Consider the following 57,671-nt stretch of genomic DNA (forward strand, 5'->3'; position numbering starts at 1 on the left):
CCCCCCGACGTACACCGCGAGTCGAACCCCCAGGTCCCGCGTGTCGAACACTCAAGCCCCGTGAGTCCTACGTTCGCGTCGCGCGAGTCCTACGTTCAGGACCCCTGAATTCAACGCTCAGAACACAGGTCAGCCGGCCCGAGCTGTTCTGAGCGTTGAATTCGGGGTACGGGAACGTAGGACACGGTGGTCCTGAAGGTACGACTCACGGGTCTTGAACGTAGGACTCACGGGGTCTGGAGGTTCGACACGCGGGGTCTGGAGGTTCGACTCGCGCGGAGGGTTACGGCCAGTGAGCGGGGTGGGTCAGGGTGGTGGGGAGTTTGGTGGCGCGGGAGCCCTTGGCAGCGTCCACCTGGGCCTGGGTGAGGAAGAGGGCGCCGGTCAGGTCGGCGCCGGAGAGGTCCGCGCCACGCAGGTCGGCGCCGATGAAGTCCACCAGGCGCAGGTCGGCCCCACGCAGGTCGGCGCCGATCAGGTACGCCCCGCGCAGGTTGGACGCACGCAGGTTCGCGCCCTTCAGCTCCTTGCCGATCAGGTCGGCGCCACGGCGGTTCTTGCCCTTGCCACGGGTCAGCTCGCTCGCCTTCAGCAGCAGCGCGTTCGCCTGCTCCCAGTACGGGCCGACGTCCACAGCCAGCAGCTCTTCCGGCGAGCCGGCGGTGAGCGCTTCGATCTTCGCCTTGAGATCACGGGCAGCGGGGTGCAGTGCGCGGGCCTTGTCCAGGGACCGCACCTCGGTCAGGTACCAGAGCAGTTCGTGCAGCTGCCGCATCACCGGGAACACGTCGAACATGGTCGCCGCCGACGCCGGGTCGTCACGCCAGCTCGTCCCGCCGAACGTCACCTGCGCCACCTGCTGACCGGCGCCGAAGCAGTCGTACACCGTGCAGCCGGTGAACCCGGACTCCCGCAGCTTCGTGTGGATGCCGCAGCCGAAGTCCGCGAGCAGGTTCCGGCACGGCGTGCGCGCCGGTTTGTCGATCGCGAAGTCGACCGACTTGGCGAACGCGGGCACCACGCAGCACAGCGCGAAGCAACGCGAGCAGTCGGCACGGAGGTCGTTCATGCGCTCAACGTGTCCAAGATCTGCTGCCCGTACTTCGCCAGCTTGTTCTCGCCCACGCCGTTGACCGTGCCCAACTCGTCCAACGTCGACGGCCCGGACGTCGCGATCTGCCGCAGCGTCGCGTCGTGGAAGATCACGTAAGCCGGGACGCCCTGCTCCTTCGCCGTCGCCGCGCGCCACGCCCGCAGCCGCTCGAACACCGGCGTCGCCTCGGCCGTCAGCTCCACCTGCGCCGCTGCGCTCTTCGTGGTCTTGACCTTGGCCAGGCGCTCCGGCTCACGCCGCATCAGCACCTTGCGGCCCTGGTACAGCACCTCGTCGCTGCCCGGCGTGACGACGAGCGTCGAGTACTCGCCCTCCACCGCGATCAGCCCCTGCGCGAGCAGCTGCCGGATCACCCCGCGCCAGCCGCTCTCGTTCAGCTCGGCGCCGATGCCGAACACCTTCAGCTGGTCGTGGTCGTGCTGGATGACCTTCGCGGTCTTGCGGCCGAGCAGGATGTCGATCGTCTGCCCCGCGCCGAACTTCTGCCGCCGCTCGTTGCGCAACCGGACCAGCGTGGACAGCACCTTCTGCGCCGCCACGGTGCCGTCCCACGTCTCCGGCGGCACGAGGCACGTGTCGCAGTTGCCGCACGGCGTGCTGGACTGGCCGAAGTAGTCGAGCAGCCGCACGCGGCGGCAGTCGACCGTCTCGCACAGCGCGAGCATCGCGTCGAGGTGGGCCATGAGCTTGCGGCGGTGCTGCTGGTCGCCCTCGGAGTCGTCGATCATCTTGCGCTGCTGGACGACGTCCTGGAGCCCGTACGCCAGCCAGGCGGTGGACGGCAGCCCGTCCCGGCCCGCGCGGCCCGTCTCCTGGTAGTAGCCCTCCACGGACTTCGGCAGGTCGAGGTGGGCGACGAACCGCACGTCCGGCTTGTCGATGCCCATGCCGAACGCGATGGTGGCGACCATCACCAGGCCGTCCTCGCGCAGGAACCGGGACTGGTTGCGCGCGCGGGTGCCCGAGTCGAGGCCGGCGTGGTAGGGCAGGGCCGGGATGCCGTTCTGGGTGAGGAATTCGGCGGTCTTCTCCACCGAGTTGCGGGACAGGCAGTAGACGATGCCCGCGTCGCCCTTGTGCTCGGTGCGGAGCAGTTCCAGCAGCTGCTTCTTCGGCTCGTTCTTGGGCACGATCCGGTACTGGATGTTCGGGCGGTCGAAGCTGGCGACGAAGTGCTTCGCGTCACCGAGCCGGAGGCGTTCGGCGATCTCGGCGTGGGTGGCTTGGGTGGCGGTCGCGGTGAGCGCGATCCGGGGCACCTCCGGCCACCGTTCGTGCAGGTGGGAGAGGGCGAGGTACTCGGGGCGGAAGTCGTGGCCCCACTGGGAGACGCAGTGGGCCTCGTCGATGGCGAAGAGGGCGATCTTGCCGCGCTCCAGCAGGCGGGTGGTCTGCTCGGTGCGCAGGCGTTCGGGGGCGAGGTAGAGGAGATCCAGCTCACCGGCCAGGAACTCGGCCTCGACCAGCGCGCGCTCGTCCGGGAACTGGGTGGAGTTGAGGAACCCGGCGCGGACGCCGAGGTCGCGCAGGGCGTCCACCTGGTCCTGCATCAACGCGATCAACGGCGAGATGACGACGCCCGTGCCGTCGCGCACCAGGGAGGGGATCTGGTAGCACAGCGACTTCCCACCCCCGGTGGGCATGAGCACCAACGCATCGCCGCCCGTGATGACGTGGTCGACGATGTCCTGCTGCTCCCCGCGGAAGGACTCGTACCCGAAAATCCTTCGCAGCACCTCTTGCGAAGCCATCGCGCGATCCTAACTGACCCCTCCGACACTCCCTTCGGTCCGACCCTTGAACCGGTTCCGGCGATGCCGCACGAAGTACCGTGCCGACCGCTCGTGGAAGGCGTCCGTGACCCGGCACCGCAGCAGTTCAAGGTTGCAGATCGAGCGTGCCACCCGTGGCGGCGGCGAGCACCGCGCCGTCGTCGTCCACCGAGACGTGGCCGAGCTCGAGGAGTCGGTCGCAGCCGAACGAGCACGCGAGCATCGCAATGAGCGCCTTCCGGCCGTGACGGTGCTGGTCCCAGGCGGGATTCGCGATTCATGCGTTCCTTGGTGGGGCTCTCTGGTAGCTGTAGATCATGTACGTCCACTGCGGGCAGGTGGGTGAGACCCGTGAGGCGATGCGGTCGTCACCCCGCCGGTTCACGCGCGAGTGCGCGGATCGCTTCGAGGAGCAGCACGGGGAACCGCCGGGAGCGGCCGAGCTGCGGAGTTGGACCAACAGCTGGCCGGTGCTGCTGGACGCGCTGGACCGGGCCGGGCAGGCCGGGTCGTGGCTGCTCCTGGAGTACACGCTCGCGGGCAGCGCGGAACGGGTGGACGCGCTGGTGCTCGGCGCGCGACCCCGCGGCGGCCTCACCGGGGTCGTGGTCGAACTCAAGCAGTGGAGCCGCTGCACCTGGACGTCACCGCTCGAGGTCGCGTTGGACGACGTCGTCCGGACACACCCCTGCCGCCAGGCGTTCGGCTACACCAGCCACCTCGAGGGTTGGTTGGAGGAGGCGACGCTCGACCTCGAGTACCGGGGCGTCGCGTTCCTGCACAACGCGCCGGTCGACGTGGTGCACCGGCTGCGACACGCCGTGGTGGACAGCCACGGCAGCCGAGACGTGCCGATCGTCGGCCAAGCGGACCTGTCGGGAACGGACGGCGGCGAGCTGGCGCGGCTGCTGCGCTGCGAGGACCTCCGTCCGCCAACGTCCGAGCAGGTGGACAAGTTCGTCAGGGCCAGGCAACGGCCGTCGAAGTCGGTGTTCGAGGACCTCGACAACATCCTGTCGCAGAAGTCGGAGTTCCGACTCCTGGGCGACCAGCAGACGGCGCAGGTCCGCGTCCTGCGCACCCTCGACCCGGAGCGGACGACGAAGCGGCAGGTCATCGCGGTCACCGGCGGTCCCGGCACCGGGAAGACCGTGATCGCGCTTCGGCTGCTGGCCGACATCCCACGCATCCAGTCGCCGCGTGGCGAGGTGCAGACGCGATTCATCACACCCTCCGGCACTTTGCGCCGGCAGTTGGTTCGAGCCACCGAACTCCCTGGGGCGAAACAGCTCTTCCTGGTTCCGGACAGCTTCCGCCCCAGCCGGTCGGACGCCCACGTCATCCCGCTGATCGACGAGGCGCAGCGGCTGCGCCGGAGCGACCGCACCCTCGATCGGCTGATCCATTACTCGCCCGTGAGCGTGTTCTTCCTCGACGAGCGGCAGGTCATCCGGCCGAATGAGGGGGTCAGCGTCTCGGAGTTGGCACAGACCGCCGAGAGGTTCGACGCCGAGTTCACGCACATCACGCTGACCAGCCAGTTCCGCTGTGGCGGCTCGCAGCGGTACCTGAACTGGCTGGACCGCCTTTTCTCGGTGGACGGCGAGGCCGAGCCGTGGGTGCCGGGCCAGTACGAGGTGGGTTTGGCGGCGAATCCGGACGAGCTGTCCGCGTGGATCCGCGCACGCGGTCGTGGCGGGCGGACGGCCCGCATCTCCGCCGGCTTCTGCTGGGAGTGGAGCAAGGACGGGGTCAACCGGCCGCTCAGCGAGGATGTCGTGATCGAGTGGACCGACGAGCACGGCGGGCCGCGCACCTGGCGGCGACCGTGGAACTCGATGATGACCCGGATGGACGGCGATGCCGTCACGGCGCCGCAGAGGGAGTTCTGGGCGACGGACGCGGGTGGCGAGAACCAGGTCGGGTGCGTCTACACCGCGCAGGCGCTCGAGTACGACTACAGCGGCGTGATCATCGGTCCCGACCTCGTCCGCCGGGACGGCGAGTGGGTCGGCCGGCCCGAGCACAGCCACGACGACGTGATGGAGAACGTCGCTCCCGACGCGTACCGCCAGTTGGCCCTGAACACATACTGGGTGCTCGCAACCCGGGGCACCTCCGGCTGCCGATTCCACTCCACCGACCCGGAGACCCAGGACTTCCTGATGGGCCTGTTCGCCTCGCGCCAGGAATTGTCGGACCCCTCCCTTACTCTGCGTCCATGAGCTACCGGGACGTCCGCGGCCAAGACGTGCTTGCTGCGATCGCGCGGTTCGACGAGGTGGGCCGCGACGCCTTCCTCGAGCGGTACGGGTACGACAAGGCGCGCCGCTTCGTCGTGGTCCACAACGGGAAGCAGTACGACTCGAAGGCGATCGTCGGGGTGGCGCATGAGTTCCTGGACGGCCGGGCGCTCACCCCCGGCGAGTTCAGCGGCGGACACGCGACCGTGGGCCTTCACCTGCGCGGGCTCGGGTTCGTGGTGCAGGAGCGCCGTGATCCGCAGCAGCTCCTGCTGCAACCGCGCGGCGGCGCCCGTGACGGCGGGCCGGGAAACTTCAAGCGGACCATCGAGAAGGGGGTCCGGCTCGCCGACCACGCCGACGCCTTCGGCGAAGACCTCGCCGAACTGCAAGCGCTGTACCGCGATGGAACGGCGAAGCTGTGGGGCAACACCCCGCCGGCACCGGCAAAGCAAAACAGCTTGAAGGCGAAGGCGATCCGCGGCCGGCGCGTCGGTGACCGCGTGCTGTTCTACGCCAAGCGCACGTTCATCGCCGAAGCGGTGATCCTCAAGCTGTTCCACAACCCGGCCGCCGCCCGTTCGATCTGGGGCGCCGACAAGACCGGTGAGACGTTCGAGCACATGATGGCGCTGGGCGATGTGCGGTTGATCCGGGAGGACGCGACCGACCTGGTCCTCCGGGCGACCAGACAGGAGACGCTGCGCTCGGTCACGCTCGTTCCCGCAGGGAAATTCGTCACGCCGACCGAACAGCCGAAGCCGACAAAGCCGTCGCCCGACGGCCCGTTCTCCGTCGAACAACATATGACGGAGCTGCTCACCCTTCACAGCCCGGAGCGGAGCGCGAAGAGTGAATCGGTCGCCTTGCTGTGGACGATCGGCCAGGTCGGGGACAAGCCGCGGCTGCACCCCCTGTCGACGTTCCGGCAGGGGGTCTCCATGGTGCTCACCGCCTGCGGGGTAGAGGGCGCCGACGAGGTGGAACGCCCCTTCTACGACCTGAGACGGACCAGCTTTTGGCGGATCGATCCTGAGGAGACCCCTTCGAGCGCCGCGAATGCGCCGGAACCGAGGGCCGGCTTCACCGACGAGTTCCACCGGCTCCTGATGGACGTCTCTTTCCGCACCAAGGCCATTAACGCACTGCGTTCTCGGCACCTCGACGACATCGAGGACCATGAGAGCCTCTTGGCGAGCGTGGGCCTCGGTGACTACCTGACGGTCAGCGGTGGGCCTCAGCGCGACGCGGACACCCCTGGCGAACGGCGTCGGCGGCCCAACCAAGGGTCGTCGGTCGTCCGCGACCCGAAGGTGGTCAAGAAGGTGAAAGCGCTGTACGACCACACCTGCCAGTTCTGCGGCACCCGGCTCAGCACCGGGTTCGGCTACTACAGCGAGGCCGCGCACATCCGCGGCCTCACCGTGCACACCGGGCCTGACGACCTGGAGAACCTGCTGTGCCTGTGCGCGAACTGCCACGTCCAGTTCGACGGGTACGGGCTGTACGTGGACGAGGACTACGTCGTGCGCCGGGTGCGCGACCGGGTGGAGGTGGGCAAGCTCCGCGTCGTGCCCGATCACCCCATCGACGCCGCCCACATCACCTACCACCGCGAACTGTGTGTGATCGCCCCTCCGACTTCCCCTTGAGGCGACGAAGTCGCCACACCTGTGAGGCCAAACACCGGTGTGGGCTCGGCTGACGGCCGAGCCCGCACAAGGGGCGTTAGGCGGCTCGGGTGGCGAGGGAGCGTTACAGGACCACCGCCAGCGGCAGGAACGTGCCGCTGACCGATCACCGTCCCCAGCACGGTCCCGCATCGCCCGTGAGAAGAGTCGTTCCTGGAGTCGCCTCGACGGGGTGGGGTCAGGAGCAGGACGTGGGCTGCGGCCGGTTGGTTCCGACGAACACGCTCCACTCCTGCGCGGTCAGCTGTCGCTGTGCGATCCGGCACGCCAGGGCCCGCCATGTCGACCGGTCGGTGTCCCACAGCAGTACCGAGCCGTCCTGGCCGGCGGATGCGAGGTGACGGCCGTCGGGGCTGAACGCGAGCGCGGTGACGTGCCCGTTTGCCGCGCCGTGTTCCCACGATCACCCGACCGTGCCATGGTGACCGCGACGAGAATTGGTCTGGACCTTCAGGCGAGAGGATCGGGACGATGCGCGGCACCACCGTGCCACCGGGAACGCCCTGCCGGACGCCCCGCGAGGGCGAGTTGCCCGTGCACCGGCTGGAAGTGCCGCTGCCGAACGCGTTGCCGTTCGCCGTCGGCACGTTCGACACGATCGGCCCGCTGTCGCGCGCGGCGTTCCCGCACCGGCACACGTTCCACGAGATCGTGCACGTCACCGGCGGCATCGGCACGCACGTGGTCGACCTCGCCCGCTGGGAGCTGCGCCCGCCGCACCTGTGCGTGATCGCGCCCGGCCAGGTGCACCACTGGGAGGACACGCGGGACCTGACCGGGTCCGTCCTGCTGTTCACCGACGACTTCCTGCTCGACCACCCCGCCGACCGCGAGCTGCTGCGGCGGTTGAGCGAGCGCCCGTGGCTGACGCTGGACGAGCCCGCCCACGCCCGAATCGCGCGCCTGGTCGCCGAGCTGGACGACGAGTACCGACGTGGTGAGGCAGGCGTCGAAACGATCCTGCGCGCGCTGCTGCACGTGCTCGTGGTGCGTGCGGCCAGACTGCGCGCGACGCCGGCCGCACCGCCTCCGGCGCGGGCGGGTGCGGTGGCGGAGGAGTTCGTCCGGCTGGTCGGCCGCACGGACCACGCGCTGTGGTCGGTGGGCGCGTACGCGGAGCGGATCGGCGTCACGCCCGGCTACCTCACCGAGGCGGTGAAGGCGGCGACCGGGCGGACGCCGTCGCAGCTCGTCCGGGAAGCGCGCACCCACGAGGCGAAGCGGTTGCTGGCCAAGACGGACCTGACCGTGCGGCAGGTCGCTGTCCGGACGGGCTTCGCCGACCCTGCGTACTTCTGCCGCTTCTTCCGCCGGGAGACGGGCCTGAGCCCCGGAGCCTTCCGCCGCGGCGGCGAAACCCGTTCACCGTGACGCATTCACAGTCAGGACACCGGCAACAGCGACCACGAGGATCACCACGAACCGCGGTTCCAGTCCATCGTCGTGGCCGGCCGGCGTCCCTAGGTTCGGGGTGGATTCCTGGCGAACCCACCCACGAGGAGCAGGTATGGACGCATCGAAGGACAGCGCACCGGACAGCGCACCGGACGACGCGACGGACGCCCACCTCAGTCGCAAGACCGTGCTGCGTGCCGCGCTCGCCGCCGGGGTCGCGTTGCCCGCGGCGCTGATGGGAGTGCCCGCGCTGGCCCGCACGGTCGGCCCGGACGGTGGCCCGCTGGACGTCACCCCGGCGTGCGACGACGGCGACGACCCGACGCCACCGCAGATGGAAGGCCCCTACTTCAAGCCGAACTCGCCCCGCCGCACGTCACTGGTCGACGGCAGCACGCCGGGCACCCGGCTCACCGTCACCGGCTACGTGTTCGGCCTGGCCTGCCAACCGCTCGGCAACGTGCTGCTGGACTTCTGGCAGGCGGACGTCAACGGCGTCTACGACAACGCCGGCTTCCGCTTCCGCGGCCACCAGTTCACCGACGCCGCGGGCGCGTTCACGCTGACCACGATCGTGCCCGGCCTCTACCCCGGCCGCACCCGGCACCTCCACGTGAAGGCTCAGGCGCCCGGACGCCCGGTGCTCACGACCCAGCTCTACTTCCCGGGCGAGCCGCGGAACAGCACCGACAGCCTCTTCGACCCACGACTGCTGATGGCGGTGCGGACCGTGGGCAGCGGCCGTGAGGCGAAGTTCGACTTCGTGCTGAACGTGTCGCAGACCAGCACCACCAAGCCGACGTCCACGACCACGTCGTCACCGGGCGGCGGCACGTGGGCGGCGGGCACCAACTACGCGACCGGAGCACACGTCACCTACGGCGGAACCGGGTACGTGTGCCTGCAAGCCCACCTCGCCCAGCCTGGCTGGGAGCCGCCGAACGTGCCCGCCCTCTGGCGCGCGGGGTGAACGCCGGGTAAGAAGCCGGGTAAGAAACGGATGACCGACGCCAGAGCCAAGCCACTCGCATCCCCCTCGGTGTGCCGACCGCACCGAGGGGAAGTGGCCCCCATAGGGGTGGGTGCAGGGGGTTTTCTGGGGTTCCCCCCACAGTCGTGGGCGGTCATATTCCGTCTTTGACACCATCCTGCATACCCGGGGGACCCATGACGGCGCAGACCGTGCCCGCCCACGTCGACGCTCGCGTTGTCGAGCCCGATTTCCGCGCACCGTCAGTCCGGCTCGGCCGGCTGCTGGACGAGGACTCCGCACAACCGCTGCACGAAGCGGACGACAGCGGCGTGAGCGCGGTGAGCGGCCTGATCGACGGCCGACCCGTGATCGCCTACTGCACCGACGCGACGAAGATGGGCGGCGCCCTCGGCTGGCCCGGCGCGATGCACATCGTCCGCGCCATCGAGACCGCCGTCGAGCAGCTCGTCCCGGTCATCGGCCTGTGGCACTCCGGCGGCGCGAAGCTCGCCGACGGCGTCGAGTCGATGGACGGCGTCGGCCGCATGTTCGCCGCGATGACCCGCGCTTCCGGCGTCGTGCCGCAGATCTCCGTGGTGCTCGGCCCGGCCGCCGGCGCCGCCGCTTACGGCCCCGCCCTGACCGACATCGTGGTCATGTCCAACGACGCCCGGATCTTCGTCACCGGCCCGGACGTGGTGAAGACGGTCACCGGCGAGGTGATCGACATGGAGGGCCTCGGCGGTCCCGTCGCGCACGGCCGCAAGTCCGGCGTGGCGCACATCGTGGTCGACACCGAGGAAGAGGCCTACCGGCGCACGCGTCGGCTCACCGGGTTCTTCAGCCGGCCCGGCGAGATCGAGGTGGCGTCCGCGGGCGAGCCCGACGACCTGAGCGCGTTGCTGCCCGAGTCGCCGCGCCGTGCCTACGACGTGCACCCGGTGATCAACCGGCTGCTGGACGACGCCGTGTTCGAGGAGCTCCAGGCCGGCTGGGCGCCGAACGTCGTGGTCGGCCTCGGCCGGCTGTGCGAGCGGACCGTCGGCATCATCGCCAACAACCCGCTGCGCAAGGGCGGCTGCCTCGACTCGCTGTCGGCGGAGAAGGCCGCGCGGTTCGTGCGGATGTGCGACTCGCTCGGCGTGCCGCTGGTCGTGCTCGTGGACGTGCCCGGCTACCTGCCCGGCGTCGGCCAGGAGTGGGGCGGCGTCGTGCGGCGCGGCGCGAAGCTGCTGCACGCGTTCGCCGAGTCGTCCGTGCCCCGGATCACCCTGATCACGCGGAAGTCCTACGGCGGCGCGTACATCGCGATGAACTCGCGTTCGCTGGGCGCGACGGCCGTGTTCGCGTGGCCGGACGCCGAGGTCGCCGTCATGGGTGTGGAAGCCGCCGTGGGCATCCTGCACCGCAAGAAGCTGGCCGCCGTCGCCGACGAGACGGAGCGCGCGGAGCTGCGCGAGAAGCTGATCGAGGAGCACCGCCGGATCGCCGGCGGCGTCGACCGCGCGATGTCGCTCGGCGTGGTGGACGAGGTGATCTCCCCGGACGAGACCCGGGTCAGGATCGCGAAGGCGCTGGCGAACGCGCCGGCCGGCCGAGGGCGGCACACGAACATCCCGTTGTGAGGTGACGATGTCGAATCGCGAACTGACGGCCCTGCGGGCGTTGATCGACCAGGCCCGCACGCACACGGACGCCTTGCGCGCGGACTTCCGGGACCACCCGGGGTGCGGCGGCTGGTGAACGACCTGGACCGGCTCGCGATCGACGTGGACGAGGTGGCGGAGGTGGCCGGTGCGCCGGCCCCTCCGGTTCCGCGCCGGCCCGAGGACCTGGTCACCGTGCCCGACACGCCGTACGCGCCGGACTTCTGGCACGGCGCGGACGACGAGGGCGTCGGCGGCCACCGACCGCACTACCGGTAGTGCCCAGAGGTCTGGACATGCTTGAAGCGGAGCCCGCGACCGGTTCGGTCGCGGGCTCCGTCACAGGCTCCGCAGAGCGGTTCGGGCTACCGCGGTCAGGCCATCTCGCCGGTGTTCTGCGGCGGCACGTCGGCCGGCTCGCGGAACAGATCGGTGTAGGACCGCTGCTCGTCCCGGCCCAGACCGTTGGCGGTCTCGGTCCGGGTCGTGTCCGGGTGGCTGAACAGCTCGTTGAACGAAGTTGACATGTGTTCCGACTTTCTCCGCGTCCGCTGCGTGCTCACGGCCGGCGATGCCGGGCCGGAGATCCTCACACGGCGCGAGGGTTTTCGGGTTCAGAAGATATGAATCGCCCCGATGACACCCACGGTACACGTCGTGGTGCCGTGGGCGCCACAGCGTTATGGTGGGCGTGTCGGGCGCAACTCGCAGGGCGGCGGTAGAGCCGGCTTCGTCCCCGACGAAACCGATCCGGTCCGGTCCAGACCGGGGACGGGAGCACCGACATGGGGTCGGCTGCCGAAAGCGACGCCGGTCCGGCCTCGGACCGAAGGTTCCTGCGCATCGGGTGCGCGTTCACGTACCGGGCCGAAGTGGACACCCCCACGGTGTTCCAGGTGCGGCCGGCGCGCGACCAGGACGTGCGGGTGACGAACGAACGGCTGTCGGTCGAGCCGGATGTCGCCATGCGCCACTACGTGGACCTGTACGGCAACCTGTGCTCACGCGTCGTTCTGCCGAGCGGTCTGTCCACAATGCACTACAGCGCGCTCGCGGAAGTGGCGGACGCGCCGGAGGAAGCCGACGAGGACGCGCCGGAAACGGCCCCTGACGAGCTGTCCGACGACGTGCTGCACTACACGCTGCCCAGCCGCTACTGCCTGCCCGACGTGCTCGCCGACGAGGCGTGGCAGCGGTTCGGCTCGCTGGCCCCGGGTTACCGCCGGGTGCGGGCGATCTGCGCGCACGTGCACGAGCACCTGAGCTTCGGCTACGGCAGCTCCACCGCGCTGTCCACGGCCGCCGACGTCAACACGTCGGGCGCGGGCGTGTGCCGGGACTACGCCCACCTGGCGATCTCGTTCTGCCGTGCGCTCAACATCCCGGCGCGGTACGTCTTCGGCTACCTGCCCGCCCTGGACGTGGCGTCCGACGGCACGCCGATGGACTTCGCCGCGTGGGTGGAGGTCCGGCTGGGCGACCGGTGGTGGACGTTCGACCCGCGCAACAACGCCCGGCGCAAGGGTCGGGTCGTCATCGGGCGCGGCCGGGACGCCGCCGACGTCGCCATGGCCACCACGTTCGGCGGCCCGGCGCTGGAGTCGATGGTCGTGCACGCGGAAGAGGAGTTGGCGCCCGCACGGCTGTGACCAGGCACGGGGCCAATCACGGGACCAAGCCGGTGTTCCGCCAAACGGGTGACAAGGCGGCGTGCGGGAACTAATCCGGGCCCCGGTGGGTTGTACGGAGTGGTCGTCAATTTTGTGTCCGTGTTTCCACAGCAGTTTCGCGGGAATGATGTTGCGGACGAAGTTCTTTCTTTGCTTTGCAGGACAAGCTGGAGAAGTCGTCGTCTGAGATCCGACCCGGAGCCGCGGTTCAGCGGCGCCGATCCAGCACTGCCCAAGGAAGAGAGAACAGATGACTCAGGGAACCGTGAAGTGGTTCAACTCGGAGAAGGGCTTCGGCTTCATCTCCCACGACAACGGCCCGGACGTGTTCGTGCACTACTCGGAGATCGAGGGCTTCGGCTACCGCAGCCTGGAAGAGAACCAGCACGTCCAGTTCGAGATCAACCAGGGGCCCAAGGGCCTCCAGGCCGTCGGCGTCCGCGCCGTCTGAGCCGCTTGATCCCACCTACCTGCTCCTACCAGCTGAAACGCTGACGGAGACGCGGAAAACCGGTGCCCCTCGTTCCCTTCGGGGGCGGGGGGCACCGGCATTCGCCGCATCGTCGCATCGTCGCCCTGGGCGACACCCACACCGATCGCCCGAGACCCCGGCGGCGGAGACCAGGTCACCGCACGCACGGAGGTATCCCCGTTGACTGAAGCCGTTCGCACGAATCCGCCACCGGAGAGTTCGACGCCGGACAGTTCGCACAACGGGCCCGAGCCGATGCTGGCCGGTGAGAAGTCGTCGACCCAGGTGTTCCTGGTGAAGCTCTTCGTCGTCATCCCGGCGCTCGCGCTGGCCGCCGCCGTGCCGCTGGCCTGGGGTTGGGGCCTCGGCTGGCTCGACATCGGCCTGGCCCTGTTCTTCTACACGCTGACGTGCCTCGGCGTGACGATCGGGTTCCACCGCTACTTCACCCACGGGGCGTTCACCGCCAACCGCGGTCTGCGGATCGCGCTCGCCGTCGTCGGCAGCATGGCGATGCAGGGGCCGGTCGTCGACTGGGTCGCCGACCACCGCAGGCACCACGCCTACGCGGACCGTGACGGCGACCCGCATTCGCCGTGGCGGTTCGGCACGTCCGCGAGCGCGTTGGCCAAGGGCTTCTGGCACGCCCACCTCGGGTGGATGTTCCAGCGTGAGCAGACCAACGCGGCACGCTTCGCGCCCGACCTGCTCGCCGACGCCGACATCCAGCGCGTCAACCGCTGGTTCCCGGCGCTGACCGTCGCGACACTGCTGTCCCCCGCCCTCATCGCCGGCCTGGTGACGTGGAGCTGGTGGGGCGCGCTGACCGCGTTCTTCTGGGCCGGGCTCGTGCGCGTCGCCGTGCTGCACCACGTGACGTGGTCCGTGAACTCCATCTGCCACATGATCGGCGACCGGCCGTTCACGGCGAGGGACAAGTCCGCCAACTTCTGGCCGCTGGCGATCGCCTCCATGGGCGAGTCCTGGCACAACTCCCACCACGCCGACCCGACGTGCGCGAGGCACGGCGTGCGGCGCGGGCAGATCGACATCTCGGCGCGCTTCATCTGGGCCTTCGAGAAGCTGGGCTGGGCCACCAAGGTCCGCTGGCCGAGGCCGGAATTCCTGGCGCGCAAGCTCAAGGCCTCCGCGGCCTGACCCCCGTTCGACCACAACTGCCCGTGCCACCGGCACGGGCAGTTGGCCGTGCTCGGAAGTGGCTCGGAAGTGCGCGAAATGCGTATTCCGTGACAATCGGCGCAGCTGCCCGACGGGAGCGGGACGTGGCCCGGCGTGTACCGTGGGTGGTGGCGGGAACCGTTCGAGCATCATGCTCCACGTTGCCGGTTTCCCGATGCCTTCTCGCATCGCCCGTGAGCGGGACCTCGTTTGGCGGGCGGTTCGTCGTCCGTTCGGGCGTGGTGTCTACGACTTGCTCCGTGCGTGCGGACTGGATGGATCAGATGAACCAGGTCTTGCCGACGATCGAGTCGGATGTCACCACCGAAGCCGCCGAGGCCGACGGGGCCGCGTCGCCGAAGTGCGTCGCGTGCAAGCACTCGTGGGCCTCGCACGACCGGATCGCGATGCGCTTCTGCACCGCGACCACCACCGAGCACCACACCAGGGGCTGCGTCTGCCCCGCCGGCGACTAGCCGAGCTTCACCACGCCGGGCGGCTCTGGTAGGCCGCCTCCGGCTCCTCGTCCACCACCCGCGCCTCACGTCGGACGACGCGGGGCGCGATGGCGTGCGGCTCCTGCGGGGCCTCGTCGCCGAACAGCCGCCGGTCCTCGGCCAGCACCTGGTCCAGCAGCTTCGTGTCACCCAGCGCCGACCGGACCACCTCGGCCTGCCTGCGGGCCGCCTCCACCCGGGCCGACGCGATCGTCCGCAACGTCGTGGACGACAGCGCCGCCGGGTCGGTGGTCCGCACCGCGGCCCCGAACGTGATCGACCTGACCGTGCCGTCCGACCCGGCGACCACGGTCACCACGCCGTCGTCGGACGTCGCAGTGCCCACCACGTCCTTCAAGTCCTCCGCCATGCGCTGGTACGACTCCGCGCGCAGCCGGTTGTCGGCGGCGGCCGTGTCGATGGCCTCGATGCGGCGCAGCAGGATCTCGGCGGACTCGGTCACCGGGTCACTCCCTCGTCCGGGCGGATGGTCTTGAGGAACGCCTGGAAGTCGCCCACCAGGTCCTCGAACTGCTCCGGCGTCGCGCTCAGCACGATCTCCAGCACCGCGCGCCGACTCTTGTCGCGCACGTCCGGCATGGCCAGGAAAACCTGCAGTTGCACCAGTTCCACCGGCCGGCCGTCGATCGGCACGGTCATCCGCACGACCTGCGTGTAGGCGGACTCCAGCTCGTTGCGCCGCCCGATCTCGACCGGGCCGCCGACGCCGCGTTCCAGCCGTGCCGCGGCCTCCGCCGCCACCTGCGCCAACGTCACGTCCGTGCGGACCTCGCCGCTGATCGTCACGTTCGCGGTGAACCCGGCGCTGGAGCCGGGGTGCAGCGCGACGAACGCCGCCTGCGACGCGCCCACCTCGTCGGGAGGGGCCGAGAGCCACCCGTCGGGCAGCGAGAACTCGATCGGCACCGGAAGGGTGGTGGCCATGCCTGCGTCTCCTCCTGCGATCCTGCGGTAGGTCATCGGCCGAACAACCGGCCGATCGCGCGACCGGCGCCTTCGGCCACGTTCTCCACGCCGCGCCCGACGTCCTTCGCGATCTCGCCCACGTCGTCCGCGACGTCGATCACCGTCTCGACGACCTCGACCGGGTCGACGCTGACGTCGAACCCGACCTTGCCACCCACGCCCAACCCGACGCCGAGCGACCCGCCGATGTGGAACTTGCCGTCCTCGCCCATGCCGAATTGCCCGCTCGCCTGCGCGCCGACGCCCGCCCAGGCCTCGCCGTTCACGCCCGCGCCGATGCCGGCGACCTCGGCGCTCGCCTCACCGGACACCTTGGCGCCGGCGAACGCCTCCGCGTTGCCCTTCGCGCCCAGCCAGCCGACCGTGCCCTTGGCCTCGGCGGACGCGCCCACGATGGCGTCCGCGCTGCCCGAGACGCCCGCGTGCTTGCCGAGGCTGATCTCGCCCTCGGCGTGCCCCTTGGCCAGGTACGCGCTCGCGTTCGCGCCCACCGTGACGCCCGCGGCGCTCGCGGTCGCGGTCACCCCGGCTTCCGCGCCGAGCACCGAGCCGCTGATGCTGCCGCTGCCCGACAGCGGCCCGGCGGTGAAGTCGCCTTCCTTGCTGCCGTGGGCGACGTCGACCTGCCAGTCCTTGCCGGCCGTGCGCTCGTGCAGGTCGATGCCGAACTTCTTCGCGACCTCGGCGATCGCCTCGGTGAGCAGGCGTTCGGACTCGCTGCCCGTCTTGCCCTGGTACGACTTGCCGCCCGGACCTTTCTGCCAGCCGCCGGGGTCCTTGCCGTTCTCGTCGGTCTCGCGGTGGGAGGCGCCGAACGAGTCCTTGCCGAACGACTTCTTGTAGCCGCCCTTGCCGTCGGACTCCCAGCCGAGCGCCTTGGCGACCACGTCACCGATGCCGGACAGCCCCGCGCGGGCGTCGTCGAGGACCTTCTGGGCGTTGGCCGTGGCGGCCTGGCCCGGGTCCTGGAACGGGGCGGTCGTGCCGGACAGCACCATGGCGTCGTGCTGCGCGACGGCGAGGCGGGTCGCGGCCTGCGCCTCCAGGTGCATCTCGACGGCGCGTTGCGCTTCGGACTGGCACTTGACCAGCACGTCGCCGTAGTCGGCCAGCGCCTGCCCGCCGCCGCCCAGGTCCTCGCCGGCCTGGAGCCAGCGGGGCGGTTCGGACCGGAAGACGGACCGGAACGCGGTGCTCGCGTCACCGCTCCAGCCGCCGGGCTCGATCCGGCCGAGGTCCTCGCCGACCGCCACGACCGCCCGCAGCGTCTGCACGAGTTGGCGGAGGTCACCGGTGATCAGCTCGGGCTCGCCGGGGATGAGCGCCTTGGGGTCGTTGGTCTCGCCGAGTCGGGCCGCCATCAGGACACCGGCTTCAGCGGCGTGGTCCCCAGGCGGCGCGAGATGTCGCCGGCGGGCGCCGGTTCCCCGAGCCGGCCGAACCCGACCGCCTCTTCACCGTCGACGTCCACATAGGACGACGCGGCGGCGCGGAGCCCGATGGCGTGCTCGTCGGCCTCCTGCCGAAGCCGCTCGACGTACGCCTTCATCTCCTGGATGAACAGCTCCCAGGCTCCGGCGACGCCGTCGTGCCCGTACTCGCCGCTGGGCCCGCACCACACCAGGCCCGCCGTCTTGTCGCCCGCGTCACCGATCTCACCGGCCGCCCGCCGTAACTCCTCGGGCACCGCTCCGAACCCCGCCATGTCCACCCATCCGTCCACTCGACACCACGCCGTCAGACGCAGCCGACGCCATGATCGTTCCGGTGACACGTATATCGGAGGTTACGATCCCGGCCGGCACCGAGGGGGGACACTTGAGACACACGCTGGTCGTCGTGGCATTGCTGGTCACGGCCTGTTCGCCGACACCGACGGCGACACCGACATCGACGGCGGTGTCGGAGCCGCCCGCCACCTCCACCACCACGACCACTCGGTCGGTCGACCCGGAACTCGGTCCGCGCCGGCTGAAGGCCGCCGCCCTGCCGGTCGACACCTTCGTCACGCACGGCGCCGACCAGCCCAAGGACGACAAGTACGGCAAGTGGAACGTGGTGGACATGTGCGGCGGCGTCCGCGACCCGGGCAAGTACACGTCGTACTACCGGTCGTGGGGCAGCGACCGCATCTCGGCGTTCAACTACGTGCACCGCTTCGAGGACACCACCGCCGGCGAGATCCTGGCCCGGATCGCGGACCGCGCGAGGACGTGCGCCTCGTACCGCCACGACGACGGGTCGACGCGAGCGGTCCGCGCCGACACCGAGATGCCGAAGAACCCGATCCTGTCCGGGATCTTCGGCTACTGCGAGGAGTTCCAGCCGGGCGCGCACGTCTGCGCCGCCGTGCTCAGCCGCGACAACCTCATGTCGGTGGTCGCCGTGGCCGCCAAGGGCGAGTCCGCCGACGTGCACTCCCAGCTGCTGGAAATCGTGCCTACGGCGATCGACGCGATCCTGAAGGCCTGACCGTTCAGCGCGGGTCGACGCTGGTGGCGGTGTCGCCGAAGACGAACGGGCTCGGCTCGCACTCGGCGATGAAGTCGGAGGGGAAGCCGAGCCGGAACTCCACCGACTCGTCCAACCGACGGACCGCGTCTTCGGGCAGGGTGACGTCGAGCGCGCCGAGGTTCTCGGTGAGCTGCGCGACGCTGCTCACGCCGACCAGCGGAAGCACCGCACGCGACTTGGCGCGCGTCCACGCGAGCGCCACCTGTGCCGGGCGGACGCCCAGCTCGTCGGCCACCGTGCGGACCGCGTTGGCCGCCGCACGGTCGCGCGCGGTCAGTGAAGCGGGGTCCACGCGCTTCGAACGGGGAGATCCGGGTGGTGCGTCGACGGTTCCGGACAGCTTGCCCGCGGCGAGTGGCGCCCACGCGGTCACGCTCAGTCCCAGCGCCTCGGCCATCGGCAGCAGCTCGCGCTCGGCGTCCCGTTTCAGCAGGTTGTAGGGCACCTGGAGGCCGGCGAACGGCGTCCAGTCGCGCCACCGCGCGAGCGTGTTGGCGTGGGCGACGACCCAGGCCGGCGCGTCGGAGATGCCGGTGTAGAGGATCTTCCCGGCGCGGACGGCGTCGTCCAGCGCCCGCATGGTCTCCTCGACCGGGGTGTGCCGGTCCCAGATGTGCACCCAGTAGATGTCGATGTAGTCGGTGCGCAGCCGGCGCAGGCTCCGGTCCAGCGACCGCGCCAGGTTCTTGCGGTGGTTGCCCGAGGCGTTGGGGTCGGCGGCGTCGCGCGACAGCGTGTACTTCGTGCCGATGACGAACCTGTCGCGTCGCTCCACGATGGAGCCGAGCAGTTCCTCGCCGCCGCCGTAAGCCGACGCGGTGTCGAGCACGTTGCCGCCCGCGTCGGCGTAGGCGTCGATGATGCGGCGTGCCTCGGCGGGATCGGCGAAGGTCATCGTGCCCAGCAGGAGTTCGGACACGCGCAGGCCGGTCTGGCCGAAGAGTCGGTACCTCATGCCGCACAGCGTGGAACAGCCGGTCCGCCGGAGGGAGGCCCCGTCAGGGACCCTCTGGGCAGACCTAGACTCGGCGACCATGAACGCGTTGGGCGAGTTCCTGCGGGCCCGGAGGGAGGCGATCACTCCGGCCGAGGTGGGGCTCCCGACCGGTTCACGCCGCCGCACGCCGGGTCTGCGCCGGGGCGAGCTGGCCGAACTCGCGGGCGTCAGCGTCGAGTACCTGACCCGCTTGGAACGCGGACGCGACCGCCACCCGTCGGCGCAGGTCCTCGGGGCGCTGGCCGACGCGTTGCGCCTCTCGTCACACGAACGCGTGCACCTGCACCGCCTGGTGAAGGCGGGCGGCGGTGCGCTGTGCCCGGCGTCGACGGCTCCCCTTCCCGTACGTCCCACCGTGTTGGCGCTGCTGGACCGGCTGGAGCCGACGCCCGCGTTCGTCGCCGACGCGCAGGGTGACGTCCTCGCGTGCACCGACGGGTTCCGGTGGCTCGCCGGGCCGGCCGGTCTGCTCGACGCCGACCAGCCCAACCTCGCCCGGTTCGTGTTCGGCGACGCCAGGGCGCGCACGGCGTTCCCGGAGTGGGAACGGGTGGCCGACGATCATGCCGCCGCCCTGCGTGCCGCAGCCGACCTGGGCGACGGCGCGGCGGCCATGCTCGCCGAGGAGCTGTCCATCACGGCGGGCGCGGAGTTCGGCCGCCGCTTCGCCGCGTCGGCCGTGCCCGCCGGGACCGGGGTCGAGCAGTGGCAGCACCCCGAGGCCGGCACGTTGCGGCTGGCGTACGAAAGCCTGGGCGTGCCCGGCGACGAGGACCACCGCCTGGTCGTCTACGTGCCCGCTACAGAACCGCTGCCAGACTCTCCAAGGGATCCGCGCCCACCGGGATGAGCACGACGCTGTCCACGCCGGCCGCGAACAGCTCGTCCAGCCTCGCCCGCGCGTCGTCGGGCGTGCCGGTCACCGAGAGCTGCCGCACCCACTCCTCCGGCAGTCGGCGCACGAACTCCTCCCGGCTCCCGGACTCCCGCCGCAGCGCCGCGAACTCGTCCGCGAACGGCAGCGGGGCCAGGTGCGGCGCCCAGTCGGGCTCACCGATCCACTCCAGCCCGGCGCGGACCGCGTCGATCGCCACGGCCGCGTCGGCGTGAACAGCGGCAACGTTGTACCCGACGAGCCGGTGCGGCCGGTTCGCGTCGATCTGCTCGAGGGCCGCACGCGCGTACTCCGGCGTCGTCGGCTCGGCCAGGATCGTCCCGTCCGCCACCTTCCCGGACACGGCCAGCGACCGTGGCCCCCGCACTCCCGCGAGGACGAGCGGCGGGACGTCCGGCACGCACGCGCCTTCCAGCCGAACGGCGTCCAGCGCGACGTACTCGCCGGGCTCGACCGCTTCGCCGCGCAGCAAAGCGATCACCGCGCGGAGGTACTCGTCCAACAACGTCAGCGGACTCGCCGGCCACTCCCCCACCGACCGCATCCACGCCGGCATCCCGTGCCCGATGCCGATGTCGACCCGACCGGGGAACAGCTGGGCGAGCGTCGCGATCTCCATGGCCGCGAACGCCGCGTTACGCGCTCCCACCGGCAACAGCCCGATGCCGACGCGGATCCGCTCCGTCGCCGCCAGCACGGCCGCCGCCTGGGCGATGCCACCGCGGAAGCCCAGGTCCTCCACGACCCACAGTTCGTCGAACCCGAGCTCGTCCGCACGCCGCGCGTACGGCAGCACCTGTGCCGGTGCGAGGTCGCGGGGCAGCATCACCCCGACCGAGCCGGACCTGTCCGTTTTCTTCACGTCCGCAAGTATGAAGCGCCGTTGAGGTCGAGCACGGTGCCGGACGCCCACTCGGCGGCGGGCGAGGCCAGGTAGACCACGGCGGCGGCGATCTCCGCCGGTTCCGCGACCCGGCCGAACGGGCTCTGCCGGCGGACATCGTCGGTCACCATGTGCGCCACCCGATCGGTGCCGACGAAACCGGGCGCCACCGACGTCACCGCGATGCCGTGCGGGGCAAGGGAAACGGCCAGCGACTGCCCCATCGAGTGCAGTGCGGCCTTGCTCGCGCCGTAGGCCGGCATGTCCGGTTCACCGCGGAAAGCGCCACGCGAGCCGACGTTCACGATCCGCCCGCGAACGCCCCGCTCGATCATGTGCCGCGCGACGCAGTACGCCATGTTGGCCGCGCCGAACACGTTCACCTCGAACGTGCGGCGCCACAACCCCTGCCACTCCTGGTACGACTTGTCCGTCAGCGAGCCCAACTCCACCAGACCGGCGTTGTTGACCAGGACGTCGATCGCGCCGAGCGTGTCGGCGGCGGCGTCGACCACCCTCGCGATCGCGTCCGGATCGGCCAGGTCGACGTCGGTCGAGGAGAGCGCGACGACCCTGTCCCCGGATTCGCGGAACGCGTCCGCGATCGCCGCGCCGATGCCCCGGCTGCCGCCGGTGACCAGCACACCCCGGCTCACTTCGCGAACACCTGCGACTCGTCCTTGAAGGCCTTGAACTCCAGCGCGTTGCCGGCCGGGTCGCGGAAGAACATCGTCCACTGCTCGCCCGGCTCGCCCGCGAACCGCAGGTAGGGCTCGATCACGAACTCCGTTCCGGCGGCACGCAGGCGGTCGGCCAGCGCGTGGAACTCGGGAATCGGCAGGATCAGGCCGAAGTGCGGCACCGGCACGTCGTGGCCGTCGACCGGGTTGCGGCCGGAATCCGCGCGCGGGCCCGGCACGACGTGGGTCACGAACTGGTGGCCGTAGAAGTTCCAGTCGACCCACTTGTCGGCCGAGCGGCCCTCTTCGAGGTTGAGCACGCCGCCGTAGAACGCGCGTGCCTCGGCCAGGTCGTCGACGGGAACCGCGAGGTGGAAGCCGGGTTTCATGCCTCCACCTTGACCACCGGTTCGGCTGATGTCAACATTCGACATTATGCAGGCGCTGAGGAAGGCCGACCGACGAGGACTGGCGGACGAGGCGGCCGACCGGATCCGGGAAGCGATCCTCGCCGGCGTGTTCCCGCCGGGCTCGCCGGTCCGCGAGGTGGAACTGGCCGCGTCACTCGACGTCAGCCGTGGGTCGGTGCGCGAAGGGCTGGCCGTGCTGGAGCGGGAGGGGTTGGTGCGCAGCGCCTGGCACCGCGGCACTCGGGTGATCGACCTGACGGTCCAGGACGCCGAGGAGGTCTACTCGGTCCGGGCCGCGCTGGAAGGACTGGCGGGCCGCAGCGCGATCGGCCGCGTCGACCTCGACGCGTTGGGCCGGTTGGTCGACGTCATGGCTCGCCGATTGACGTCGGGCGCGCCCAGCACCGAGTTGCTGGCGTTGGACATCGAGTTCCACGACGCGATCTACGAGGCGGCGGGCAACCGGCGGCTGCTGGACGCGTGGCACGCCGTGCGCTCGCAGGTGCACCTGTTCCAGCTCACCCGGATTCGCTTGGGCTACCCCGATTACCGGGCGGTGGTCGTGGACGAGCACCGGGAGATCGTGCGGCTGCTCTCAGCCGGTGACGCTGACGCCGTCACCCACCACGCCGAGGAGCACGTCCGTTCGGCGTTGCGGGTGCTCGTCGGGCAACTCGACCGTTGACCGATGCCTTGTGCCCCTTGCGGTAGCATCTCCCGGTCGACTTTGGGGGATGTGGGCACATGCTGTACTTCGGTGGCTTCTTCGGGCTTCTCACGCTCTGCCTCTGGCTGTTCTGCCTGATCGACGTCATCACCACCGACGACGGTGACGCGCGGAACCTGCCGAAGGTCGGTTGGCTGTTGATCGTGCTGTTCTTCCCGTTGGTCGGCTCGCTCGTCTGGCTGGTCGCTGGTCGGCCGGTGCGTCCGGCTGGGAGCGCGCGTGCGTACGAACGCGGCACGCCCTCGTTCCCCGAGTACGACCGGCCCGGCCGGTTCGCCGCCACCGACTCCGAGTCCGACGCCGAGTTCCTCCGCCGCTGCCGTGAACGCGCCGAGGAGCAGCGCCGCAAGGCCCGCAAGACGGACGACAACCCCGAGTAACCCCCGCCAGTCCCACGTCCCCACCGCGTGAGTCCTACGTTCAGAACGCGCGAGTCGTACCTTCAGGACCACCGTGTCCTACGTTCAGGACCCCTGAATTCAACGCTCAGAACAAACGATCTTGTACTGAGCGTTGAACTCGGGGGTTCCGAACGTAGGACTCACGGGTCCTGAACGTAGGACTCACGGGGTCTGGAGGTTCGACACGCGAGGTCTGGAGGTTCGACACGCGGGGCCTGAGGGTTCGACTCGCGGGTTCTGGGCGTAGGACTCACGGGGGGTGTGGGGGTGGGGCGCGCCAAGTGAGACCGGGTGGGCGGATGGCGGCATTGACATGTTTCGCTGATTCGATCGAAACTTTAGGTCGATTCGCCCTCAGTGATCATCGATCGCCGCCGTCCCTGGTCACGCCCACCCATCCGGAAGGAGAGCCCCCGTGGACATCAGCCCGGGCCGCTCCAAGATCCGTTCGACGGTCGTCATGTTGGCGGTGGCGGCGCTCACGTTCGCCGGAGCGTTGACCGCGATAGCGCACTCGGACTCCGCCGTGGCCGACGTCGGTGTCGCGGCTGTCGGTGTCGAGGACGAGGGCGCGGACTGCCCGGTGTCGTTGCCGGGCTCGTTCCCGTCGAACTCGCAGTTGCCCGACCCGTTCACGAAGCTGAACGGGTCGCGGATCGCGAGCAAGTCGGACTGGCGGTGCCGGCGGGCGGAGATCCGCGAACTGGCGGAACGGCACGTCTACGGCGACAAGCCCGCCAAGCCGTCCACCGTCACCGGCACCGTCTCAAGCAGCAACATCACCGTCAACGTGTCCCACAACGGGCGTAGCAGCAGCTTCTCCGCCCGCGTCGAACTGCCCGGCGGCACCGGCCCGTTCCCCGCCGTCGTCGTGCTCGGCGGCTTCGGCGCCGACACCGCCGCCATCAAAGCCGCCGGCGCCGCGGTCATCAACTACGACCCCTACACCGTCGGCAAGGAAGGCACCCCGCGCAACAACAAGCAGGGCGCCTTCTACAGCGTCTACGGCGCCACCAGCAGCACCGGCATCATGATGGCCTGGGCCTGGGGCGTCAGCCGCATCATCGACGTCATCGAAACCTCCGGCGGCAACGTGTTGAAGGCCGACGCGGTCGGCGTCACCGGCTGCTCCCGCTTCGGCAAAGGCGCCTTCGCCGTCGGCGTGTTCGACCAACGCATCGCCCTGACCATGCCCATCGAATCCGGCACCGCCGGCGTCCCCATCTACCGCGGCATCCCCGGCGAAGGCGCCCAAAGCCTCAGCAGCGCCTACGGCGAACAACCCTGGTTCGGCGACGCCTTCAACTCCTACACCGGCAACCCCAACGGCGCACCCATCGACACCCACCAGCTCGTCGCCATGGTCGCCCCACGCGGCCTGTTCATCATGGACAACCCCCACATCGCCAACCTCGGCCCCCGCTCGGCCAGCGTCGCCGCACTCGGCGGAGCCGAGGTCTACAAGGCACTCGGCGCCGGCGCCAACATCACCTACTGGTCCGACGTCTCCGACGGCAGCCACTGCGCCAACCGCACCGAATGGCGCACCCCCCTCCAACAGAACATCCAGAAGTTCCTCCACAAGACCGGCACCGCCACCGGCGCCATGCGCATCTCCAGCAAAGCCGCCGGCAACCTCGCCCAGTGGCGCACCTGGCAAACCCCCACCCTGACCGACGACACCACCACCCCCACCACGACGTCGACGACCACCACCACCACGAGCACAACGACCACCACGGGTACGACCACCACCACGACCAGTTCACCGAACGGTGGCTGCTCGGCGTCGGCGGCGATCAACCAGTGGACGGGCGGCTTCGTCGCCACGGTGCGCGTGACCGCCGGTTCCTCGCCGGTCAACGGCTGGAAGGTCGCCATGACCCTCCCCTCCGGCGCGACCATCACCAACGCCTGGAACGTCAACCGCAGCGGTAACAGCGGGGCGGTCGAGTTCACCAACGTCAGCTTCAACGGCTCGATCCCGGCCGGCCAGTCGGTCGAGTTCGGCTACCAGGCCACCGGCACGGGCGCGGGCATGTCGCCCACCTGCTCCGCCGGGTAGCACGCGGGTTCCGCGCCACGAGGGGCACCGAGCCGACCGGCCCGGTGCCCCTCCGGCGTTCTCGCACGGCCACCGACGTGACCGACAGTGAAACGATCTCTGTTATCGCTAACAGATCGCGGTCATCGCCGAAACCCGGCCACAACGTCGCCAAAAGCGCCACACGACCGTCTCATTGGGCCGAACGCAGCAGCGTCACCAATTGACTGTTGAAGTTCCAGGACTCGTCCTGTTAGCGTTAACAGACCGAGTATCGCAGCTCCACGCCGCCACCTCGTTCCCTGCAATGGCGCAAGGAGAAACAACATGAGATCGGCCCTCGTCCTCGCCACAACGGCGGTCCTGCTCGGCGGTGGTGTGATCGCCCTGCCGCAGTCGGCGTCCGCCGCCGTGGTCGACACCAACGCGACGTACGTGTTGGTCAACCGCAACAGCGGCAAGGCGCTGGACGTCTACGACCTCGCCACCAACGACGGTGCGCGGATCTCGCAGTACACGCGCAACGACGGCGCCTGGCAGCAGTGGAAGTTCCTGGACTCCGGCAACGGCTACTACCGGCTGAGGTCCGTGCACAGCGGCAAGGTCCTCGACATCGAGGGCTCGTCGACCGCCGACCGCGCGAACGTGATCCAGTGGACCGACCGCGGCGCGACGAACCAGCAGTTCCGGTTGGCCGACTCGGCGGGCGGGCACGTCCGGCTGATCAACCGCAACAGCGGCAAGGCCGTGGACGTGCTCGACTTCTCCACCGCCGACGGCGCGCAGCTCATCCAGTGGCCCGACACCGGTGACAACAACCAGCAGTGGCAGCTGGTCAAGCTGGGCTCCACCGCGCCGGGCACGTTCGCCAACCCGATCAAGCGCAACGGCCCCGACCCGTGGCTCCAGTACCACAACGGCTACTACCACCTGGCCACGACGACGTGGAACTCGACCATCACGATGCGCCGCTCGCGGACGCTGGCGGGCCTGTCGACGGCTCCGGACCAGGTGATCTTCAACCTGACCAGGCCGAACGGGTGCTGCAACATGTGGGCGCCGGAGTTCCACCTGCTCAACGGCCGCTGGTACCTGTACTACGTGGCCGGGCAGAACGTGCAGGACTTCAACCCCACCCAGCGCCTGCACGTCCTGGAGGCCGCCGGCAGCGACCCGATGGGCCCGTACTCGTTCAAGGCGGACCTGGGCAGCACGTGGGAGCTCGACCCGAGCATCCTCCAGCACAACGGCCGGCTGTACCTGATGGGCAGCGCGACCGACGGCACCCAGTCGCTGACGATCACACCGCTGTCCAACCCGTACACGATCAGCGGCACCCGCCGCACGATCAGCCAGCCGACGCTGTCGTGGGAACGGCAGACGCACCCGGTCAACGAGGGCGCGGAACCGTTGTACCGCAACGGTCGCACGATGATCGTGTACTCGGCCAGCGCGTGCTGGGGGCCGGACTACAAGCTCGGCCTGCTCACCCTCACCGGCACCGACCCGCTCAACCGCGCGCACTGGACCAAGTCCCCGAACCCGGTGTTCCAGCGCAATGACGGCAACGGCGTGTTCGCCCCGGGCCACAACGGGTTCTTCAAGTCGCCCGACGGCACCGAGGACTGGATCGTCTACCACGCCAACGACTCCGCGGGCGGCGGCTGCGACATGAACCGCTCCACGCGGGCGCAGAAGTTCACCTGGAACGCGGACGGCACGCCGAACTTCGGCACCCCGGTCCGGCTGGGCACCCAGCTCGCCGCTCCTTCCGGCGAACCCACGTCCTGACCGAACTGCCCTGCCAGGTGGCCGGCGGCACGTCTCCCGCCGCCGGCCACCACCCCCTCACCCTCCCAGTGGACAAGGACGTCCATGTTGCAAAGACGCACATTCCTGGCTGGTGGCTTGTCCGCGGTCGCCCTCACGGGGGCCGCCCGCCTGACCGCACAGGCCGCTCCCGGTGATTCCGCCTACGTGATGGGCTACTTCACCGAGTCGCCGTCGAAACTCGCCGACCGGTACGCGCTGCACCTGGCGGTCAGCCCCGACGGGCTCACCTGGACCCCGTTGAACCAGAACAACCCGGTCGCCACGCCTACCGCGGGAACGGGTGGTCTGCGCGACCCGTTCATCATGCGCAAGCAGAGCGGCGGGTTCGTGGTCCTGGCCACCGACCTGACCGGCACCGACTTCACCCGGCAGAACCAGTACATCCACGCCTGGGACTCGCCGGACCTGCGGTCGTTCACCGGTTACCGCAGGCTGAAGATGCACTCCATGCCGACCCACACGTGGGCGCCCGAGGCGTTCTGGGACGCCGCCCGCGGCCAGTACGGCATCGTCTACTCCGCCAACAGCGGCGGCCGTGACGGGATCTGGGTCAACTACACCACCGACTTCGTCACCATCGGCGCACCGCAGCTGTTCTTCGACCCCGGGTTCAACGTCCTCGACGCCACCGTGCACGTAGGCAGCGGCACGAACTTCCTGTACTACAAGAGCTTCACCGACGGCCGCCTGTACGGGGCGCGCTCCAGCACGTTGAACCCGCGCAGCTTCACCACCTACACCAGCGGCGTGGTCAACGGCGGCATCGAAGCGCCGATCGTGGTGAAAGCCAATGACCGCAACGAGTGGTGGCTGTGGGGTGACTCGTTCTCCCCCGTCAACGGCGAGCTGTACGCGTGGCGCAGCGGCGACATCAACACCAACAGCTGGACGCCGCTCACCAAGGCCCAGTACAGCCAGCCGCTGAACGCCAAGCACCCCACCATCTGCCCGATCACGGCGACCGAGCACGCCAACCTGCTGTCGCGATGGGGCGCACCGGCGTGGAACCGGATCAAGTCCTACAACTTCCCGGACCACGTCATCCGGCACGCCGACAACGCGGCCCGCATCGACCCGTACCCGTTCGACCCGTACCAGGACTCGCAATGGCGGCTGGTCGCCGGTCTCGCCTCGTCCAGCGGCGTCTCGTTCCGCTCGGTGAACTTCCCGGACCGCTACCTGCGGCACGCCGGCTACGTCGTCGGCCTCGCCGCCAACGACGGCTCGGCGGCGTTCGCGGCGGACGCCACGTTCCACCGCGTCCCCGGCCTGGCCAACGGCGCCTGGACCTCGTTCCGGTCGCACAACTTCCCCGACCGGCACCTCAGGCACGCCAACTACGTCCTGCGCATCGACCCGATCAGCACGACGGCGGACCGCGCCGACGCCACGTTCCAGATCGGCTACTGACCACAGTTCTTTTTGGAGGAATGGATGTTCCCCGCAAAAAGCACGATCCGGCTCGGCAGAGCCGCGTTGTTGGTGGCCGCACTGGCGGCAGCGTTGATCACCGCGCCCACGGCGTCGGCGGTCATCGGCTCACCGCTGGTGGGCGCCGGGTCCGGGCGTTGTCTGGACGTGGCCGGCAACAACACCGCCTTGGGCACAGAAGTGTCCATTTGGGACTGCAATGGGCAGGCGAACCAGGGCTGGCACTTCACCTCCAGCGGTGAGCTGCGGACGTTCGACGACACGCGCTGCCTGGACGCCTACGGCCACGGCACCACGGCCGGCACCCGGCTGGTGATCTGGAGCTGCACCGGTGCGGCGAACCAGAAGTTCCGGCTCAACGGCGACGGCTCCGTCACCGCGACCAATTCCGGGCTGTGCCTGGACGTGCTGAACCACGGCACCGCCAACGGCACCAGGGTGATCCTGTGGACGTGCACCGGCACGCCCAACCAGAAGTGGTCCACCGGGTCGGCCGGCTACCCGAACCCCGGTTACGTCACGGGTGACGTCGGCGTGCACGACCCGACCGTGGTCAAGCGGCCGACCGGCGACTACCTGGTCGCGCACACCGGCGACAACATCGCGCTGAAGACGTCGGCCGACCGGACCACGTTCCGCAACGCGGGTCAGGCGTTCCCCGGCGGCGCGTCGTGGACGACGACCTACACCAACGGCGGGCGCAACCTCTGGGCGCCGGACATCTCGTACCACAACGGCCAGTACTACATGTACTACTCGGCTTCGTCGTTCGGCTCGAACCGGTCGGCGATCTTCCTGGCCACCAGCCCGAGCGGGAACTCCGGCACCTGGACCCACCGCGGTCTGGTGATCGAATCGCGCACCAGCGACAACTGGAACGCCATCGACGGCAACCTGATCGTGGACGACCAGGGTCGCTGGTGGCTGAACTTCGGCTCGTTCTGGTCCGGCATCAAGATGATCGAGCTGAACCCGTCGACCGGGATGCGGCTCAACAACACGTTCCTGAGCATCGCCGGGCGGGGCGGCGGCGACATCGAGGCGCCGTTCATCTTCAAGCGCGGGTCGTACTACTACCAGTACGTCTCGTTCGACCGGTGCTGCCAGGGCGCGTCCAGCACGTACCGGGTGATGGTGGGCCGTTCTACCAGCGTCACCGGGCCGTACTACGACCGCAACGGCGTCAACATGAACTCGGGCGGCGGCACGCAGATCCTGGCCTCGCACGGCAGCATCCACGGGCCGGGCCACCAGGCCGTCCTCGCCGACACCGACGGCGATTTCCTGGTGTACCACTACTACGCCGACAACGGAGTGTCGCTGCTCGGCATCAACCGCCTGGTCTACGACTCGGCGGGCTGGCCCAGCGTCCAGTAGTTCGGGGTTGTGGCCCGTCGGGTTTCGCCCGACGGGCCACACCGTTACTGCGGCACGCTGTACGTGCGTGTCACGTCACCCGACACGACACCTCCGGGCGTCCTGCTCGACACGGTGAGCTGGAACGACCCGAGGGGCGTGTAGGTGAACCTCGCCTTGCCGTCCGGACCGACCGGCGCGACCTGCGGCGGGTTGAACGAGATCGACCACAGCACCTCGTGCGATCCGGGCAACGCCGGGGTGACCGTGAACTCGATCGGCTGCCCGACCTTGGCGGTCGAGGGACCGCCGTCCGGGAACTGCGGACTGGTCACCGTCGGCGGTAGGGCCTTGACCCGGAACGAGAAGTACGACTCGTCGGTCTCGACACCAGTCGCGGTCACGCCACGAACCTTCAGCGAGTGATAGCCGGGCTTCGACGGCGTCCACTGGACCGACGCCGTGCCCTCGGCCCCCGCCGCGATCGTCTGCTCCGCCTCGTCGTTGAACCGGTACCGGTAGGACACCACCGGCAACTGCGGGGAGGAGAACGCGAACGTGCCGGTGACGCCGGGACCGCCACCTTCCGGATACCCCGGGTACTCCGTGCTTGTCACGGCCGGTGCGGGGGCATCCGCGATGAGAGCGGACTCGCCCCAGCCGGAACGGACGCCCGCACCGTTCACGCTCGCCACGAGCACGGTGGAGTAGCCCGGGACGGTCGGGGTGTACTCGAAGGTCAGCGAGCCGTCAGGCGCGGCGGGCACGACTACCTCGGGCTCCTCGCCGATCCGGTACACGTACGACACGACACCGGTCCGGTTCGGCGTCACGGTGAAGACCCGCTTCTCACCGACAAGGCCGGCCCACACGTCGACATCCACCCACGGCTGTACCTGGTCGACGTGGATGTAGTGCTCGTAGACACCCGACTTGGAACCGGTGGCGTCGAGGGTCCACAGCGTGAAGGCGTGGGAGGTCTGTCCGGGCTCGGGGAACACGAGCGTCACCCGGCCGGTGCCGTCCTCGCCGACCGGCACCGTCTGCTCGGCGCCGCCGTCGAGCCGGTAGACGAACGTCGTCGCACCGACTTGGCCCGCGGTGAGCACGACGTCCCTCGGCACACCGATTTCGAACCACGACACGTCCGCCGACGGGGCCGTGGACGCCACCCAGTACAGGTAGGTCCGGACCGGCGACTGGTGGCCCGCGCGGTCGACACCGCTGACCTCGATGGAGATCAGCCCGTCGGTGTCGGGGGTGACCGTCACCGTGGCGGAACCACCAGGCTGGTCGGCGGCCACCCGGCCGCCCTGGATGCCGATCCCCCAGTAGGCGAACGCCACCACGTCCTGGTCGCCGTCGGCGCTGAACGTGAAGTCGCCAGGGATGCCGTCGCCGCCGTCGCCGGGCGGGCCGCCGTTCTCCCGGTACACCGTGGAGGTGACCGTCGGGGCATTCGCCGGCCGCGTGAGGTCCGCCGTGAACACGCACGGCGCGGACCACTCGGAGTTGGCGAAGCCGTCTTCGGCACGGGCGGCGAAGGCGTAGGTGCCGCCGTCCTGGACCATGCCCTCCGGGAACCAGCCGGTCACCCGGTCCCGTCCTTGGGTCTGGACCTCGACGCGCTGGTCCGGCGCGTCGACCGGCCAGAACGCCAGCCGCCCGTCCAGTCCGTACGTGCCGTCCTGGTCGCTCGCCGTGGCGGACACGTACGGCCGGGTGCCGTGGAAGTACGTCGGCTCGGCGGTGCACGGCAGGTGTTCGAGGTGCAGGTTGGTCGGCGTCCCGGGCGGGGTGTTGAACGTGGTGTTCAGGACCGCGAAGGCGTTGTGGGTGCGGCCGTAGGCCACGTCACCCTGGAACTCCTCGGAGACGCGGACGGCGACGGTGAGGGACGTGCGGCCCTCACCGATGGCCTGCTTGACCACGTCCAGGACGTCCCAATTGAGCCACGGCGTCGTGCACCCGGACGCGGCCGTGGGGCCGCCTGCCCGGACCACCTCGCGCGGCGGGTTCGCCCACGTGATCGTGTCCGACTGCTCGACGACCCACACCTCGGTCGCACGCGGCTTTTCGCAGTCGTTCGCGGACAGCTCCGGCGTGCGGATCGACGCGGTGAACAGCTGGGTGCCCGTCAACCGGGTGAGGTCGAACGTGAAGTAGGACTTGCCGATGTGGTGCTTGCCCTCGGCGTCCCGCCACGAACCGACCCGCGCGTCACCGGTGGTGACAGCCTGGTCCGGGGTGCGGGAGTCGGTGGTGAGCCACTTCGTGGAGTTCTGCGTGTCCCAGTTCGGGCTCTGGGCCGCGGCGGCGGTGCCGGGCACCGCCGCGAGGCTGCCGATCAGGGCAGCGACGAGCATTCCGGTACGCGTGACGCGCCCCGGTCTTCCGGACGATCTCATGTCCACCTTTGGGATGTGCGTGACGGGCATCGTGCCGCGTCTGGTGCGCGAATAGTCCCAGGCGAACGTCCGATTCGGTCGATATTTGTCCGGTATCACCTTGAGCAGTCGAGGTTCTCCGGCGGATCGAGGTCCACGTAGCCGCGCCACTCGTCGGCGGTGAGGTCGCGGCCGGCGGTGGCGCACGCCGAGTCTCGCCACCGGGCCGGGTCGAGTTCCCATCGGACCACCGCGCCGGACGACGTGGCGGTGGCCAGGCCGCGGCCACTGGCCACGACCGTCGTCGAACCCCACGGCGGCGCGCCGGTCGACCGTTCCGGCATCGGCAGGGCCACGGTGCCGAGCGGCTCGCCGGTGGCCACGTCGGACAGCACGACCGTGCCCTGCGCGGTGATCCGGGCCAGCAGGCCGTGGTCGCCCACCACGGCCATCGCCCGCTGGTAGCTCGCGTCGGCGGCTTCCACGCGCAGCAGTTCGGTCGCGTCCCCGTTCCACACCTCGATGCCGGAGTCCTCGTGCCGCACCACCAGGTGGTCCGGTCCGTAGGCGACGGACACGGCCCCGGCACGCGGCAGCGCCCGGCTCTCCTCAGCCTCGACGTCGATCACGCGCACCGAGCCGTTCCCGTCGATCACCGCCGCGAACCGGGCGTCCGGCCGCACCGCCGCCGTCCACTGCCGGTCTGATCCGCTGTCCTCCGGCAGTCCTTCGACGGGCACGTGCAGCCGCACGCGGCCGTCGTCCGGATCGCGCTCCACCACGCCCGCCTCGCCGACCAAGACCAACGACTTCCCGTCGGGTGAAGCGGCGGCGGCGAAGACCCGGCCACCGGCCTCCCGCTTCCACCCCCGGTACGCGCCGCCCTCCGACCACAGGGTCGCGTCGTGCCCGCCGTCGTCACCCAAGAGCATCAGCGTCCCGCTGTCCGCGGACCACACCGGCAGCGCGTTCGGCACCGCGTGCTGGACCGGGAGGTCCCGCTGTTCGGCGACATCACGGACGAGCACGTCCTCGCCCTCCCCGGCGCTCGCCACCCACCGGCCGTCCGGGGACACCGCCACCCTCGGCGGCGGCCCCGCGTTGCTGGAGTCCGGCGCGTCGCTCGGCGGACCCGCCAACGCCCGCGACACCTGCGTGAGGTCCCAGAGGATCAGAGCGGACCCGCTGCCTGACACCAGCCGGTCGGGGTCGAGGAACGCGAGCCCGGTGACCCGGCCCGCGCCCGGCAGCCGTTGCGGGATCTGCCGCCGGAAGTCCCCCTGCACGTAGAGGACTTCGCCGCCGGCCGCCGCGAGCATCGTGCCGTCGTCGCTCACCGCGAACTCCTCCGGCTGCTCGATGGGTATCGACGAGCCGGCGATGACGCCTTGTGCCGGCGTGTTCGACTGTGGCTGGACGCGGAAGTCCGCGTACTTCGCCCAGGCGAAGTACGCGCCGTTGCGGGAGTAGCCGCAGCAGAAGAAGGCCGCGGGAGTGCGGATGTCGTTTTCGGACTCGTCCGTCTGACGGAAGTCCGCGACGGCCAGTCGCCGCCAGGAATCGGCCCCCGTGTTCATCATCAGGGTCTTGTCGTCGGGCAGCGCGAGGTGGCCGGGCGCGAAGGGGACGGTGGTGCGCCGGAGTTCGGCGCCAGTAGTCCCGTCGATCACCACCAGCGGCAACGGTCCGTCATCGAAGGGAGCGCTGCCGCCCGCCACCGCGACGGTCTTCCCGGACGGTGACACGGCCACGCCGCTCGCCGGGCCCTCGAAGACCTGCTCGGGTTTCCCGTCGTCGCCGCGCCACAAGACCACGGCAGTGCCGTCGGCCGCCGCGATCACCCCACCGTCGTCGGACGCGGCAACCGCGGTGACGGCACGTTCCCCGACTTGGGTGGACGTGGTCCGGTCGTCCCGCACGTCCCAGCGCACGAGGTGTCCGTCCGCCGTGCCCGCGACCGCGACGGACTGCCCACTGCCGACCGCGCTCACCGGACGCCCCAACTGCTGGTGCCGCTTCAGGTAAGGGCTCGCCGCGAACGCCTGGAACAGCGCCGCCCGCGTCTGCGGGTCGTCGGGGTTCATCCGGTGGGCCTCGACCGCCAGCAACTGCGCCAGGTCGAGCTGGTTGTCCACTTCGGACAGCGCGGTGGCGGCCAACTGCCGCGCGGTGGCGATCCGCGCCTGCTGCGTCGCCTCCGTGCCCTGCCACACCGCCACGACCGCCGCGACCAAGGCAGCGACCAGCAGCACGGCCAACGCGGTCGCGCCGCCGCGGGCCAGCCGCATGGTGCGCCTGTGCTGCCGGACGTGCTCGCCGACGACGGCGTCCTTCGAGACGCCGTGGATCGCGCCGGCGACGTCGGCCACCCTGTCCCGCAACCGGGGATCGGCCCAGTCGATCTCCTCGGCGGTGACGAGGGCGCGCAGGTCGACCCACCGCGGTTCCACCCTCAGCGCCGCCACCAGCGACGGCGGCAGCGCGGTGGAAGCCGTCCGGTCGACACCGCCCGGACCCCACACCACGTCACCCGCCGTGACCACGATCAGCAGGGTGTCGATCGACCGGTTCTCCAGCCACCACGCGACCTCGGCGTCCACCCACGGCGACCGGGCCGCGTCGGGTGACGCCATCAGCACGAACCAGCGGGAGGTGGACATCGCCGCGACGATCGAGGGCCACAGGGCGGCGCTCGCGACCAGGTTCGCGTCGTCCCGGAACACCCGCAACGCCCGACTCTGGTTCCACCGCTTGGCGAACCGCTCCACCTCGCGCTGGAACAGCGGGGCCAGCCTGCCGTCGTGCGCGTGGCTGTACGACATGAACGCGTCGTACCCGGACACCGCTCCGCGATCACCGCGCATGAAGATCCGCCTTCGCCCAGGCTGATCAACGGATCATCGCAGCGCTTCACCACAGCTTCCCCGCATTAGTGCGGCACTACCGTTCGGGAAGCGAGTGAGGCAGCCCGAACCACGGGAACACGGTGCTCTCGAAGCGGGTGAAGGCGCGGATTCGGTTGCCGGCAAGGGTGAGGACGAACAATCCCGCTCCCGGGCGAACCCCGGTGGACGCACGCAGGTACGCGCCGAACGCGGGTTGGCCGTTGGCACGCGTCGGCACCAGGTCGACCCTCCGACCCGAACGGAAGATGTCGGTGAACAGGCGGGCCGCCGCGTCGCGCCCCTCGTACTCGAGCGGGATCGGCGGCATGGAGATGAAGACGTCGTCGGTGAGCAGGGCGACGAGCGCGGCGGGTTCCCCGGACTCGTAGGCGCGGACGAACCGCTCCACGAGCGCCTGCTCGGACGTCGAGCCCGGAGCCGGTTCACGTTCGGACGGTTCGGACGGCAGGTGTCGCAGGCCCGCGCGGGCCCGTTTGAGCGCGCTGTTGACCGAGTCGACGGTCGAGTCGAGCATCTCGGCCACCTCGCTCGCGTGGAAGCCGAGCACGTCACGCAGGACGAGCACCGCGACCTGGCGGGGCGGCAGGACCTGGAGAGCCGTCACGAAGGCCAGGGAGATGGCCTCGGTCTGCTCGTACCGGGCCTCCGGACCGAGCGGCATCGCACCTTCGAGCAGCACGTCGGGGTACGGCTCCAGCCAGCCGACTTCACCCAGCCGGGTCGGCTCGGGGACGTCGACGCCGGGCATGTCCCACCGGGCCGGCCTCCGGCTCGCCGACCGACGGGCGTTGAGGCACCTGTTGGTGGCGATCCGGTAGAGCCAGGTGCGAATCGAGGCGCGGCCCTCGAACCGTCCGATCCCCTGCCACGCGGCCAGCAGCGTGTCCTGCAAGGCGTCCTCGGCGTCGTGCAGGGAGCCGAGCATCCGGTAGCAGTGCACCTGCAACTCCCGGCGGTACGGCTCGGTCAGCTCCCGGAACGCCTCACCGTCCCCGGCCCGCGCCGACGCGACCAGGTCGATCACGGCTCCACCTCCTGTCTCCGCTTCCATCCTGTGCAGACACCGGCCGCGCCGCGAACTGGGCGGTCGACGAACGCCCAGTTCGCCGACCTCGCGGGGCCTACACCTCCGAACCGCACTCGGGAGATGGGGCGATGACGATGTTGAAGGACAAGGTCGCGGTGGTCTACGGAGCCGGGGGCTCGATCGGCGGCGCTGTCGCACGCGCGTTCGCGGCGGAAGGTGCGACGGTCTTCCTCACCGGGCGCCGGTCGGCCTCCGTCGAAGTCGTCGCCAAGGGCATCGCTTCGGCCGGTGGCAAGGCGGAGGCGGCGGAGGTCGACGCGCTGGACGAGCAGGCCATTGACGACCATCTACAGTATGCAATCGACAAGGTGGGCCGGATCGACATCTCGTTCAACGCGGTCGGCATCCCGAACACGAGCATCCTGGGCGTGCCCCTGACCGACTTGGACGTCGGACAGTTCTCGCTGCCCATCACGAGCTACGTCACGTCGTACTTCCTCACCGCACGCCTGGCTGCGCGACGGATGGTCGCGCGCAACTCGGGCGTGATCATGACCGTGACAGCGCTCCACTCACGGACGGGCATCCCGTTGGTGGGCGGCTACGGACCGGCGATGGCCGCCAAGGAGTCGCTGACCCGCAGTCTGTCCGCCGAACTCGCTCCTCAAGGCATCCGCGTGGTCGGGCTGCGACCGCAGGCAATGCCCGAGACGCCCACCATCAGGGACGGCTTCGAGCCGCGCGCCAAGGCGACCGGGATGACCTGGGAGCAGTGGCAGGACTTCCTCGCCGCCAAGACCCACGCACGACGGCTGATGACGCTTGAGGAGCTGGCGAACGCGGCCGTCTTCCTGGCGTCCGACAGGGCGAGCGGGATGACCGGCACCACCGTCAACCTGACCATGGGCAGCCTGGACGACTGAAGCCGTGGACCAACGGCCATGACGTGAAGGCTATGACCTGAAGTCGGACTGCCGCTGTGCGATGAACCCCGCGAACTGCTCCCGCTGCTGCGGAGTCATCTGGTCCTTGTACACGGCCAACGCCTGGGCCTGCCCGAACATCAGGTACCACGCCTCGGGCCGTTCCTCGACCCGGTCGAGGGTCGACCACGCCATCCGCGAGTCGTACACCCCTGACTTCATCGCGATGCCGTTGTCGTCCAGCGTCAGCTGATACCCCTCCCGCACGACGGAGGGCTGCGCGCGCACCGACAGCCGCACCGCCCACGGCTCGACCAGCGTCGCGAGGACGACGGCGCCGACGATCACGGCTATCGGCAGGACGGGGCGGGAGGCCACGATCAGCAGAACGATCCCCAGGGCCGCGAAGAACGCACTCAGGACGCGGAGCCGGATCATCGTGCGCCGCAGCAGGAACTTGATCAAGCGGCGCAGGCGCTGCTCGTCGTAGGCCACCCACATCGAAATGTCCACGGCGGAATGCTAGTTCCCGGACACGTGCGAAATCCCGGCTTCGCGCGCTTGGCGGTGCAACGGTGCAGCCCTTGATCACGAATCGGGCAACCCGCTTGGTCGACGGGAGCCGGTGTTGCAGACTCCCCCGGCGGCCGTGCGGTCCGCCCCGCCGGCCTCACCCAGGAGAGCAACACGTGGTCCTGTCCCTGTTGAAGAAGCCCAGAACGGTCCTCGCCGTCATCTCGCTCATGCGTGAGGCCAAGCGGCGGGGCGTCGAGTTCGAGGACCTGCCCGAGGAGTTGGTCGCACCACGCCTCTGGGGCAAGGTCGACGTGACCCGCTGGGGCCTGGTGCCCCACGCCGACGTGGTCGTGGCGGGACCGGCCGACGCCGACCTGGACGCCGCGTGCGCCGCCGCGACCGAGGGCCTGTGGGAGCCCGCCGCGCGACTGATGTCGTCCACGTGGGGCGATTGGGAACGTCGCAACGACGTGGTGCGGGCGCTGGCGGACCTCACGGTCAAGGACGACAGCTTCATCCGGCGTTGGCACGACGCCGATCCGTCCAGCGGTGATCTCGGAGCCCTGCGCGCGGTGTCGTTGGTGTACGCGGCGTGGGAGGTGCGCGGCTCGGCACGGGCGGCCCAGACCAGCAAGGAGCAGTTCGAGGGGTTCGGCCGCTTGTTGTCCGGAGCGCAGGCCGTGGCCCACCGGGCGGCCGAGGCGTTGCCGGAAGACCCCACGCCGTGGATGGCGCTGCTGATGGTGGCCCGCGGCCTGTCCTACGACCACGACCGGTTCGGCCGGGTGTGGGACGAACTGGTCGAGCGCGCTCCGCACCACCGCGCTTCGCACGTGCAGGCACTCCAGTACTGGTGCCGCAAGTGGCGCGGGTCGCACGAGCTGATGTGCGACTTCGCCATCCGCGCGGCCTCCACCTCCCCCGCCCTCGCCGCACTACCGCTCATGGCCGCCACCGAAGGGGTGGGCGACGACCCGAACGTGTGGCACACACCGATGGTGCGTGACGCCCTCGAAACCCTCCTGCCCCGCCTGGCCGCCGAAGGCGCCGCCACCAAGGCCCTGCGCTCCGACCGCGGCCTGGCGATCGTCGCCCTCATGATCCACAAGAGGAACGACGAGGCAGTCGACCAGTTCCGCGTGCTCGGTCCGCACGCCGACGGCGAACCGTGGTCCAGCTCGTTCGACAACCCCCGCCTCGGCTTCCTCCAAGCCCGGATCGAAGCCTGCAAGGGCGCCCGCAAACCTTCCTGACCCTGACTGGACCGGCAGCGGCTTCGAGACGGGGGCTCGCTCAAATGGAGACCGAGGTCAGGTCCGCCGCACGATGATCCGCTGCAAGGCGATGAACGCCAGCAACAACCCACCGATCACGATCTTCGTCCACCAGGACGACAACGTGCCCTCGAACGAGATCAGCGTCTGGATCGTGCCCAACACCAGCACACCCACCACAGAGCCGATCACGAACCCGACCCCACCGGACAGCAGGCTGCCACCGACCACCACAGCGGCGATGGCGTCCAGTTCCATGCCCACCGCGTGCAGGCTGTACCCGGACAGCATGTACAGGCTGAACAGCAGCCCGCCCAACGCCGAGCAGAACCCGCTGATCACGTACACGCCGATCTTCACCCGCGTGGTCGCCAGACCCATCAGCCGAGCCGACGACTCGCTGCCGCCCACCGCGTACACCGTGCGCCCGAACCGCGTCAGGTGCAGCACGTACACCGCCGCGATCACCGCCACCAGCGCGATCACCACGCCGTACGTGATCGTCACGCCACCCGGCAGCTCGACCGACCCGGTGGCCATGTCGCGGAACGTCGGGTCCTTGATCGACACCGACTCCACGCTGATCACGAAGCACAGCCCACGAGCCAGGAACATGCCCGCCAACGTCACGATGAACGGCTGCACGCCGAACCGGTGGATGATCCACCCCATCGCCAACCCGAGCCCCGACCCGACCGCGAGCACCACGATCACCGTCAGCCAGGCGGGCCACCCGGCCCGCAGCATCGCCGCCGCGATCATCGTGGACAACGCCACCACCGACCCCACCGACAGGTCGATGCCACCGGTCAGGATCACGAACGTCATCCCCACCGCGAGCACGATCAGGAACGCGTTGTCGATGAACAGGTTCGCCATCACCTGACCGGACGCGAACCCCTCGTACCGCACCGAGCCGACACCGAACGTCGCCACGAACACCACGAACGTGGCGATCACCGGCAGGAACCGCTTCGGCACGCTCACGGCCAACCCGGACGACTTGCGGCCGGACGGCTTGCCACCGGGCGCGGACGGCGCCTGCGGCGTGACCACCACTGACTGCTTCACGCGGGCACTCCTTGCTTCCCACGAACACCACGAACACCACGAACCCGAATCCGGACCGGCGCCTGCATCAGGCACACCGCGATCACCACGACCGCCTTGAACACCAACGTGATCTCGGGCGGGATGCCGATGGAGTAGACCGTCGTGGTCAACGTCTGGATGATCAACGCGCCGAGCAGCGTCCCGGTCAACGAGTACCGGCCACCCGCCAACGACGTGCCACCGATGACAACCGCCAGGATCGCGTCCATCTCGATCCACAACCCGGCGTTGTTGGCGTCCGCCGCGCTCACGTTCGAGCTGATCATCAGCCCCGCCACCGCCGCGCACACAGCCGCGAACACGTACACGGTCCAGATGATCGTGCGCGCCTTGACACCGGCCAGCCGCGACGCCGACGGATTGACCCCGACCGACTCGATCAGCAGCCCCAACGCCGTCTTCCGCGTCACCAACGCCACCAGCCCCAGCACCGCCAGGCTGATCAGGATCGCGATCGGCAGCACCAGGAACCCGGCGCCCACCTGCCGGTAGGAGTCGTCGTTCACGGTGACGATCTGGCCCTCGGTGATCAGCATCGCGATACCGCGGCCGGCCGTCATCAGCACCAGCGTGGCGATGATCGGCTGGATGCCCAGCACCGACACCAGGAACCCGTTCCACAGCCCCAGCGCCGCGCACAACAGCAACGCCAGACCCATGCCGATCCACGCATCACCGCCAGAAGCGATGTACGTGCACGTCACGGCACCCGCGATAGCCGCCACCGCACCGACCGACAGGTCGATCCCGCGCGTGGCGATCACCAGCGTCATGCCCAACGCGATCAACAACGTCGGAGCGCCGTTGCGCAGGATGTCGATCAAGCTCCCGTACAGGTGCCCGTCCTGCAACCGCAACGAGAAGAACGACGGCGTCACCACCACGTTCAACACCAGCAACGCGACCAGCGCCAACACCGGCCACAACAGTCGGTTCTTCACGACACCACCGCCTTCTCCACACCGCGGTCGACGCCGTGGTCGACGCCGCCCGCGATGAGCGCCATCACGTCGTCCACGCCCACGTCACCGTCCAACTCGGCCACCTTCTGCCGGTCGCGCATCACCACCACGCGGTCGGACACGCGCACCACCTCCTCCAGTTCGGCGGAGATGAACAGCACTGCCATGCCCTCCGCCGCCAGATCCGCGACGACCTTCTGGATCTGCGCCTTCGCGCCCACGTCGATACCGCGCGTCGGCTCGTCCAGGATCAACAGCTTCGGCTCGGTCACCAACCACCGCGCCAACAGCACCTTCTGCTGGTTGCCGCCCGACAGGTTCCCGACCGCCCGGTCCGGATCGGCAGGCCGGATGTCCAACAACTCGATGTACTTCGCCACCAACTCGTCGGCAAGCTTCCGCGGCACCGGCCGCGCCCACCCGCGCGCCGCCTGCAACGCCAGGATCAGGTTGTCCCGCACACTCAGGTCGGCCACGATGCCCTCGCCCTTGCGGTCCTCCGACGAGAACGCGAGACCGACCCCGATCGCCGCCCTCGGCCCGGTCAACCGCACCGCCTTGCCATCCACCAGCACCCGACCGGAATCGGCCTTGTCCGCGCCGAACAGCAGCCGCGCCACCTCCGTGCGACCCGAACCCAGCAACCCGGCCATCCCGACCACCTCGCCGGACCGGATCTCCAGGTCGAACGGCGCGACCGAACCCTTGCGCCCCAACCCCTCGGCCACCAGGAAAGCCTGACCCGGCGTGCCCGAACGGCGCTCGATCTCCTCCAACACGCCCATCTCACGGCCCAGCATCGCCGACACGAGCTCGATCCGGCTCAGCTTCGCCGTGGCGTACTCGCCGACCAACCGGCCGTTGCGCAACACCGTCATCCGGTCCGAGATCTCGTACACCTGCTCCAGGAAGTGCGAGACGAACAGCACCGCGACACCCTCGTCCCGCAGCACCCGGATGATCCGGAACAGCTCCGCGACCTCGTCCACGTCCAGACTCGACGTCGGCTCGTCCAACACCAGCACCCGCGCGTCCACCGCGACCGCCCGCGCGATCGCGACCAGCTGCTGCACCGCGATCGGGTGGCTCTCCAGCACGGAGCCCGGATCGATGTGCAGGCCGATGCGCTCCAACAGCTCGGCGGAACGCGCGCGCATCGCCTTGCCGTCGATACGGCCGAACTTGCGCGGCTCACGCCCGAGCAGGATGTTCTCCGCCACGGTCAGGTTCGCGCACAGGTTGACCTCTTGGTACACCGTGCTGATCCCGGCGGCCTGCGCCTGCGCCGGCCCACCGAACGACACGGACTCGCCCGCGTAGCGGATCTCGCCCGCAGCGAGCGGGTGCACCCCGGTCAGCGCCTTGATGAGCGTGGACTTGCCCGCTCCATTCTCGCCCATCAACGCGTGGACCTCGCCGGGGAACAGCCGGAAATCCACCTCTTGCAAGGCTTTCACTCCGGGGAACTCCACCGAGATACCCCGCATGTCGACGACCGGCTCGGTCACCGGACAACTCCCCTCACACGAACCTCACGACAAGATCCTCACGTAACGATGGGTGCGGCCCCCGCCACCACTCCCGGAGAGTGGCGGGGGCCGCGGCTCGGTATCAGTACTTGCGGTCGGGGAGCGCGGCCTTGGCCTGCTCCGAGGTGAACGAGGTCTCCTCGGTCACCACGCGCGGCGGCACTTCCTCACCCGCCACGACCTTCTTCGCCAGCTCCATCAGCTGGTCACCCAGCAGCGGGTTGCACTCGACGATGAAGTTGATCTCACCGGCGGCCAGCGCGGTCATGCCGTCCTTCACCGCGTCCACGGTGATGATCTTGATGTCCTTGCCGGGCACCTTGCCCGCGGCCTTGATCGCCTCGATCGCGCCCAGACCCATGTCGTCGTTGTGCGCGTAGACCACATCGATCTGCGGCACCGACTTCAGGAACGCCTCCATGACCTGCTTGCCACCCGACCGAGTGAAGTCACCGGTCTGCGTCGCCACGATCTTCAGGTCCGTGCCCGCGATGGCGTCCTCGAAGCCCTTCTTGCGGTCGATCGCAGGCGCCGCGCCCGTCGTGCCCTGAAGCTCGACGACGTTCTTCGCGCCCGCCGCGTTCTCCTTCAGCCATTCACCGGCCTTCTTGCCTTCCAGCACGAAGTCCGAGCCGAGGAACGTCTTGTACAGCGACGTGTCGTCCACGTCCACCGCGCGGTCGGTCAAGATCACCGGGATGTTCGCGCGCTTGGCTTCCAGCAGCACGGCGTCCCAACCGGTCTCCACCACCGGGCTGAAGGCGATGACGTCCACCTTCTGCTGGATGTAGGACCGGATCGCCTTGATCTGGTTCTCCTGCTTCTGCTGCGCGTCGGAGAACTTCAGGTCGACCCCGGCCTTCCCGGCCGACTCCTGGACCGACTTGGTGTTCGCGGTGCGCCAGCCGCTCTCGGCGCCCACCTGAGCGAAGCCCATCGTGATCTTGCCGTCATCCTTGGCGCCGGTCGACCCCGCGTCCCCGGACCCACCGGAACCACACGCGGTCAACGCGGCCAACATGACCGCGACAGCGGCGGTCGTGATCTTCTTCAGCACTGGATCTTCCTCCGTGTGAACCCGGCACGTGGCGGGCGGCGAGCTGCGTGACCGATGTCACTGGGTCGCAACCTTGAACCTCGGAAGACGAGGGCGTCAAGGCTGTTGACGTCATTCCTTCGTAACTTGAGTGCGTTGTTACATCGTTGTAACCAACAAGATCACGCAGAAAGCCTAGTCACTCTGTTTGCTTCTGTTGTTTCTTGTTGAATACCGTTAACGGCAGCCACCGAGCCGCCCCGGCCGACAAGCCGGCGAGCGCGGCGACGCCCCTCAGTGTGATCCAGGTCTTTACAACGTTGTACCAACGATGTAAGAAATGGCTCGTGACCTGAGTCACTGGGGTCAGGAGCAACCCATGTCGCAGTCGGCCGCGCACAGCAGCCGGCGGCGACGACCGGGGAGACCCGGCCACCCCGGAGTGGGGTGCTCCGCCAAGGCATCGGCTGCCCGGAGTCGAGGTCGAGATCGCAGTCACCACGTCCGCTTCGGACGTGTGCGTGAACGCCATCCACCCGTGTCGCAACCCGTTACCTCCACCTGAAGGAGTTCCATGCGCAGCCTCGTCGCCTCGACGGCGGCCGTGCTGGCACTGGCCGCCGGCCTCGTCGCCGTGCCCGTCGCCACACCGATCGCGTCCGCCGCCATCGTGTCCAAGACACCGCCGCTGTCCACGCCGTGGACCGACCAGGTGTCCACGACCAACCCCCTGCCCGAGTACCCGCGTCCGCAGATGACCCGCTCGGACTGGCAGTCGCTCAACGGCGAGTGGGAGTTCCTCAACCCCGCGACCGACGACGCGGGCAACGTCGACCGCAACGCCTCGCCGCCGCTCGGGCAGACGCTGCCCGAACGCGTGCTGGTGCCCTACCCGATCGAGTCGGCGCTGTCGGGCATCATGCGCAACGACAACCGCGACCTGATGTTCTACCGGCGCACGTTCACCGTGCCGCAGTCCTGGTCCGGCCGGCGTGTGCAGTTGCACTTCGGCGCGGTGGACTACGAGGCCACGGTGTGGGTGAACGGCACGCAGGTCACCACGCACCGGGGCGGCTACGACCGGTTCGAGGTCGACGTCACCGCGCAGCTCAACGGCGGCACGAACGAGATCGTCGTGCGCGTCTACGACCCGACCGACGGCCGCGGCGAGAAGCAGCCGGTCGGCAAGCAGGTGAACAACCCCAGCGGCATCTTCTACACCCCGTCGTCGGGGATCTGGCAGACGGTGTGGCTGGAACCGACCCCGACGTCGTCGGTGTACTCGGTCGACATCCGCCCCAACCTGGCCGACAACACCGCCCGGGTCCGGGTCTTCACCCGCGGGGACGTCAAGGACCACACCGTGCTGGCCGAGGCGATGACCGGCACGACCGTCGTGGGCGGCGCCACCGGCGGGTTCACCGAGTTCTCCGTCCCGGTACCCAACGCCCGCCGCTGGTCACCCGACGACCCCCACCTCTACAACCTGCGCGTCTCGCTGCGCAACGCCTCCGGCAACACCGTCGACCAGGTCGTGAACTACTTCGGCATGCGCGAGGTCGGCAAGAAAGTGATCGACGGCGTCCTGCGACCCACCCTCAACGGCGAGTTCGTGTTCCACGTCGGCACCCTGGACCAGGGCTTCTGGCCCGACGGCCTCTACACCGCGCCCACCGACGCGGCCCTGGCCTTCGACCTGCAGAAGCACAAGGACCTGGGCTTCAACATGGTCCGCAAGCACATCAAGGTCGAACCCGCCCGCTGGTACTACCACGCCGACCGGCTCGGCCTGCTGGTGTGGCAGGACGTCCCGTCCACACCCGCGTTCGACGACAACCGCACCCAGGCGCAGATCGCCCAGTTCGAGACCGAGGCCCGCGAGATCGTCGACGAGCACCGCTTCTCCCCCTCCGTGGTGGCCTACGTGCCGTTCAACGAGGGCTGGGGCGAATGGAACCTCGCCGACACCAAGACCCTCACCACCGCCCTCGAGAACTACGACCCGACCCGGCTGATGAACGCGCACAGCGGCTACAACTGCTGCGCCTCCAAGGGCGACCCCGGCACCGGCGACATGATCGACTGGCACATCTACACCGGACCCGACGCACCACGCCCCTCGGACACCCGCTTCTCCGTGCTCGGCGAGTTCGGCGGCGTCGGCCTGCGCACCCCCGACCACGAGTACAGCCCCAACGGCAAGTTCTTCGCCTACGAACAGGTCCACAGCAACGCCCAGCTCAACGACCGCTACACCGGCATGGTCCGCGACGTGAAACACCTGATGACCACCAAGGGCGTCTCCGCCTACGTCTACACCGAGATCACCGACCTCGAAGGCGAGTACAACGGCCTGCTCACCTACGACCGCCGCGTACAGAAAGTCGACACCAACCAACTACGCGCCGCACACACCGACCTCATCAACACCTCACGCAACCTCAACTCACCCGTAAAGCTGACCCCCGGCCACGTCCGCTCGCTCGGCGTGACCACATCCGGCTACACCGACCGCTACCTGCGGCACTCCGACTCCAACGCCCGTACCGACGTGCTGAACACGGGCAGCTCCGACGGAGCCCGCCAGGACGCGTCCTACAAGACCGTGACGGGTCTGTCCGATCCGCGCTGCTACTCGTTCGAGTCGGTCAACTCGCCCGGCAAGTTCTTGCGGCACGCGAAGAGCCGGGTGCGCATCGACAGTGACAACGGCAGCTCGTTCCGCGCCGACGCCACCTGGTGCGCCAAGCCGGGTCTGGCGGCAGGCGGAACGTCGTTCGAGTCGGCGAACTTCCCCGGCATGTACTTGCGGCACTACGCCGACAACGTGTACCTGGCCCGCAGCGGTGGCACGAACGCCTGGGACACCGCGACCGGCTTCGCCGCCGACGCCACCTGGAACACCGGCAGCCCGGCGCTGTGGCGCAGCTCGGTGCTGCTCCCCACGGACGTGCGCCAGTCCCTGCGGGTGACCACGTGGGGTCACACCGACCGCTACCTGCGGCACTCCAACAGCCTCGCCTACACCGAGATCGTCAACGCCAACAGCGGCGCCACCCTCAAGGCCGACGCCACCTACACCGTCCGACGCGGCCTGGCCGACTCCTCCTGCTACTCGTTCGAGTCGGTCAACTTCCCCGGCCAGTACCTCCGCCACGCCGACAGCCGGGTACGCAACTCATCCAACGACGACACGGCCGGGTTCCGCGCCGACGCCACCTTCTGCGCCCGACCGGGCATCGGCGGCACCGGCGTGACGTTCGAATCCATCAACACCCCCGGCTCCTACCTCCGCCACTACGCCTCACAGGTGTACATCGCCTCCGGTAACGACTCGGGCTTCAACCGACCGCAGACCCTGACCGCCGACAGCAGCTGGAACGTCGCCGCGCCCTGGGCGCCCTAACCGCCCCACCCGCCGTGGTGGTCGCACCCGCGACCACCACGGCAAGTTCCCCGCCCTGCACCCACCGATCAAGCAGCCCTCACCCGATCCGACACAGCGTCGTCGCGCGGCAACGGGCTCCGTCAGTCGGCGAGGGTGGTGATGTCGATGACGAACCGGTACCGGACGTCGGAGTCGAGGACGCGTTGCCACGCAACGTTGATCTCATCGGCGCGAATGACCTCGACCTCGGGGGCGATGCCGTGCTCGGCGCAGAAGTCGAGCATCTCCTGGGTCTCGGCGATACCGCCGATCGTCGATCCGGCGAACGAGCGGCGGTTCGCGAAGAGCGTGAACAGGGTCACCGGGACCGGCTCTGGTGGCGCGCCCACGTTCACGATCGTGCCGTCGAGGGCGAGCAGCCTCAAGTAGCCGTCGAGGTTGATCGGGGCGCTGACCGTGTTGACGATCAAGTCGAAGGTGTTCGCCAACCGCTTGAAGGTCGCCGGGTCGCTGGTCGCGTGGTAGTGGTCGGCGCCGAACCGCAGCCCGTCCTCGCGCTTGCGCGGGCTCTGCGACAGCACGGTCACCTCGGCCCCCATCGCGTGGGCCAGCTTGACCGCCATGTGGCCGAGCCCTCCCAAGCCGACGACGGCGACCTTCTTGCCGGGCCCGGCTTTCCAGTGCCGCAGCGGCGAGTACGTCGTGATGCCCGCACACAGCAGCGGGGCGGCCGTCACGAACGGGATGGCGTCCGGGACGCGCAGCACGAAGTGTTCGTCGACGACGATGTGGGACGAGTAGCCGCCCTGGGTGACACGGCCGTCCCGGTCCACACCGTTGTAGGTGTCGGTGAACCCCCGCAGGCAGTACTGCTCGTTGCCCGACAGGCAGTTCGGGCACTCGCGGCAGGAGTCCACCATGCAGCCCACCCCGACCCGATCGCCGACCACGTGCGCGGTGACCTCCGACCCGACCCCGACAACGGTCCCGGCTATCTCGTGCCCGACGGTGAGCGGGTACGACACCCGGCCCCAGTCACCCCGAACGGTGTGGATGTCGGAATGACAGATCCCAGCCCAGGCAATCTCGATGAGCACGTCCTTCGGGCCCACAGCACGCCGTTCGACCACACCGGGTACGAGCGGGTCCCTGGCTGAAGTCGCGGTGTACGCACGCGCGGAAGTCATCAATGTCCTTCGCACAGGAATCGGGGAACGGAGCGACGCCCTGCATCGTATCCGGAAGAGCGGTTCTGCAATCCCGTGAGGAGTCGGTGTTCGACTTCGGCGGCGATGTGGGAGCAGACCTCCTGCATCTCGTCTCCGAGGGTGCGTCCGAGGCGTGCGGCTTAGGCGATCTCGGGCCCCGCCGTCGGCGATCAACGGCTTGTTCCCCGGAGAGCCAGGGAGTGTCCACAGTGGACAGCGCGCCACCCGGGTAGGCCGCGCGCGGGCGGAGGGCGGGCGCGGGCGGAGGGCGGGCGCGGGCGGAGGGCGGGCGGCATGACCGGCGGGGAACTCGATCCGCCATCGCACATCCCCGACTCCGCCCGACCAGGTGGTCGGGGTTGAGCGATCTGGCGGCGTCACCGTTCGGCATGCCGTTGGCGTTGTGGTGGGGCTCGACGGGCCGCCCCAAGGGCGTCGTCGTGGACCACCGCGGACGCGCCCGCGGTGTGGATCGCCGACACCGGTCTCACCACGTGCTTCCCGCCCACGCCACGCCCGGAACTCGTGCTGGACGACCTGGCGGCCCGGCCGCGCCCACCACGATGACGCAGGCGCCGGCCGCCTCGATCACGCCGACCACGACGTCAATGGACGTGCGGCGTTTCTCTTCGAGCACCACTGCACCTCTTCGCCAACCCCATTCGTGCCCGAAGGGCGTCGATCGACACCCGATGGCGGCGACGGGCGCGACGCCCGCGATCGACGCGCCCGCATTCCCGCCGGCGGGACACATCGGACCACGAACCATCACCGAAAGTGACCGGGAGGAGTTCGCGGCCGGTCATTTCTGAACGGCGCTCGTCGGCCGTGATATCGGGCGATAAACGTCCGCGCTTCGGTGCCGACGTCGACGCAATGCGGTTCCGCGCCGGACGGTGGCCGTGCCGCGCGCCGGGGTCGCCCCACCGCCCCGCGACCGTGCCCGACCTGACCTCGGATCGGGTTTCGCAGTGACACCGAATAAACGTTCTACCACCGCTTTCCGCCCGCCGGACCCCCAACGCGGGACGACGTGGCACACGTCACAGCCATTTCCCGGCTTGCCCGCGCACGCCCCCGCGAGTTCCCGGGGAGCGGTCCCCGAAAGCCCGCGTGCGCTCGTTCGGCGGTGCTATGGTCTAAGGCGCAAGGCTTCACAGAATTGGGGGATTCGTGAATTGGGTTGATCTGCGCACATTTCGGCTGGTCGCCGAAGAAAGGTCTTTCACCAAGGCGTCAAAGCGCCTTCACGTCTCCGTGTCGGCGGTTTCCCAGCGGATCCGGAGGTTGGAGCGCTCGCTCCGCAACAAGCTGCTCGACCGCACGACGACCACCGTGGCCCTGACCGAATCGGGAAAGGCGGTGTTGGAGGCGATCACGGTCATCGACCGGATCTGGGAGACCACGCAGCGGGAGGTCGCCCAGCCGAGCGACCGGCGGCGCGACGACCTCCGCAGACCGCTGCGGGTGGGGTTCTGCCGGACGAACCCGGCGACGGTGTGGGACCGGATCACGGCGCTGGAACCGTTGCTGCAGTGGGAACCCCGGCACTACCGGTCCACCACGCTGGGGCTGGACGACCTGCGTCGGGGTGAGGTCGACTTCCTGGTCTGGCAGACCTGGTACGGGGTGACGACCCGGCTGGAGCTGGACCTGACCGGCCTGCACAGCCAGGACATCGCGCACGACTCGGTGTGGGCCTACCTCGGCGAGCACCACCCGCTGGCCAAGCGCGCCGTCCTCGACATCGCCGACCTGCGGGACTTCGACCTCATCGCGCCCGTCGAGGACCTGTACGACCTGGTCGTGCGGATCTTCGCCGAGCAGTCGGTGACGTTGCGGTTCGTGCACCACGTCGACTCGACGGAACTGATCGACGACCTGCTGCGGATGACGACGGCGATCGACATCGCCCCGCCGTCGCGGACGCCCGTGCCGGGGGTCGTGCGCATCCCGCTCAAGTCGGCGCCGAGCACCAGGCACGCGTTGACCTGGCGCGACCACCCCGTCGCCAACCAGCTCGGGCCCGACCTGCACGAGTTGCTGCGCAAGAACTACGTCGCGCAGGCCGTGCAGCGGAACCCGCGGCACCTCGAACGGATGATGGCCGTCTCCTAGGCGGCGGTCACCGGGCGACGCGCGCCGTCAGCTCCGCGACGACCGCCGGCCCGGAGTTCTGGAAGAAGTAGTGGTCTCCGGGAACGGTGACCACGTCGGCGGTGGCGGTGTAGTCCGACCACGGCACGGAGGGTGTGGGGTCCTCCGTGCCGTAGAACGACAGGATCGGGCAGGCGAGGCGGATATCGGGCGCGGCCCAGCGCGCGGCCAGGTCGATGTCCGCCCGCAGCACCGGCACCGAGATGTCCACCAGCTCGTCCAGCGTGTCCTCGTCGGTGACGCCGAGCGCCACCAGCAGGTCGCGGATGAACTCGCGGTCGTCCTCCTCGGACGCCTCGAAGGTGGGGACGGTGCCGCCCGGCGGCGGCGCCTGGCAGGCGGCCGTGACCAGGAGTGCCGGCGGCACCCTGGTCGCGGTCTCCAGCGCCCACAGCGCCCCGATGCTGTGCCCGGCGAACACCACCGGCCGGTCGACGCCCGCCAGCGCGGCGGCCACCTCGTCGGCGACGCGGCCGGGTTCCTCGAACACGGGCTCACCGAAGCGCGCGCCGCGACCGGGCAGGCAGACCGCGCTCAGCCGCCAGGTCGGCGGCACCAGGTCGCGCCACGCCACGACCGCGCTGGGGCCGGCGCCCGCACCCGGGAACACGACCAGCTCCAGCTCCGGCTCGTCCGGGCCGGCCAACCGCACCAGGACGTCCTCGTTCACACCGATCACGGCTGCGCCACCTTCTCCGCGACGACGGTGCCACTGAGGTCCTGACCGCCGCGGAAAGCGGGCAGCGCGACCACGATGCCGACGACGGCGATCACCGTCGCGACCACGAACCCGGTGAGCGATCCACTCACGCCGGCGACCACGCCGCCGAGCGTGAGCCCGATGGCGGACCCCGCGGTGTTGCCCGCTCCGCCCCAGCTCTGCGACTCCGCCCAGGCCTCGGGCGGGCTGAGCCGGTCGAGCAGCTGGCTGGTCAGGCTCAGCAGCGGCACCACGAACAACCCGGCCAGCACCAGGACGACCCCGGTCACCACGTAGTTCGGCCGGGTGATGAGCACCGCGAGGATGCCGAAGTGCGCCACGGACAGCAGCACGAACTGCACGCTCAGCTTCGCGTTCCAGCGCACCGCGGCGAAGACCAGGCCGCCCACCAGGCTGCCGACGCCGAGCAGCGACAGCGCGATGCCGACCGGCGTGATCGAGTCGCCGCGCTCGACGGTCAGCTGGATGAGACCGGCCTCCACCACGCCGAGCGGGATGGCGCACAGCACGATCGACGGCACGAACCACGCGACCGCGCGACCGGGCACGACGCGCTTGCGGCGGCCCTTCCTGCCCCCGTGCTCATCGGCCTCGTCGGTGGCGCCGGTCCGGAACCAGGTGGGATCGGTGGTGTACAGGAAGAAGGCGGTGCCGAGGAGCACGCAGACCGCGCTGGCCCCGAACACGACCGACGGACCGGCCGCGACGACACCCCACGCGGCGAGCGCCGGTCCGATGATGAAGATGAACTCCAACGTGGTCGCGTCCAGGCTGAACGCGGCGTTGAGGTCGCCGGCCGGCGTGCCGTTCTTCAGCACGAGCCGGGTCATGGCCGACAGCGCGGGGATGGTGAACCCCACCGCGACGGCCAGTGCGATCAGCACCCCGGAGGGCAGCCGGTCGGTCGCGGTCACGAAGCTCAGCACGGCCAGGGTCAGCACCTGCGCCACGGCGAACCAGCGGACCACGACTTTCTTGTCGTACCGGTCGAGCATGCGGCCCTGCACGGGCGCGCCGACCGCGGTGCTGACGGCGGCGGTCGCCGTCACCACGCCCGCGAGCTGGAGCGAACCGGTCGCCTTCTGCACGCCGAACAGCAGCGCCTCGAACACCATGCCCAGCGGCAGCCGCGCGAGGAACGACCACAGCAGGACCGGCCTGATCCGGGGGTTGTCCACCACGATCCGCACCGGAAGAGGGGCTTTCATTCGGTTCTGCTCTCCTCGGTCGTGGGGCGGATCAGCGCTACCAGGCCAGCGGGGGTCGACGCCTCGAACGGCGCACGCATCGGCAACCGTACTGCAAACAGCTTGTTCAGCCGGGCCATCAGCATCGTGGCGGACAGCGAATGGCCGCCTTGGTCCAGGAAGTCGTCGGTGAGCCGCACATCGGGCACGCCCAGCACCTCGCGCCACACCTCCGCCACCCGCCGTTCGGTTTCGGTGCGCGGCAACGGGCCGGACGGCTTCACGTCGGTCCACTGTGGACTCTTGAGCGCGGCGTGGTCGAGCTTCCCGTTCGGCGACAACGGCATCGCGTCAAGCGTGAAGAACCGGGACGGGACCATGTACGACGGCAGGTGCTCGGCCGCCGTGGCGCGCAGCTCGCCGTGGTCGGCGTCGCCGACGACGTACGCCGCCAGGTGCCGGCGCGCGGGGTCGTCGCCCGCGACGACGACGGCGACCTGCCGCACCCCGGGGTGACGGCCCAGCACGGCCTCCACCTCGCCCAGCTCGATGCGGTACCCGCGCAGCTTGACCTGGCGGTCCAGCCGGCCCAGCAGCTCGAACCGCCCGTCCGGGCGCAGCCGGGCGAGGTCGCCCGTCCGGTACAACCGGCCGGCGCCGCCGACCACGTCCTCCGCGAAGCGTTGCGCCGTCAGCTCGGGTCGTCCCAGGTAGCCGCGCGCGACACCGCCGCCCGCGACGCACAGCTCCCCCGTCACGCCCGGCGGCGCCGGCTGCGAGCGCCCGTCGACCACGTAGCAGCTGGTGTTGGCCAGCGGCACGCCGATCGTGACGACGGGGTCCGCGGGGTCGACGCGGTCGCACGTCGACCAGACCGTGGTCTCGGTCGGGCCGTAGATGTTCCACAGCGTCCCCACCCGCGCCGCGAGCCGGGCGGCGAGCGCGTCGGTCAGCGGCTCGCCGCCGCAGAGCGCGCGCATCGAAGGGCTGCCGGGCCACCCGGCGTCGAGGAGGTTCTGCCAGGACGACGGCGTCGCCTGCATCACCGTCGCACCGGAGGTCCCGATCAGGTCCCGCAGGCGGTCCGGGTCCCCTGCCACGCCCGTCTCGGCCAGGACCAGGCACGCGCCGGCGACCAGCGGTGCGAACAGCTCGAAGATGGACATGTCGAACGAGAACCGCGCCGCCGCCAGCACCACGTCGTCACCGGTCAGGCCGATGTGCGCGATCAGCGGGACGACGAGGTTGGCCAGGTTGCGGTGCTCGACCGCGACGCCCTTCGGCTCACCGGTCGAACCGCTGGTGTGGATCACGTACGCCAGGTCGTCCGGCGCGGGAGTCGCGGCGGGCGGCGCCGCGGTCGGCGAGATGGTCGGCGCGGCGGGCGGCGCGGCGGGCGGCGAGGTGGTCGGCGCCGCGGTCGGCGAGGCGGTCGGCGAGGTGGCGTCGACCAGCACCGCCACCGGGGTCGGGACGCGGTCCCGCAGGTCGGCCGACGTCACCGCGGAGCGGATGCCGGCGTTGGCGACGAGCCGGGCCATCCGGGCCGCGGGGAGGTCGGGGTCGAGCGGCGCGTACCCGGCGCCCGCCCGCAGGATCGCCAGGATCGCGACCACCGCCGACACCGACCGGTCCAGGCACAGGCCGACCAGCGCGCCCGCCTCGACCCCGGCCGCGACCAGCCGTGCGGCCAGGTCGTCGGCGGCGGCGTCCAGCTCCCCGTAGGTCAGGGTCTCCGTGCCGCAGCGGACGGCCGGGCGGTCCGGGGTCCGGGCGGCGGTGGCCGCGATCAGCGGCACGACACCGTCCGCGGGGATCGGCACGACCGGTCCGCGCCCGGCACGCAGCACCACCTCCCGCTCAGCGGCGGGGAGCAGGTCGGCCCCGGACACCGGGCGGTCCGGCGCGGCGAGCAGCGAGTCGAGCAGCACGGTCAGCCGCGCGGCCGGTCCTTCGACCGCGGCCGGGTCGAACCGGTCGGCGTCGTAGGTCCACTCGAACCGCGGCCGCTCGTCGAGCACGAGCGCGATCACGACGTCCGCGTCGTCCCCTGCGCACCCGGCCTCGGTGGTGACCGCGACGCCGAAGCCGGCGCCGTGACGCGCGTCGGTCAGCGCCGCGACGGTGCGGCCGACCGCGTCGCGGAACGTCGGGTCGTCGTCGAGGCGTGGTCGGACCGCGCGCGGTCGTCCGCCGTCCACCAGCGCGCCCACCACGGGGTTCGGCCCGCCGTCGTGACGCGCCACCAGCACGCCCACGGCCGTTAGCACCACGGCGAGGAGTGGCACGTCACCGGCGGGGGACGGCGCGTCACCGGCAAGGGACGGCACGTCACCGGCAAGGGACGGCACGTCACCGGCAAGAGGTGGCACGTCACCGGCAAGAGGTGGCACGTCACCGGCGAGGTCCCGCAGCGCCGCCACGGCGGTCGGTCCGATCGGCTCGTCGTGGCGGTGTCGCGGCCCGCCGCGGACGTCACGCGTGGGCGGGAAGCCCGCAGGCTCGTCGGCGGGCGTGTCGGTGAGCAGCGACTCGGCGAGCACGTCCGCGAACCCCCGGGCGATGTCGGCGGCCTCCGCCGCCGAGCACAGGTCCGTCGCGTACTCCAGAACCGCGTCCGCCCCCGCCGCCTCCGCGTCGACGATGAAGGTCAGGTCGAGGTCGGAGGTGCGCTGCGCGGGCCGCGGCAGGAACCGAACCTCGACACCCGGCAGCGCCAGCGAACCGGCCAGTCCCCGCTGGGTGATCAGCATGACCTGGCACAACGGCGAGTGCGACGGGTCGCGCCGGGGCGCGAGCGCGGACACCACCCGGTCGAACGGCACCCGACCGCGGTCCAGCGCGTCGAACGTCACGTCCCTCGCCCGCCGCACGGCCTCGTCGAACGGCACGGCGGCGTCGACGCGGGGTCGCAGCAGCACGGTGTTGATCATGGGACCGACCGCGGTCTCGTCGGCCAAGCTCGCCCGACCGCCGGCGGGCGTGCCGACGACGAGGTCCGCGCTGCCGGTCGTGCGGGCCCAGAACCGCGCCAGGGCGGCCAGCAGCACGGCGAAGCGGGAGGCGCGGGACCGCACGGCGACCTCGTCCAACGCCGCCGCGACCCGTCCGTCGATCGGGATCGGGACCTGGTCGATCGCGTACGTCCGGCGGGGCGGGCGGCGCGGCGCGCCCGGCAGCGGCACGGGGTCGGGCGCGCCGGCCAGCACGTCGCGCCAGTGCGCGACCTCGGCGTCCGCCTCGGCCGTGCCGCCCCACCTCTCCTCCTCGGCCACGGCCTCCCGGTACTGCCGGGCCGCCGGCGCCGCGTCAGGCTCGGCGTACCGCTCGCCGATCTCCCGCAGCACCACGTGCAGCGACCATGCGTCCACGGCGACGTGGTGCGCGGCGAGCAGGAACAGCCACCGCCGCGGCTCCAGCCGGACCAGCCGCACGCCGAACACCGGTCCGGTGACCAGGTCGAACGGCCGGGTGTCGTTGTCCTCCAGGAGCACCCGCACCGCCGCGTCGAGGTCGATCCCCCGCTCGTCGCACAGGTCGAGGTACTCCAGCCCCGCGCGCCGGTCCGCGATCCGTTGGTGCAGCAGGCCGTCGACCTCGTCGAACGTCGTGCGCAGGGCCTCGTGCCGGGCCACCACGGCGGCGACGGCCGCGTCGAGCCGGTCCACGTCCACGTCGCCGTGCAGCTCGAACGCCACCGGGAGCGTGAGCGCGCCCGGGTGGTCGGCCAGCTCGTGCAGCAGCCGGAACCGCTTCTGCGCCGACGACGCCGGGATCACCACGTCACCTGCCACCGTCGGTCTCCTCGATCGACTCCGCGAGCGACACGTCCGCCGGCACCAGGGCGGCGGGCAGCCGGTCGACCAGGGCGGCCCGCAGCTCGTCGCGCAGCCCCGCCTCGACCGCCGGCGGGAACAGCACGGTCCGGCCGGCGGTGGGCCGGTGGGTCCGCGGCAGCGGGTCGGCCAGCGCGTAGTGGTCCGCCTCGGGCAGGAACGACACGTCGTACGCGCCGGTGGGGTCGGCCGACGCCCAGCTCACCCGCACGTGCCAGTCGTGCCGCCCGCCGAGCCGCCACAACGCCTGCGGGTCGAGCCCCGGAGCCGTGTCGTCCTCCGACCGCACGCCGCACGCGCGCAGCACGTGGGCGGCCTCGGCCAACCGGGCGTTGCGCACGCCCCGCAGCCCGAACGCCCGGCGCGGTCCGGTCAGCCGCCGTTCGACGGCGCGTGACGTCGCGCCCTCGCCCGGTTCCCACTCGATGTCGCCGTCGGGCAGCGCGCACCCCAGGTGCAGCACGGCGTCGTAGCGGAACAGCGTCATCTCGTTGGGGAACTCGCCACGCCGGGGCGCGATCTCCACCGCCGTGAACCGCCGCCACCGCGCACCGAACCCGGCCAGGTGCGCGGGCGACACGGCCAGCTCCCCGTCCACCCGCAGCTCTCGCGCGGCCAGCCGGGACACCGCCTCGGGCGTGACGTCGGGACCACCGCGGAGGTGGTGCTTGAGGTGGGCTGCGGCTTCCAGCAGCTCGGCGTTGCGCAGGTCGCCGAGGAACAGGTGCCCGCCCGGCGCCAGCACCCGGACGGACGCCGCGACGACCTCGTCCAGGTACCGCGTGGACGGGAAGTGCCGCGCCACCGAGTTGACCACCACGAGGTCGTAGCCGGTGCCGGCGTCCGCGAGGGCGGCGAGCGCGTCGGCCCGGACGACCTCGACGACGGCGCCGGAGGGCTTCAGCGCGGCGGCGACCTCGGCGAGCTCCGCCGTGGCGGCGGTGGAGACGTCCGTCGCCCGGTAGTGCTCGACGTGCCCGTCCTCCACCAGCGCGCGCAGGACCAGTCCGGTTCCCGCGCCGAGTTCCAGCACCCGGGTCGGTCGCAGCGCGCGGAGCCGGTCGACGGTCCCCTCCACCCAGTCCCGCAGCTGCGGCTCGGGCAACGGCTCGTCGGTGACGCCGCCGTCGAGCCGCGACCGCGGCGCCTCGGCGTGGTCGTCTTCCCCTGGCACGACGGTGGCGACGAAACGGTCGTCCCGCGTGGTGACCACGGCGGCCCGGACGCGCGGGTGCGCGGCCAGCGCGGCCTCGACCTCCGCCGGGTCCGCGAGGCGGCCTCCCACCAGCGTGCGCCGGTCCGCGCGGCCGACCAGCTCGACCACGCCGTCGGCGGTGAACCGGCCGAGGTCCCCGGTGCGGCACAGGCGGTCCCCGAGGTCCGGGGCGAACGGGTCGGGGACGAACCGGTCCGACGCGCCGACGTGGCCGACGATCCGGTGCCCGCCGAGGTGGACCTCGCCGACCACACCGGGCGGAACGGGCCGGCCCGCCGCGTCCAGCACGCGGACCACGCGGCCCGGTCGCGGCCTGCCCGCCACGGGAGTGGCGCTGTCGGACAGCCGACAGGTCAGCGCGTCGGCACCGCCCTCGGGCGTGCCGTAGAGCATCCACGCCTCGCGGACGCCCGCGGCCCGAGCCACGCCGCGCCACACGTCGACGGGCACGGTCCCGCCTTCCAGGAGCACCACG

At 70.3% G+C, this 57,671-nt stretch carries 47 protein-coding genes and 1 pseudogene (1 of these 48 cut by a window edge); 22 read left to right on the forward strand and 26 right to left on the reverse strand.

The window, feature by feature from the left end:
* Positions 1-283: 283 nt before the first annotated feature.
* Both F4560_RS23195 and recQ read right to left on the reverse strand, forming a co-directional pair.
* Positions 284-1,069: a pentapeptide repeat-containing protein gene (locus F4560_RS23195; RefSeq protein WP_184923132.1), complete on the reverse strand. Its 786-nt coding sequence runs from the start codon at positions 1,067-1,069 to the stop codon at positions 284-286.
* Positions 1,066-2,865, reverse strand: a complete 1,800-nt coding sequence (gene recQ / locus F4560_RS23200) for a DNA helicase RecQ (protein WP_184923134.1) — start codon at positions 2,863-2,865, stop codon at positions 1,066-1,068. The genes F4560_RS23195 and recQ overlap by 4 nt, the downstream gene beginning before the upstream one ends.
* 359 nt (positions 2,866-3,224) lie before the next feature.
* Here recQ and F4560_RS23205 point away from each other — a divergent pair, with 359 nt between their 5' ends.
* A complete protein-coding gene (locus F4560_RS23205) occupies positions 3,225-5,111 on the forward strand; it encodes a DNA/RNA helicase domain-containing protein (protein WP_184923136.1) in 1,887 nt (628 codons plus the stop codon).
* Positions 5,108-6,781, forward strand: coding sequence for an HNH endonuclease (locus F4560_RS43725; RefSeq protein ID WP_221483620.1), 1,674 nt, complete (start codon positions 5,108-5,110; stop codon positions 6,779-6,781). Before F4560_RS23205 ends, F4560_RS43725 begins: the two co-directional genes overlap by 4 nt.
* A gap of 217 nt (positions 6,782-6,998) precedes the next feature.
* Here F4560_RS43725 and F4560_RS46690 read toward each other — a convergent pair.
* A pseudogene (locus tag F4560_RS46690) lies at positions 6,999-7,190 on the reverse strand (WD40 repeat domain-containing protein); the annotation flags it as partial.
* Positions 7,191-7,291: 101 nt separating this feature from the next.
* Between F4560_RS46690 and F4560_RS23220 the strand changes: the two are divergent.
* The 4 genes from F4560_RS23220 (at position 7,292) to F4560_RS46260 (ending at position 11,113) form a co-directional block, all read left to right on the forward strand.
* Entirely contained in the window at positions 7,292-8,191 is a 900-nt protein-coding gene (locus F4560_RS23220; protein WP_184923138.1) for an AraC family transcriptional regulator, read from the forward strand.
* 136 nt (positions 8,192-8,327) lie between these two features.
* The gene (locus F4560_RS23225) at positions 8,328-9,185 is read left to right on the forward strand and encodes a dioxygenase family protein (protein WP_184923140.1); all 858 of its coding nucleotides are present in this window, start codon (positions 8,328-8,330) and stop codon (positions 9,183-9,185) included.
* Positions 9,186-9,382: 197 nt separating this feature from the next.
* Positions 9,383-10,813 carry an acyl-CoA carboxylase subunit beta gene (locus tag F4560_RS23230; protein WP_184923142.1) on the forward strand — a complete coding sequence of 477 codons (1,431 nt, stop codon included), beginning with the start codon at positions 9,383-9,385 and terminating at the stop codon, positions 10,811-10,813.
* Positions 10,814-10,927: 114 nt separating this feature from the next.
* Positions 10,928-11,113: an Rv0250c family protein gene (locus tag F4560_RS46260; RefSeq protein ID WP_312869438.1), complete on the forward strand. Its 186-nt coding sequence runs from the start codon at positions 10,928-10,930 to the stop codon at positions 11,111-11,113.
* A 95-nt stretch (positions 11,114-11,208) separates the two neighbouring features.
* Here F4560_RS46260 and F4560_RS23240 read toward each other — a convergent pair whose 3' ends face one another.
* Positions 11,209-11,361, reverse strand: a complete 153-nt coding sequence (locus F4560_RS23240) for a hypothetical protein (protein WP_184923144.1) — start codon at positions 11,359-11,361, stop codon at positions 11,209-11,211.
* A gap of 258 nt (positions 11,362-11,619) precedes the next feature.
* Between F4560_RS23240 and F4560_RS23245 the strand changes: the two genes are divergently transcribed.
* The 4 genes from F4560_RS23245 to F4560_RS23260 all read left to right on the forward strand — a co-directional run bounded on the left by F4560_RS23245 (position 11,620) and on the right by F4560_RS23260 (position 14,631).
* Positions 11,620-12,483, forward strand: coding sequence for a transglutaminase domain-containing protein (locus tag F4560_RS23245; protein WP_184923146.1), 864 nt, complete (start codon positions 11,620-11,622; stop codon positions 12,481-12,483).
* Positions 12,484-12,754: 271 nt separating this feature from the next.
* Positions 12,755-12,955 carry a cold-shock protein gene (locus tag F4560_RS23250; protein WP_184923148.1) on the forward strand — a complete coding sequence of 67 codons (201 nt, stop codon included), beginning with the start codon at positions 12,755-12,757 and terminating at the stop codon, positions 12,953-12,955.
* A 201-nt stretch (positions 12,956-13,156) separates the two neighbouring features.
* On the forward strand, positions 13,157-14,134 hold the full coding sequence (locus F4560_RS23255; protein WP_376775334.1) for an acyl-CoA desaturase: 978 nt from the start codon (positions 13,157-13,159) through the stop codon (positions 14,132-14,134).
* Positions 14,135-14,439: 305 nt separating this feature from the next.
* The gene (locus tag F4560_RS23260) at positions 14,440-14,631 is read left to right on the forward strand and encodes an RGCVC family protein (RefSeq protein WP_184923150.1); all 192 of its coding nucleotides are present in this window, start codon (positions 14,440-14,442) and stop codon (positions 14,629-14,631) included.
* 7 nt (positions 14,632-14,638) lie between these two features.
* Here F4560_RS23260 and F4560_RS23265 read toward each other — a convergent pair whose 3' ends face one another.
* The 4 genes from F4560_RS23265 to F4560_RS23280 are packed head-to-tail and all read right to left on the reverse strand — an operon-like array spanning position 14,639 to position 17,344.
* Positions 14,639-15,115: a YbaB/EbfC family nucleoid-associated protein gene (locus tag F4560_RS23265; protein ID WP_184923151.1), complete on the reverse strand. Its 477-nt coding sequence runs from the start codon at positions 15,113-15,115 to the stop codon at positions 14,639-14,641.
* A complete protein-coding gene (locus F4560_RS23270) occupies positions 15,112-15,597 on the reverse strand; it encodes a hypothetical protein (RefSeq protein WP_184923153.1) in 486 nt (161 codons plus the stop codon). Before F4560_RS23270 ends, F4560_RS23265 begins: the two co-directional genes overlap by 4 nt.
* 32 nt (positions 15,598-15,629) lie before the next feature.
* Positions 15,630-17,000: a putative T7SS-secreted protein gene (locus F4560_RS23275; RefSeq protein WP_184923155.1), complete on the reverse strand. Its 1,371-nt coding sequence runs from the start codon at positions 16,998-17,000 to the stop codon at positions 15,630-15,632.
* A complete protein-coding gene (locus F4560_RS23280; protein WP_184923157.1) occupies positions 17,000-17,344 on the reverse strand; it encodes a hypothetical protein in 345 nt (114 codons plus the stop codon). The genes F4560_RS23275 and F4560_RS23280 overlap by 1 nt, the downstream gene beginning before the upstream one ends.
* A gap of 113 nt (positions 17,345-17,457) precedes the next feature.
* Between F4560_RS23280 and F4560_RS23285 the strand changes: the two genes are divergently transcribed.
* Entirely contained in the window at positions 17,458-18,111 is a 654-nt protein-coding gene (locus F4560_RS23285) for a hypothetical protein (RefSeq protein ID WP_184923159.1), read from the forward strand.
* A gap of 4 nt (positions 18,112-18,115) precedes the next feature.
* Here F4560_RS23285 and F4560_RS23290 read toward each other — a convergent pair whose 3' ends face one another.
* Positions 18,116-19,108, reverse strand: coding sequence for an aldo/keto reductase (locus F4560_RS23290; RefSeq protein WP_184923161.1), 993 nt, complete (start codon positions 19,106-19,108; stop codon positions 18,116-18,118).
* 79 nt (positions 19,109-19,187) lie between these two features.
* Here F4560_RS23290 and F4560_RS23295 point away from each other — a divergent pair, with 79 nt between their 5' ends.
* Positions 19,188-20,000 (forward strand): helix-turn-helix domain-containing protein, encoded by an 813-nt coding sequence (locus F4560_RS23295; RefSeq protein WP_184923163.1) that lies wholly within the window; start codon positions 19,188-19,190, stop codon positions 19,998-20,000.
* On the opposite strand, the gene F4560_RS23300 is transcribed toward F4560_RS23295, so the two are convergent.
* Genes F4560_RS23300 through F4560_RS23310 form a run of 3 tightly spaced genes read right to left on the reverse strand, consistent with a single transcriptional unit; the run spans position 19,951 to position 21,997 of the window.
* A complete protein-coding gene (locus tag F4560_RS23300) occupies positions 19,951-20,907 on the reverse strand; it encodes an LLM class flavin-dependent oxidoreductase (protein ID WP_312869439.1) in 957 nt (318 codons plus the stop codon). The two genes, F4560_RS23295 and F4560_RS23300, sit on opposite strands and share 50 nt — an antisense overlap.
* On the reverse strand, positions 20,904-21,584 hold the full coding sequence (locus F4560_RS23305) for an SDR family NAD(P)-dependent oxidoreductase (RefSeq protein WP_184923165.1): 681 nt from the start codon (positions 21,582-21,584) through the stop codon (positions 20,904-20,906). The genes F4560_RS23300 and F4560_RS23305 overlap by 4 nt, the downstream gene beginning before the upstream one ends.
* A complete protein-coding gene (locus F4560_RS23310; protein ID WP_033437883.1) occupies positions 21,581-21,997 on the reverse strand; it encodes a VOC family protein in 417 nt (138 codons plus the stop codon). Before F4560_RS23310 ends, F4560_RS23305 begins: the two co-directional genes overlap by 4 nt.
* Positions 21,998-22,043: 46 nt before the next feature.
* On the opposite strand from F4560_RS23310, the gene F4560_RS23315 reads away from it, so the two are divergent.
* From F4560_RS23315 to F4560_RS23340, 6 genes are all read left to right on the forward strand, one after another.
* Positions 22,044-22,703, forward strand: a complete 660-nt coding sequence (locus tag F4560_RS23315; RefSeq protein WP_184923167.1) for a GntR family transcriptional regulator — start codon at positions 22,044-22,046, stop codon at positions 22,701-22,703.
* 59 nt (positions 22,704-22,762) lie between these two features.
* Positions 22,763-23,125: a PLD nuclease N-terminal domain-containing protein gene (locus F4560_RS23320; protein WP_184923169.1), complete on the forward strand. Its 363-nt coding sequence runs from the start codon at positions 22,763-22,765 to the stop codon at positions 23,123-23,125.
* Positions 23,126-23,561: 436 nt separating this feature from the next.
* On the forward strand, positions 23,562-25,211 hold the full coding sequence (locus F4560_RS23325; RefSeq protein ID WP_312869440.1) for a glucuronyl esterase domain-containing protein: 1,650 nt from the start codon (positions 23,562-23,564) through the stop codon (positions 25,209-25,211).
* 306 nt (positions 25,212-25,517) lie between these two features.
* Positions 25,518-26,981, forward strand: coding sequence for a family 43 glycosylhydrolase (locus F4560_RS23330; protein ID WP_184923171.1), 1,464 nt, complete (start codon positions 25,518-25,520; stop codon positions 26,979-26,981).
* Between the two features lie 84 nt (positions 26,982-27,065).
* Positions 27,066-28,433: a glycoside hydrolase family 43 protein gene (locus F4560_RS23335; RefSeq protein WP_184923173.1), complete on the forward strand. Its 1,368-nt coding sequence runs from the start codon at positions 27,066-27,068 to the stop codon at positions 28,431-28,433.
* A 24-nt stretch (positions 28,434-28,457) separates the two neighbouring features.
* Positions 28,458-29,831, forward strand: a complete 1,374-nt coding sequence (locus tag F4560_RS23340; protein ID WP_184923175.1) for a family 43 glycosylhydrolase — start codon at positions 28,458-28,460, stop codon at positions 29,829-29,831.
* 44 nt (positions 29,832-29,875) lie between these two features.
* Here F4560_RS23340 and F4560_RS23345 read toward each other — a convergent pair whose 3' ends face one another.
* From F4560_RS23345 to F4560_RS23355, 3 genes are all read right to left on the reverse strand, one after another.
* Positions 29,876-32,176 (reverse strand): hypothetical protein, encoded by a 2,301-nt coding sequence (locus F4560_RS23345; protein WP_184923177.1) that lies wholly within the window; start codon positions 32,174-32,176, stop codon positions 29,876-29,878.
* A 137-nt stretch (positions 32,177-32,313) separates the two neighbouring features.
* The gene (locus F4560_RS23350; RefSeq protein ID WP_184923179.1) at positions 32,314-35,061 is read right to left on the reverse strand and encodes a TIR domain-containing protein; all 2,748 of its coding nucleotides are present in this window, start codon (positions 35,059-35,061) and stop codon (positions 32,314-32,316) included.
* 76 nt (positions 35,062-35,137) lie between these two features.
* The gene (locus F4560_RS23355; RefSeq protein WP_312869441.1) at positions 35,138-36,127 is read right to left on the reverse strand and encodes a sigma-70 family RNA polymerase sigma factor; all 990 of its coding nucleotides are present in this window, start codon (positions 36,125-36,127) and stop codon (positions 35,138-35,140) included.
* A gap of 131 nt (positions 36,128-36,258) precedes the next feature.
* Here F4560_RS23355 and F4560_RS23360 point away from each other — a divergent pair, with 131 nt between their 5' ends.
* The gene (locus tag F4560_RS23360) at positions 36,259-37,053 is read left to right on the forward strand and encodes an SDR family NAD(P)-dependent oxidoreductase (RefSeq protein WP_184923183.1); all 795 of its coding nucleotides are present in this window, start codon (positions 36,259-36,261) and stop codon (positions 37,051-37,053) included.
* A 30-nt stretch (positions 37,054-37,083) separates the two neighbouring features.
* On the opposite strand, the gene F4560_RS45725 is transcribed toward F4560_RS23360, so the two are convergent.
* A complete protein-coding gene (locus F4560_RS45725) occupies positions 37,084-37,566 on the reverse strand; it encodes a YcxB family protein (protein ID WP_184923185.1) in 483 nt (160 codons plus the stop codon).
* A gap of 176 nt (positions 37,567-37,742) precedes the next feature.
* On the opposite strand from F4560_RS45725, the gene F4560_RS23370 reads away from it, so the two are divergent.
* The gene (locus tag F4560_RS23370) at positions 37,743-38,822 is read left to right on the forward strand and encodes a DUF4034 domain-containing protein (RefSeq protein WP_184923187.1); all 1,080 of its coding nucleotides are present in this window, start codon (positions 37,743-37,745) and stop codon (positions 38,820-38,822) included.
* 57 nt (positions 38,823-38,879) lie between these two features.
* On the opposite strand, the gene yjfF is transcribed toward F4560_RS23370, so the two are convergent.
* From yjfF to F4560_RS23390, 4 genes are all read right to left on the reverse strand, one after another.
* Positions 38,880-39,836 carry a galactofuranose ABC transporter, permease protein YjfF gene (yjfF, locus tag F4560_RS23375; protein WP_184929338.1) on the reverse strand — a complete coding sequence of 319 codons (957 nt, stop codon included), beginning with the start codon at positions 39,834-39,836 and terminating at the stop codon, positions 38,880-38,882.
* Between the two features lie 74 nt (positions 39,837-39,910).
* Complete coding sequence (locus F4560_RS23380) at positions 39,911-40,897, reverse strand: ABC transporter permease (protein WP_184923189.1); 987 nt, start codon at positions 40,895-40,897, stop codon at positions 39,911-39,913.
* Positions 40,894-42,405 (reverse strand): sugar ABC transporter ATP-binding protein, encoded by a 1,512-nt coding sequence (locus tag F4560_RS23385; RefSeq protein WP_184929339.1) that lies wholly within the window; start codon positions 42,403-42,405, stop codon positions 40,894-40,896. The genes F4560_RS23380 and F4560_RS23385 overlap by 4 nt, the downstream gene beginning before the upstream one ends.
* Before the next feature lie 124 nt (positions 42,406-42,529).
* Positions 42,530-43,504 (reverse strand): ABC transporter substrate-binding protein, encoded by a 975-nt coding sequence (locus tag F4560_RS23390; protein WP_184923191.1) that lies wholly within the window; start codon positions 43,502-43,504, stop codon positions 42,530-42,532.
* A gap of 553 nt (positions 43,505-44,057) precedes the next feature.
* On the opposite strand from F4560_RS23390, the gene F4560_RS23395 reads away from it, so the two are divergent.
* Positions 44,058-46,889: an AbfB domain-containing protein gene (locus F4560_RS23395; RefSeq protein ID WP_184923193.1), complete on the forward strand. Its 2,832-nt coding sequence runs from the start codon at positions 44,058-44,060 to the stop codon at positions 46,887-46,889.
* Between the two features lie 122 nt (positions 46,890-47,011).
* Here F4560_RS23395 and F4560_RS23400 read toward each other — a convergent pair whose 3' ends face one another.
* Positions 47,012-48,061, reverse strand: coding sequence for an NAD(P)-dependent alcohol dehydrogenase (locus F4560_RS23400; protein WP_376775428.1), 1,050 nt, complete (start codon positions 48,059-48,061; stop codon positions 47,012-47,014).
* 505 nt (positions 48,062-48,566) lie between these two features.
* Positions 48,567-48,716 (reverse strand): hypothetical protein, encoded by a 150-nt coding sequence (locus F4560_RS23405; RefSeq protein ID WP_184923197.1) that lies wholly within the window; start codon positions 48,714-48,716, stop codon positions 48,567-48,569.
* A 536-nt stretch (positions 48,717-49,252) separates the two neighbouring features.
* On the opposite strand from F4560_RS23405, the gene F4560_RS23410 reads away from it, so the two are divergent.
* Positions 49,253-50,197, forward strand: a complete 945-nt coding sequence (locus F4560_RS23410) for a LysR family transcriptional regulator (protein ID WP_184923199.1) — start codon at positions 49,253-49,255, stop codon at positions 50,195-50,197.
* Positions 50,198-50,204: 7 nt separating this feature from the next.
* Here F4560_RS23410 and F4560_RS23415 read toward each other — a convergent pair whose 3' ends face one another.
* The 4 genes in view from F4560_RS23415 to F4560_RS23430 are tightly spaced (each overlapping or abutting the next) and all read right to left on the reverse strand, a layout consistent with a single transcriptional unit that may run on beyond the window.
* Entirely contained in the window at positions 50,205-50,915 is a 711-nt protein-coding gene (locus F4560_RS23415) for a thioesterase II family protein (RefSeq protein ID WP_184923201.1), read from the reverse strand.
* Positions 50,912-52,165 (reverse strand): MFS transporter, encoded by a 1,254-nt coding sequence (locus F4560_RS23420; RefSeq protein WP_184923204.1) that lies wholly within the window; start codon positions 52,163-52,165, stop codon positions 50,912-50,914. Before F4560_RS23420 ends, F4560_RS23415 begins: the two co-directional genes overlap by 4 nt.
* Complete coding sequence (locus tag F4560_RS46820) at positions 52,162-55,938, reverse strand: non-ribosomal peptide synthetase (protein ID WP_184923206.1); 3,777 nt, start codon at positions 55,936-55,938, stop codon at positions 52,162-52,164. The genes F4560_RS23420 and F4560_RS46820 overlap by 4 nt, the downstream gene beginning before the upstream one ends.
* Positions 55,928-57,671, reverse strand: the end of a protein-coding gene (locus tag F4560_RS23430) for a non-ribosomal peptide synthetase (protein ID WP_184923208.1). The gene runs 6,830 nt beyond the window's last position; the window shows 1,744 of its 8,574 coding nt (coding positions 6,831-8,574); its start codon lies beyond the right edge, outside the window; the stop codon is at positions 55,928-55,930. The genes F4560_RS46820 and F4560_RS23430 overlap by 11 nt, the downstream gene beginning before the upstream one ends.

It is taken from the genome of Saccharothrix ecbatanensis, from assembly GCF_014205015.1.
In the GTDB taxonomy this organism is placed as follows: Bacteria; Actinomycetota; Actinomycetes; order Mycobacteriales; family Pseudonocardiaceae; genus Actinosynnema; species Actinosynnema ecbatanense.

What these genes read in the sequence shown, in the direction of transcription:
- F4560_RS23245 (WP_184923146.1), top strand. Translation starts at nt 11,620, where the DNA reads ATGGGGTCGGCTGCCGAAAGCGACGCCGGTCCGGCCTCGGACCGAAGG.
- F4560_RS23330 (WP_184923171.1), top strand. Translation starts at nt 25,518, where the DNA reads ATGAGATCGGCCCTCGTCCTCGCCACAACGGCGGTCCTGCTCGGCGGT.
- F4560_RS23310 (WP_033437883.1), bottom strand. Translation starts at nt 21,997, where the DNA reads ATGAAACCCGGCTTCCACCTCGCGGTTCCCGTCGACGACCTGGCCGAG.
- F4560_RS23230 (WP_184923142.1), top strand. Translation starts at nt 9,383, where the DNA reads ATGACGGCGCAGACCGTGCCCGCCCACGTCGACGCTCGCGTTGTCGAG.
- F4560_RS23360 (WP_184923183.1), top strand. Translation starts at nt 36,259, where the DNA reads ATGACGATGTTGAAGGACAAGGTCGCGGTGGTCTACGGAGCCGGGGGC.
- F4560_RS23195 (WP_184923132.1), bottom strand. Translation starts at nt 1,069, where the DNA reads ATGAACGACCTCCGTGCCGACTGCTCGCGTTGCTTCGCGCTGTGCTGC.
- F4560_RS23240 (WP_184923144.1), bottom strand. Translation starts at nt 11,361, where the DNA reads ATGTCAACTTCGTTCAACGAGCTGTTCAGCCACCCGGACACGACCCGG.
- F4560_RS23250 (WP_184923148.1), top strand. Translation starts at nt 12,755, where the DNA reads ATGACTCAGGGAACCGTGAAGTGGTTCAACTCGGAGAAGGGCTTCGGC.
- F4560_RS23275 (WP_184923155.1), bottom strand. Translation starts at nt 17,000, where the DNA reads ATGGCGGCCCGACTCGGCGAGACCAACGACCCCAAGGCGCTCATCCCC.
- F4560_RS23385 (WP_184929339.1), bottom strand. Translation starts at nt 42,405, where the DNA reads ATGCGGGGTATCTCGGTGGAGTTCCCCGGAGTGAAAGCCTTGCAAGAG.
- F4560_RS23420 (WP_184923204.1), bottom strand. Translation starts at nt 52,165, where the DNA reads ATGAAAGCCCCTCTTCCGGTGCGGATCGTGGTGGACAACCCCCGGATC.
- F4560_RS23345 (WP_184923177.1), bottom strand. Translation starts at nt 32,176, where the DNA reads ATGCTCGTCGCTGCCCTGATCGGCAGCCTCGCGGCGGTGCCCGGCACC.
- F4560_RS23225 (WP_184923140.1), top strand. Translation starts at nt 8,328, where the DNA reads ATGGACGCATCGAAGGACAGCGCACCGGACAGCGCACCGGACGACGCG.
- F4560_RS23320 (WP_184923169.1), top strand. Translation starts at nt 22,763, where the DNA reads ATGCTGTACTTCGGTGGCTTCTTCGGGCTTCTCACGCTCTGCCTCTGG.
- F4560_RS43725 (WP_221483620.1), top strand. Translation starts at nt 5,108, where the DNA reads ATGAGCTACCGGGACGTCCGCGGCCAAGACGTGCTTGCTGCGATCGCG.
- F4560_RS23270 (WP_184923153.1), bottom strand. Translation starts at nt 15,597, where the DNA reads ATGGCCACCACCCTTCCGGTGCCGATCGAGTTCTCGCTGCCCGACGGG.
- recQ (WP_184923134.1), bottom strand. Translation starts at nt 2,865, where the DNA reads ATGGCTTCGCAAGAGGTGCTGCGAAGGATTTTCGGGTACGAGTCCTTC.
- F4560_RS23295 (WP_184923163.1), top strand. Translation starts at nt 19,188, where the DNA reads ATGAACGCGTTGGGCGAGTTCCTGCGGGCCCGGAGGGAGGCGATCACT.
- F4560_RS23260 (WP_184923150.1), top strand. Translation starts at nt 14,440, where the DNA reads ATGAACCAGGTCTTGCCGACGATCGAGTCGGATGTCACCACCGAAGCC.
- F4560_RS23290 (WP_184923161.1), bottom strand. Translation starts at nt 19,108, where the DNA reads ATGAGGTACCGACTCTTCGGCCAGACCGGCCTGCGCGTGTCCGAACTC.
- F4560_RS23335 (WP_184923173.1), top strand. Translation starts at nt 27,066, where the DNA reads ATGTTGCAAAGACGCACATTCCTGGCTGGTGGCTTGTCCGCGGTCGCC.
- F4560_RS23220 (WP_184923138.1), top strand. Translation starts at nt 7,292, where the DNA reads ATGCGCGGCACCACCGTGCCACCGGGAACGCCCTGCCGGACGCCCCGC.
- F4560_RS23280 (WP_184923157.1), bottom strand. Translation starts at nt 17,344, where the DNA reads ATGGCGGGGTTCGGAGCGGTGCCCGAGGAGTTACGGCGGGCGGCCGGT.
- F4560_RS23340 (WP_184923175.1), top strand. Translation starts at nt 28,458, where the DNA reads ATGTTCCCCGCAAAAAGCACGATCCGGCTCGGCAGAGCCGCGTTGTTG.
- F4560_RS23315 (WP_184923167.1), top strand. Translation starts at nt 22,044, where the DNA reads ATGCAGGCGCTGAGGAAGGCCGACCGACGAGGACTGGCGGACGAGGCG.
- F4560_RS23395 (WP_184923193.1), top strand. Translation starts at nt 44,058, where the DNA reads ATGCGCAGCCTCGTCGCCTCGACGGCGGCCGTGCTGGCACTGGCCGCC.
- F4560_RS23350 (WP_184923179.1), bottom strand. Translation starts at nt 35,061, where the DNA reads ATGCGCGGTGATCGCGGAGCGGTGTCCGGGTACGACGCGTTCATGTCG.